Annotated in this window: 54 protein-coding genes (2 of these 54 cut by a window edge); 10 read left to right on the top strand and 44 right to left on the bottom strand. The window is 52.4% G+C overall.

The features are described from left to right. From N5O98_RS10880 to N5O98_RS10870, 3 genes are all read left to right on the top strand, one after another. On the top strand, positions 1-718 hold the 3' portion of the coding sequence (locus N5O98_RS10880; RefSeq protein ID WP_004328512.1) for a toxin-antitoxin system YwqK family antitoxin. It extends 23 nt beyond the left edge of the window; the window shows 718 of its 741 coding nt (coding positions 24-741); its start codon lies off the left edge, out of view; it ends in the stop codon at positions 716-718. Positions 719-724: 6 nt separating this feature from the next. Continuing rightward, positions 725-1,657, top strand: coding sequence for a hypothetical protein (locus N5O98_RS10875; RefSeq protein ID WP_117515197.1), 933 nt, complete (start codon positions 725-727; stop codon positions 1,655-1,657). A 574-nt stretch (positions 1,658-2,231) separates the two neighbouring features. Beyond that, positions 2,232-3,590, top strand: coding sequence for a transposase (locus tag N5O98_RS10870; protein ID WP_117677899.1), 1,359 nt, complete (start codon positions 2,232-2,234; stop codon positions 3,588-3,590). A gap of 213 nt (positions 3,591-3,803) precedes the next feature. Here N5O98_RS10870 and N5O98_RS10865 read toward each other — a convergent pair whose 3' ends face one another. The 3 genes from N5O98_RS10865 to N5O98_RS10855 are packed head-to-tail and all read right to left on the bottom strand — an operon-like array spanning position 3,804 to position 7,106. Beyond that, positions 3,804-4,916 carry a fimbrillin family protein gene (locus tag N5O98_RS10865; protein ID WP_269495661.1) on the bottom strand — a complete coding sequence of 371 codons (1,113 nt, stop codon included), beginning with the start codon at positions 4,914-4,916 and terminating at the stop codon, positions 3,804-3,806. Between the two features lie 40 nt (positions 4,917-4,956). Then, positions 4,957-5,877: a DUF5119 domain-containing protein gene (locus N5O98_RS10860; protein ID WP_117849248.1), complete on the bottom strand. Its 921-nt coding sequence runs from the start codon at positions 5,875-5,877 to the stop codon at positions 4,957-4,959. Continuing rightward, positions 5,874-7,106 (bottom strand): DUF3575 domain-containing protein, encoded by a 1,233-nt coding sequence (locus N5O98_RS10855; RefSeq protein ID WP_117849247.1) that lies wholly within the window; start codon positions 7,104-7,106, stop codon positions 5,874-5,876. The genes N5O98_RS10860 and N5O98_RS10855 overlap by 4 nt, the downstream gene beginning before the upstream one ends. A gap of 303 nt (positions 7,107-7,409) precedes the next feature. Here N5O98_RS10855 and N5O98_RS10850 point away from each other — a divergent pair, with 303 nt between their 5' ends. Further along, positions 7,410-8,468: a LuxR family transcriptional regulator gene (locus N5O98_RS10850; RefSeq protein WP_269495657.1), complete on the top strand. Its 1,059-nt coding sequence runs from the start codon at positions 7,410-7,412 to the stop codon at positions 8,466-8,468. 288 nt (positions 8,469-8,756) lie between these two features. On the opposite strand, the gene N5O98_RS10845 is transcribed toward N5O98_RS10850, so the two are convergent. The 19 genes from N5O98_RS10845 to N5O98_RS10755 all read right to left on the bottom strand — a co-directional run bounded on the left by N5O98_RS10845 (position 8,757) and on the right by N5O98_RS10755 (position 26,372). Beyond that, the gene (locus N5O98_RS10845; protein ID WP_008860767.1) at positions 8,757-9,350 is read right to left on the bottom strand and encodes a DUF6549 family protein; all 594 of its coding nucleotides are present in this window, start codon (positions 9,348-9,350) and stop codon (positions 8,757-8,759) included. After that, the gene (locus N5O98_RS10840) at positions 9,343-9,549 is read right to left on the bottom strand and encodes a hypothetical protein (protein ID WP_008860768.1); all 207 of its coding nucleotides are present in this window, start codon (positions 9,547-9,549) and stop codon (positions 9,343-9,345) included. Before N5O98_RS10840 ends, N5O98_RS10845 begins: the two co-directional genes overlap by 8 nt. Positions 9,550-9,571: 22 nt before the next feature. Continuing rightward, a complete protein-coding gene (locus tag N5O98_RS10835; RefSeq protein WP_004322861.1) occupies positions 9,572-9,871 on the bottom strand; it encodes a hypothetical protein in 300 nt (99 codons plus the stop codon). A 3-nt stretch (positions 9,872-9,874) separates the two neighbouring features. Beyond that, positions 9,875-10,033, bottom strand: a complete 159-nt coding sequence (locus N5O98_RS10830) for a hypothetical protein (RefSeq protein ID WP_008860769.1) — start codon at positions 10,031-10,033, stop codon at positions 9,875-9,877. Continuing rightward, positions 10,014-10,535, bottom strand: a complete 522-nt coding sequence (locus N5O98_RS10825; protein WP_009316566.1) for a hypothetical protein — start codon at positions 10,533-10,535, stop codon at positions 10,014-10,016. Before N5O98_RS10825 ends, N5O98_RS10830 begins: the two co-directional genes overlap by 20 nt. Next, complete coding sequence (locus N5O98_RS10820) at positions 10,504-10,863, bottom strand: hypothetical protein (protein WP_009316565.1); 360 nt, start codon at positions 10,861-10,863, stop codon at positions 10,504-10,506. The genes N5O98_RS10825 and N5O98_RS10820 overlap by 32 nt, the downstream gene beginning before the upstream one ends. Next, positions 10,860-11,627 (bottom strand): 3'-5' exonuclease, encoded by a 768-nt coding sequence (locus N5O98_RS10815; RefSeq protein ID WP_008860772.1) that lies wholly within the window; start codon positions 11,625-11,627, stop codon positions 10,860-10,862. The genes N5O98_RS10820 and N5O98_RS10815 overlap by 4 nt, the downstream gene beginning before the upstream one ends. A gap of 6 nt (positions 11,628-11,633) precedes the next feature. Further along, positions 11,634-13,811: a helix-hairpin-helix domain-containing protein gene (locus tag N5O98_RS10810; protein WP_009316564.1), complete on the bottom strand. Its 2,178-nt coding sequence runs from the start codon at positions 13,809-13,811 to the stop codon at positions 11,634-11,636. Continuing rightward, positions 13,808-14,350, bottom strand: a complete 543-nt coding sequence (locus tag N5O98_RS10805; RefSeq protein ID WP_004322855.1) for an HNH endonuclease — start codon at positions 14,348-14,350, stop codon at positions 13,808-13,810. The genes N5O98_RS10810 and N5O98_RS10805 overlap by 4 nt, the downstream gene beginning before the upstream one ends. Continuing rightward, the gene (locus tag N5O98_RS10800; protein WP_117719653.1) at positions 14,343-15,110 is read right to left on the bottom strand and encodes a DNA-methyltransferase; all 768 of its coding nucleotides are present in this window, start codon (positions 15,108-15,110) and stop codon (positions 14,343-14,345) included. Before N5O98_RS10800 ends, N5O98_RS10805 begins: the two co-directional genes overlap by 8 nt. Further along, positions 15,076-16,833, bottom strand: coding sequence for a PHP domain-containing protein (locus N5O98_RS10795; RefSeq protein WP_117677904.1), 1,758 nt, complete (start codon positions 16,831-16,833; stop codon positions 15,076-15,078). The genes N5O98_RS10800 and N5O98_RS10795 overlap by 35 nt, the downstream gene beginning before the upstream one ends. Continuing rightward, entirely contained in the window at positions 16,830-17,870 is a 1,041-nt protein-coding gene (locus N5O98_RS10790; RefSeq protein WP_117677905.1) for a toprim domain-containing protein, read from the bottom strand. Before N5O98_RS10790 ends, N5O98_RS10795 begins: the two co-directional genes overlap by 4 nt. A gap of 634 nt (positions 17,871-18,504) precedes the next feature. Further along, positions 18,505-19,860, bottom strand: coding sequence for a DnaB-like helicase C-terminal domain-containing protein (locus N5O98_RS10785; RefSeq protein ID WP_117677907.1), 1,356 nt, complete (start codon positions 19,858-19,860; stop codon positions 18,505-18,507). Next, entirely contained in the window at positions 19,857-20,474 is a 618-nt protein-coding gene (locus tag N5O98_RS10780) for a hypothetical protein (RefSeq protein ID WP_117677908.1), read from the bottom strand. The genes N5O98_RS10785 and N5O98_RS10780 overlap by 4 nt, the downstream gene beginning before the upstream one ends. Next, positions 20,452-21,054: an RNA polymerase sigma factor gene (locus tag N5O98_RS10775; protein ID WP_004322848.1), complete on the bottom strand. Its 603-nt coding sequence runs from the start codon at positions 21,052-21,054 to the stop codon at positions 20,452-20,454. The genes N5O98_RS10780 and N5O98_RS10775 overlap by 23 nt, the downstream gene beginning before the upstream one ends. A gap of 144 nt (positions 21,055-21,198) precedes the next feature. After that, complete coding sequence (locus N5O98_RS10770; RefSeq protein ID WP_117677909.1) at positions 21,199-21,684, bottom strand: crossover junction endodeoxyribonuclease RuvC; 486 nt, start codon at positions 21,682-21,684, stop codon at positions 21,199-21,201. Then, on the bottom strand, positions 21,659-23,983 hold the full coding sequence (locus N5O98_RS10765) for an AAA family ATPase (RefSeq protein ID WP_117677910.1): 2,325 nt from the start codon (positions 23,981-23,983) through the stop codon (positions 21,659-21,661). The genes N5O98_RS10770 and N5O98_RS10765 overlap by 26 nt, the downstream gene beginning before the upstream one ends. Then, the gene (locus N5O98_RS10760) at positions 23,971-25,038 is read right to left on the bottom strand and encodes a metallophosphoesterase family protein (RefSeq protein WP_117677911.1); all 1,068 of its coding nucleotides are present in this window, start codon (positions 25,036-25,038) and stop codon (positions 23,971-23,973) included. The genes N5O98_RS10765 and N5O98_RS10760 overlap by 13 nt, the downstream gene beginning before the upstream one ends. Positions 25,039-25,112: 74 nt before the next feature. Further along, positions 25,113-26,372, bottom strand: a complete 1,260-nt coding sequence (locus N5O98_RS10755; RefSeq protein ID WP_117677912.1) for a hypothetical protein — start codon at positions 26,370-26,372, stop codon at positions 25,113-25,115. Between the two features lie 14 nt (positions 26,373-26,386). Here N5O98_RS10755 and N5O98_RS10750 point away from each other — a divergent pair, with 14 nt between their 5' ends. Then, positions 26,387-26,545 (top strand): hypothetical protein, encoded by a 159-nt coding sequence (locus N5O98_RS10750; protein WP_004322843.1) that lies wholly within the window; start codon positions 26,387-26,389, stop codon positions 26,543-26,545. 108 nt (positions 26,546-26,653) lie between these two features. On the opposite strand, the gene N5O98_RS10745 is transcribed toward N5O98_RS10750, so the two are convergent. The 6 genes from N5O98_RS10745 to N5O98_RS10720 all read right to left on the bottom strand — a co-directional run bounded on the left by N5O98_RS10745 (position 26,654) and on the right by N5O98_RS10720 (position 31,874). Next, positions 26,654-27,148, bottom strand: a complete 495-nt coding sequence (locus N5O98_RS10745; protein ID WP_117677913.1) for a hypothetical protein — start codon at positions 27,146-27,148, stop codon at positions 26,654-26,656. A gap of 114 nt (positions 27,149-27,262) precedes the next feature. Continuing rightward, positions 27,263-29,845, bottom strand: coding sequence for a hypothetical protein (locus N5O98_RS10740; protein WP_117677914.1), 2,583 nt, complete (start codon positions 29,843-29,845; stop codon positions 27,263-27,265). After that, complete coding sequence (locus N5O98_RS10735) at positions 29,842-30,408, bottom strand: hypothetical protein (protein ID WP_008860779.1); 567 nt, start codon at positions 30,406-30,408, stop codon at positions 29,842-29,844. The genes N5O98_RS10740 and N5O98_RS10735 overlap by 4 nt, the downstream gene beginning before the upstream one ends. Beyond that, positions 30,398-31,291: a hypothetical protein gene (locus N5O98_RS10730; protein WP_117677915.1), complete on the bottom strand. Its 894-nt coding sequence runs from the start codon at positions 31,289-31,291 to the stop codon at positions 30,398-30,400. Before N5O98_RS10730 ends, N5O98_RS10735 begins: the two co-directional genes overlap by 11 nt. After that, on the bottom strand, positions 31,288-31,737 hold the full coding sequence (locus N5O98_RS10725; RefSeq protein WP_224241396.1) for a hypothetical protein: 450 nt from the start codon (positions 31,735-31,737) through the stop codon (positions 31,288-31,290). Before N5O98_RS10725 ends, N5O98_RS10730 begins: the two co-directional genes overlap by 4 nt. Beyond that, positions 31,734-31,874, bottom strand: a complete 141-nt coding sequence (locus N5O98_RS10720; protein WP_224241404.1) for a hypothetical protein — start codon at positions 31,872-31,874, stop codon at positions 31,734-31,736. The genes N5O98_RS10725 and N5O98_RS10720 overlap by 4 nt, the downstream gene beginning before the upstream one ends. Positions 31,875-31,974: 100 nt before the next feature. Between N5O98_RS10720 and N5O98_RS10715 the strand changes: the two genes are divergently transcribed. After that, the gene (locus N5O98_RS10715) at positions 31,975-32,112 is read left to right on the top strand and encodes a hypothetical protein (protein WP_224241406.1); all 138 of its coding nucleotides are present in this window, start codon (positions 31,975-31,977) and stop codon (positions 32,110-32,112) included. A 100-nt stretch (positions 32,113-32,212) separates the two neighbouring features. On the opposite strand, the gene N5O98_RS10710 is transcribed toward N5O98_RS10715, so the two are convergent. The 8 genes from N5O98_RS10710 to N5O98_RS10675 all read right to left on the bottom strand — a co-directional run bounded on the left by N5O98_RS10710 (position 32,213) and on the right by N5O98_RS10675 (position 44,734). Beyond that, positions 32,213-32,893, bottom strand: coding sequence for a hypothetical protein (locus N5O98_RS10710; protein ID WP_026314685.1), 681 nt, complete (start codon positions 32,891-32,893; stop codon positions 32,213-32,215). A 108-nt stretch (positions 32,894-33,001) separates the two neighbouring features. Continuing rightward, complete coding sequence (locus N5O98_RS10705; protein ID WP_018665658.1) at positions 33,002-33,325, bottom strand: hypothetical protein; 324 nt, start codon at positions 33,323-33,325, stop codon at positions 33,002-33,004. After that, entirely contained in the window at positions 33,325-33,618 is a 294-nt protein-coding gene (locus N5O98_RS10700; RefSeq protein WP_018665659.1) for a hypothetical protein, read from the bottom strand. The genes N5O98_RS10705 and N5O98_RS10700 overlap by 1 nt, the downstream gene beginning before the upstream one ends. A gap of 49 nt (positions 33,619-33,667) precedes the next feature. After that, a complete protein-coding gene (locus N5O98_RS10695; protein WP_117677916.1) occupies positions 33,668-38,434 on the bottom strand; it encodes a hypothetical protein in 4,767 nt (1,588 codons plus the stop codon). Between the two features lie 135 nt (positions 38,435-38,569). Beyond that, positions 38,570-39,880 carry a hypothetical protein gene (locus tag N5O98_RS10690; RefSeq protein WP_018665661.1) on the bottom strand — a complete coding sequence of 437 codons (1,311 nt, stop codon included), beginning with the start codon at positions 39,878-39,880 and terminating at the stop codon, positions 38,570-38,572. A 4-nt stretch (positions 39,881-39,884) separates the two neighbouring features. Further along, positions 39,885-42,155, bottom strand: a complete 2,271-nt coding sequence (locus N5O98_RS10685; protein WP_117677917.1) for a hypothetical protein — start codon at positions 42,153-42,155, stop codon at positions 39,885-39,887. Positions 42,156-42,158: 3 nt separating this feature from the next. Next, positions 42,159-43,847 (bottom strand): hypothetical protein, encoded by a 1,689-nt coding sequence (locus N5O98_RS10680; protein ID WP_117677918.1) that lies wholly within the window; start codon positions 43,845-43,847, stop codon positions 42,159-42,161. Next, positions 43,844-44,734 carry a hypothetical protein gene (locus N5O98_RS10675; protein WP_004293592.1) on the bottom strand — a complete coding sequence of 297 codons (891 nt, stop codon included), beginning with the start codon at positions 44,732-44,734 and terminating at the stop codon, positions 43,844-43,846. The genes N5O98_RS10680 and N5O98_RS10675 overlap by 4 nt, the downstream gene beginning before the upstream one ends. A gap of 81 nt (positions 44,735-44,815) precedes the next feature. Between N5O98_RS10675 and N5O98_RS10670 the strand changes: the two genes are divergently transcribed. After that, positions 44,816-46,006 (top strand): toll/interleukin-1 receptor domain-containing protein, encoded by a 1,191-nt coding sequence (locus tag N5O98_RS10670; protein ID WP_224200102.1) that lies wholly within the window; start codon positions 44,816-44,818, stop codon positions 46,004-46,006. Positions 46,007-46,015: 9 nt separating this feature from the next. Here N5O98_RS10670 and N5O98_RS10665 read toward each other — a convergent pair whose 3' ends face one another. The 5 genes from N5O98_RS10665 to N5O98_RS10645 form a co-directional block, all read right to left on the bottom strand. Then, positions 46,016-47,341: a hypothetical protein gene (locus N5O98_RS10665; RefSeq protein ID WP_004293594.1), complete on the bottom strand. Its 1,326-nt coding sequence runs from the start codon at positions 47,339-47,341 to the stop codon at positions 46,016-46,018. Then, on the bottom strand, positions 47,332-48,309 hold the full coding sequence (locus tag N5O98_RS10660) for a DUF6046 domain-containing protein (protein WP_004293595.1): 978 nt from the start codon (positions 48,307-48,309) through the stop codon (positions 47,332-47,334). The genes N5O98_RS10665 and N5O98_RS10660 overlap by 10 nt, the downstream gene beginning before the upstream one ends. 12 nt (positions 48,310-48,321) lie before the next feature. After that, positions 48,322-52,164 (bottom strand): phage tail tape measure protein, encoded by a 3,843-nt coding sequence (locus tag N5O98_RS10655; RefSeq protein WP_004293596.1) that lies wholly within the window; start codon positions 52,162-52,164, stop codon positions 48,322-48,324. Between the two features lie 93 nt (positions 52,165-52,257). After that, the gene (locus N5O98_RS10650; RefSeq protein WP_004293597.1) at positions 52,258-52,443 is read right to left on the bottom strand and encodes a hypothetical protein; all 186 of its coding nucleotides are present in this window, start codon (positions 52,441-52,443) and stop codon (positions 52,258-52,260) included. Positions 52,444-52,454: 11 nt separating this feature from the next. Then, complete coding sequence (locus tag N5O98_RS10645) at positions 52,455-52,811, bottom strand: hypothetical protein (RefSeq protein ID WP_008860783.1); 357 nt, start codon at positions 52,809-52,811, stop codon at positions 52,455-52,457. 224 nt (positions 52,812-53,035) lie between these two features. Between N5O98_RS10645 and N5O98_RS10640 the strand changes: the two genes are divergently transcribed. Genes N5O98_RS10640 through N5O98_RS10630 form a run of 3 tightly spaced genes read left to right on the top strand, consistent with a single transcriptional unit; the run spans position 53,036 to position 55,550 of the window. Continuing rightward, positions 53,036-54,013: a hypothetical protein gene (locus N5O98_RS10640; RefSeq protein WP_004303975.1), complete on the top strand. Its 978-nt coding sequence runs from the start codon at positions 53,036-53,038 to the stop codon at positions 54,011-54,013. After that, complete coding sequence (locus tag N5O98_RS10635) at positions 54,007-54,789, top strand: hypothetical protein (RefSeq protein WP_004293600.1); 783 nt, start codon at positions 54,007-54,009, stop codon at positions 54,787-54,789. The genes N5O98_RS10640 and N5O98_RS10635 overlap by 7 nt, the downstream gene beginning before the upstream one ends. Then, positions 54,786-55,550, top strand: coding sequence for a metallophosphoesterase (locus N5O98_RS10630; protein ID WP_004293601.1), 765 nt, complete (start codon positions 54,786-54,788; stop codon positions 55,548-55,550). Before N5O98_RS10635 ends, N5O98_RS10630 begins: the two co-directional genes overlap by 4 nt. Before the next feature lie 84 nt (positions 55,551-55,634). On the opposite strand, the gene N5O98_RS10625 is transcribed toward N5O98_RS10630, so the two are convergent. The 3 genes in view from N5O98_RS10625 to N5O98_RS10615 are tightly spaced (at most 6 nt apart) and all read right to left on the bottom strand, a layout consistent with a single transcriptional unit that may run on beyond the window. Beyond that, the gene (locus N5O98_RS10625; RefSeq protein ID WP_004293602.1) at positions 55,635-56,126 is read right to left on the bottom strand and encodes a DNA N-6-adenine-methyltransferase; all 492 of its coding nucleotides are present in this window, start codon (positions 56,124-56,126) and stop codon (positions 55,635-55,637) included. Between the two features lie 6 nt (positions 56,127-56,132). Then, positions 56,133-56,588: a hypothetical protein gene (locus N5O98_RS10620; protein ID WP_004293603.1), complete on the bottom strand. Its 456-nt coding sequence runs from the start codon at positions 56,586-56,588 to the stop codon at positions 56,133-56,135. Between the two features lie 3 nt (positions 56,589-56,591). Continuing rightward, positions 56,592-57,671, bottom strand: partial view of a DUF2586 family protein gene (locus tag N5O98_RS10615; RefSeq protein WP_117719654.1) — the 3' portion only. It continues 273 nt past the right edge of the window; only the last 1,080 of its 1,353 coding nucleotides appear in the window; the start codon falls outside the window, past its right edge — the gene reads right to left on this strand; the stop codon is at positions 56,592-56,594.

The raw sequence follows: 57,671 nt of genomic DNA, 5'->3' as shown, positions 1-57,671 counted from the left end.
CATTTTTTTGTTGCTTTGCGGCACGGTTTCCGCACAACAAACAGTAGAATGGAATGATTTGCAGCCCCTGACGGATGATGCACACCGCACAGTATATTATAAAAAAGACAGTAAACGGCCGTTGCAGGGAAAATATCGCATTATACGAGGGCTTGACGAAGAACACGTGAAACTTTCAGACGGCATGATAAACGGTGACTATCATCGCTACCGTGACGGGGTATTGCGTGAGTCGGGCATATATGTCAAGGGCAAGCGTAACGGTACATTCACGGAATACTACCAAGACGGCGTTACTCCTCGAAAGGAAACACCCATACTACAAGGCAAGATAGACGGAACTGTAAAGACCTATTTCCGTAACGGAAAAATAGAGATAGAAAAGGAGTACAAACAGAGTGTGGAGAACGGGCGGGAACGTCGCTTTGCCAACAAGACGGGTAAGCAGATTTTTGAATCTCATTATATCGACGGGAAAAAAGATGGCGAGGAATGGGAAATCTTCGAGGACGGCCGCGCAATACGCAGCAAGACTACATGCCACTACCGTAATGGAAAACTCGACGGTTCGTATCGTGTGGAATCAACATGGGAGGGTAAACCCTATATAACCATTGAGGGACAATACACCGACGGTGAGAAATCAGGGCAATGGATACAGCATAACTATCAAGATAATACCCAAACCTGCACATGGCATGGTGAAGGTGGGGCTTAAACTTAGATGAAAACCGTCATCATAACACTACTTTTGACGGCTGCATCGGTCATGAGTTGCAAGCCGCCTATGCCTCCGACAGACAATGAGTCCGCCTGCACATCTTCATGCAAACAAGACCAACGGACAGCGGATGTTATTGGCGAAGCGGATATAATAACGGGGATTGCTTCCGATGATTTTCCCTCCCTTTTCATACAAGGCAATCATTTCCAGTTCCAACGCAAGAATGGATTATATGCTCCTTTGGGTATTGGGTTCATGGAGGTCATAGCCGAGCAGAACCCCGTCATACCATTATACCGGACAGCAACGTGCAAGGAGCCGGAAGATAGCATTGCACTGCATCAGTATCCGTTTGACAAGGATATTGCCGAGCGGAAAAGGAAGGATGACAATCCGCAGGAATGGCAGGACGGACAGAATAACGCTTCATGCAAAGATGGCAGATATTACTATCGTTACTCTTCGGAATCAGATACGTTAATGCCCTTGGCATGGAGATCCGGAAGCAACATACATGAATACTTAGAAGAGACGGCAAGTCTGACCTACACTTTTCCCATGCTCCGTTTTAGAGTGTTGGGCTTAATGGCGGGAAGGGCTGAAATTGTACTGAACGAGGAAAGCGGAAAAACGGCATGGATCAACTGTTCATCTGGGCAGATTATGATGCATGGAAACAGGATGCAACGCAACCGCAGCCTCATGCGGATAAATGGTATTCCAGCGAAAAGAACGCATGACTTTGACACCTACTATATCTCTTGGGAAGACTATCTTCGCATGGTGACGGTAGTCTGCTTCAAGGACAATACAGAAGTCCGAAAACCGTTTGAGGTACAAGGCGATACAATAAAGAGTGAACAAGGCTGGAAATTATGGAAACAAGGAGAAGAGCTACTGATAAAAGATATTATAGAATACTACCTTGAATAATGTCGGCTGCCGGACAAACGCCGGGGAACTCTTTCGGGCGGGACGGGGCGCGGGAAGTTTCGGCGAACAGCCGAAGCCCCGTGTGTCAAAGTGCAAGCGCAAGATAGTGAAAACCCTTTCACCCACGTTAGGGATTGCAGGGGAAAAGCCACAGCATAGCGAGGACTTGTAGCGGAAAGCCCGACCCGAAGGGGGAACGCCCAAACAACCACCCGAACAAACTGCTTTTTGGCAAGGATTGCATTTATGGAAAAATACGAAGTAGATTATAGTGAGTCATCCTATTTTGTTTTTTAATACAAACAATGCGATTTCGCCCAATAGCAAAGTCAAAAAGCTACCTATCCAAAGATAATAACCTGTTGACAAATGAAAAACTCCAAGAGTGCTTTCAATGCCCCGTTCCGGGTCTACGAATATCGGATTACAGTTGGGAGATTCAGTAAATAGTATAAAATTAGCCAACTAATTCATACACAAAGTTTTGTGAATTAGCTGGTTTTTTTGTATCTTTAGGTATTCCCCCGAAATTAAGGTTTGGCATCCAAAGTGGGGGAAATTCCTAAACCAAGATATGGCTAAGATACAAAATATTTCCGAAATTCACCCAACTTTGGGCTTTACAGAATTTGATATTCTGGAAAAATACCGCAAAAGTTTTAATGAGAGTGAGCTTGGCAGGCTTCACTCAGTGTTCCCGTTTGAACGCATGGCAAAAGCCGCAGGCCTGTCGGAACAGCGTCTGGGGCGCAGGAACATTTTCAGCCCTTCGGCAAAGATTGCCCTCATGCTCCTGAAATCCTACACCGGATTCTCCGACAGACAGCTGGTGGAACATCTGAACGGCAACATACACTATCAGATGTTCTGCGGAATCATGATAGACCCGTCCTTCCCCATAACCAACTACAAGATAGTCAGTGCCATCCGCAATGAGATGGCATCCCGTCTTGACATTGAATTCCTCCAGGAAGTGCTGGCCTCACACTGGAAACCTTATCTTGAGAACCTTCACGTGTGCATGAGCGATGCCACATGCTATGAGAGCCATATGCGTTTTCCTACGGACATGAAACTTCTTTGGGAAAGCATTGAATGGCTTCACAGACATATCTGTCAGCATTGCGGGGAGCTTGGCATAAGGCGTCCGCGCAACAAATATGCGGATGTGGAAGCGTCTTATCTGTCCTACAGCAAGAAAAGAAAAAGGAAGGTTTCACGGACAAGGATGCTCAAGCGCCGTATGATCAGGCTTCTTGAAAAACTCCTCATACAGAGGGATGGAATCCATAGGAAGTACGGTGTCTCACTCCGATACACACCGGATTACCGGAAACGGCTGTCCGTCATCAGAAAGGTCCTTGTACAGGAGAAGGAAATGTTTGAAGGCCGGAAGGTCAGTGACCGCATCGTCAGCATTGACCGCCATTATGTACGTCCTATCGTAAGGGGAAAGGAAACCAAGTCTGTTGAGTTCGGTGCAAAAGTGAACAATATACAGATAGACGGCATATCGTTCATCGAACACCTCTCGTTCAAGGCTTTCAATGAGGGTATACGTCTGAAGGACTGTATCCGTATGCAGCAGAAACTCATGAACGTGAGGGTAAGATGTGTGGCTGCCGATTCCATATACGCCAACAATGCCAACAGGAAGTTTTGCACGAAATACGGAATATCCACTTCCTTCGTGTGCAAGGGAAAGGCGGCAAAGGATGAGCAGTTGAGAAGGGTTCTCAGAAGTGAACTCTCAAGGGAGAGGGCTACCCGGCTTGAAGGCAGCTTCGGCACACAGAAGCAGCATTACTCGCTCTCAAGGATAAAGGCACGGAACAGGAAGACGGAAATCCTGTGGATCTTTTTCGGAATACATACGGCAAATGCCGTACTGATGATTGACAAGATCAGGAACAGGACGGTTAAAGCGGTATGATATGATTTTACTGACAGAATCAAAAGAGGTCATCAGACTTCTTCAGGAAAGTCTTGTCTTGACGGATAAAATTATGTGAGAAAACAACGAAAAACTACAATAAAAATGGCATAGGAAGTGATGATGCGCCATCATCTTCATATGCCATCTTATTTTTTAGGGACATTTACTGAATATCCCTACAGTTTAACCTGCCAACGGGTACGATATTAATTAAACGTTTACGTCTTTTGCCGCATTAACCCAGCCTGTTGTCTCTGCATCAAACTGGATCGGATTCAACACAGCCTCTCCCTGATCAGTATAACCACCACCGAAAATCAACGTGTAGATATAGCGCTTGCCCTGTTCCCATGTATCTCCGAACGGAACATAAATTGTTTTGTATTCGCTTGCTGAACCCAACAGATAAGCTCCGGACTGCCGGATTTTGCAGGCGATCTCCAGATAACATTGCTTCGCATTATCGGCCTGCTCCTTGGTTTTGGTGCCTGTTTCGGAAACTTTCCAAGCAGTCAGCTTCTGTGGTATATTCAGCATAGGAGTATCTGTGGTAATATTGGTAACTGGGTCATTACCTTTGACCGTGATGTTTGTGTTTTGCACTACGGTATATGGGAATGAATGTGTTAAATCAGGCGAACTCCAACTTCCCGTTTCCTCGTCTGTCTTAGGCAATGTGAAGGTGCCGCTAAATTTGATATTATAAATCTTGATGTCCTTGATGTCCACCTCCATGTTAGCATATTCGGTCTTTGCTTTGAATACGACCTGTGACAGAATATGTTTGAAATTAAATTTCACTACTCCGTTGTTCATGTCTTTTGTCCGGTCTTTGGCCATGGCATACATCACGTCGTAGTTTTCATGAGTACCGGCTCCATACTCATCGATGCAGGTATAACTTATCTTTTGGACAGTCCCGGAGGCTTCCCACATATAATTCACCATCATGTCTTCACTAACCGTTCCGGGATTGAACGCGTAAAAGTCCAAAGCCTCGGTAGGCCAATAACGAAGGTCGCTCGCATTGTCATAATCCCACTTACCATTTTTGTACACGATCTTCACTCCGTCATGTCCAAAATCCGTGTCTACCTTTCCCATGAAGGCAGTACCATCCGCCGTAAAAGCGAACACGTCGAAATCGGTGTTCTTCAAGTTGGTGTTGGTAGTAGGGGTAGCCCTCGTTTCCGCCGCATTACTTAACACGTTAAAACCAATCGCATTTCGTGAGGAGGTTTCCACATTCGCAATCTCCTCGTCTGAGCAACCCATCAACAATGTTCCAAAGATTGCCCCAAGCATTACTGTACTTTTTTTCATAAAATGAAAATTGTTAATAAATATAATTAATAAAACTCGATTACAACACTATATCCATATTCACATCATCCCAATCATCAACGTCCACATCAAATCCCGCACCGTCACTTCCCGGCTCGGATGGTACCTCATAATCAAAATTCAACACCAGATGCACATCACCGACATGCCCCACTACCGGGACATCATGCACTTGGCCGCTCACGTCCTGTTCCAATACAGACATGCTGCCGGAACGGTTCTTGAGATACAGCCGGAAAACATTGGGCTCTCCTTCAAGTGCGGAATGTCCAAACGTATAGAATCCGCCTATAATCTGATTCCGTGAAACCATTCCATCAAAGAGCAGGCTCTCCGAAAGACCGGCGGGCAAACTGTCGCCGGACATGTTAAGCGAGCCGGACATGCCGGAAAGAGCGGCCCGCAAATCCGCCACCCTGTCCAGTCCCCGAAGACCGTTCACCTCATACGTGTAGTGACATACCATGTTTACGGGAGTCAGCCGTACTATCTCCGCGCTTCCTCCCGGAATGTCCTTGAGGATAACTCTGTCTATATGGTCGCCACACAGCCAGGGTGGGGTGACGGCCATTGTCCGGTTATCCGGCGACCGAACATCACGCGTATCGGCAGTAAAAAGCGTGTAACTGCCGTTTTCTTTCCAAACCATCCCGTCGGTATCGTAGTTGAAGCAAATTACCCGGTAATCATTCTCGGGGAGCTCCACTTCCCCATCCTCTCCTCCGGGGAAATCAAATATCCACGTGTTGCTTTCATCGTCGGTCGGATAAAATACGACCCTCATGCCTTCAGGCTTGTCATGATTGGAAATCTTGGTCCAGTCGAATATTACCCGCACCGTGGCAAAGTGCGGATGATCGTAACATAAATCCTTATGCTCACAAGCCGTCAGTCCCATCCATAAAAATATGAACACCAGACTAAAGCGTATCCGTATCACTGCCTGCCTCCTTTCTTCCGGCTATAATTCCCCCGCCCGATCAACCACACCAAAGAGATACCCGCCTTGGTCGGGCCGAACCAGCGGCGGTTTTTAGTGGTCTGCCATACATAGTGACCGTCCAAAGGGATGTACTCCTTGTACGATCCTCCAAGGTAGCCGATTCCCAACGTGAAATCCACATTGAACCGATGTCCCACAGGTAACGAGTAGCCGTAAGCCACGCCTCCCCCGTAACTCCATTTATCCCCCAAGTAACCTTTCCCACCCAATTCGAAATCATAGGTGACGATCTGCCCGTACAATCCGACATGATGCCCGGAAAACGGTTTTTCCACCGCTCTCCGACCGAACCAGCGGCGCAACTCCACATCTCCCCCATAGATACGCCAATAATTATGCTTCCGATCACTTTTCCACCAGGCATACATCCAATTCCCGGCCACAGACCAGTTCTTCCCCAAACAGAACTCAACCCCGATGTCAGGTATCAAAACAGCGTCATAAAGCAAGTTTGTTTTCACCGCCATGCAAAACGGCCGTTTCTTTACCGGAGCTATGACGGTAACGGTATCATGGATGCACAACGTATCACGTGTATGTATATATACCGTATCTCTGACGGGATTTATCGGATCACTATCATAGCATATTTTCACCATCGACGAACGAAGTTTCGGAAAATGGAATTTATACAAATATGAGTATGGCCTCCCCCCTTTCAGTCTTTTCAGTTCTCCCCCCCAATAAGGGCTGTCCTGGTTTTCCAAACGGACGATCTTCTCCAACAAACGAAGGACATCCTCCCTCTCCGGAACATTCACATCCGCTCTCACCATCGTTATAAGTCCGTTCCAGTCGCTTCCCGAAAAATGAAAATCCCTCTCCAATACCGGAATCTTTATATAAGGTGATATATACCGCCACAAAACCTCTGCTCGTTTTTCAGACAGCCTTCCATTCAACAGCCCCCCTCCTTCCGGGGAAGCTCCTCCTATTATTTGAATTTTCCTGATAAGACGGACGGAGTCGTTCAATGCGGAACAGATTTTAGCAAACCGCTCCATCTCGTTCCCATTGTCAAGTAAACATGTATCTATATTTACCTTTCCTTGATGAAAATAGATCCTTACCGAATCACGCTTCTCCTGAGCGGATATTTCTCCGCTTATACTCAACACGAGCACGAACAATACACATTTAATATAAAAAAAACATCTTTTCGTCATTTAATCATTTGTTAATATGACAATCCAAACCCAGGCTTTTACACCCCTTGAATTTCGACCGCAAAAATACATACCTATAAACCAGCTCCCAAAGCAAAAAACAAGTATTTTAAACTTATAAATACTTAAAAAGACAACCACACAACAGCTACAACACTTACCACAGCAGCCAATCATGCTTACACAACAATTAAAAATACTTAACATCATAAAGAAAAGTACTTAAGCATACAAAAAAAAAAAAAAAAACAGTTATTTTTGCAGGAAACATCATACTTAATAACACTTAAAACAATAAAACACATGAAAATCAGCACAAAAGCCGCTACTTTTCTAAGTTCAATAAAAACTCAAACTTACGACAAAAAAGAAAGAGAAAAGATAATAACGTATCAACAAAAACGTGTCTTTCATCTATCCCTGCTCATGCTGGCCTTATGCGCACCCATATACATATTTTCAGTTCCATTTCCCAATGAACAGTTTTATTATATTAACAGCGCATTATTCCTGTTTATCATTATGTGTACTCTCGCTTATTTTAAAAAGAGAGTAAATCTGACCACGACCTTTTCCATTATACTGATAGCCATACATATCGAGATTTTTATCGAAATAATTTATTGCTCAATATGTAGCGGATATGAATATAGTTATCAAAGAGCATTGATAATGAGTAACATTACTATCTCTCTCTTATTTACCATGCTTTCCATCTGTGCCTATATGAGTAATATCTCCATCCTATTGTCCTCCCTTACCATAGCTTCCTATACAATCTGCACACTTATCACCGACGAACCGTTCCTATACAGTTATCTGCCTTTGGTCATCATCATATACACCATGATCCCCTTATTAGGAAGATCCTTACACAGTAATATCAGCAGCTTGCTAAAAAGTAGCAACTTGCTAAAAGAGGAAGAGGAAATGCTTTTGAAACGTCTCCAAATGAAAAAGGAAGAACTATTCGCGTTCGCCGAGTTGTTAAGCGAGAATAACCCGGAAGAAAAGACAAGCTCCCTGTTAAACATAATAGGGGAACAATCCAAAGAAAATCTTTTTACAGCCCTTGCCGCATACCAGAAAAAGGAAAAAAGTAAACTTGATACAATCAGGAGAATATATCCCAATTTATCCCCGTCCGAATTAAACATCTGCCGTTTAATACTGCAAGACAAGACCGTCAGCCAAATATGCGAATTATTACATCGGAGTAGCGGAAACATAACCAGCCAACGAGCGAACATACGTGCCAAACTCGGACTGAAAAAAAGCGACAATTTAAAAGAAGCATTACAAGAACGCATGAGGCTGTATGAAGAAGAACACCGGCAAGAGGACTTTTCAGCCATGCGTTAGGGATTGCAGAGTAAAGCCCACAGCCTTTAGGCGAGGACTTGAAACGTAAAGCCCGACCGTCCCACGGGAACGCCCAAAAGAAAAAAAATCCCCCGAACATTCATCCGGGGGACATTCAGGTCGTCACGTCAATTGTAATATATCTGTTATTTAATTTTTCACCTGAAAACTAATCCCGGGGAAACCATTGCATGAATATTCATCTGCCTTTAACACATCTAAAAGCAAAAAGTCCCTTGGCGCACCGGCGTCACAGGAACTTTTCACATATAAAAGACACATGTTCTTTCACTGTATGCGTATATATTCCGAATACCTGATTTCCACATACGGGTTGTCACTGGAAATGGACTGATGGATAGCCTTTACACGCTTCCAGAACCACCATCCCTTGTATTCTACCCAAACCGCCTGATTGAGGGTTACCGGAACTTTGATGTCGCCTTTGAGCCGTTTGTTCTCGATCAACCCGGTAAGTTGGATATACGGTGTAACCATCTCCACCTTCTGCCGCAGCAGTGGAACGGTATCACGGATAATGAGCGTGTCACGGATGGCGGCATCTATCGGGGCTTTCACTTCGACTTCATGCCGTGCAGCCACTTCGAGGTTCCTGATTTTCACGCCTAGCCTTTCGATGGTCTCGGCATCCTTGGCACGGAACTCTTTATACTCATCTATAGTCAGCCGCAATGCCTTGGCATCGAGGACCATCGTCGCTGAATCGATCTGCATCCGCTTCACATCGGAAAGCAGTGCGGTGCTGTTCATGCGGAATCGGTCGCGTTCTTCCGTGAGGCGTATTGTCCGCCGGTGCTGCAGCCAGAGGATGCTACAGAGCAGCAACACCGTTGCCAGAAGTATTCTGTTTAATCTACTCATATGATACTGATTCTTCGGGGATGAACCACAGAAATTCATCCATATAGATTTCTTCCAACAATACAAGGCCGCCCCGGTTCTTTTTTCGGTTCTGCGGGAGGTCTTCAACGACCAGTCCACGGCGACCGACCAGTTCGTCCAACCTCATTTCGGAGAGTTCAGGCGAAGCGATGATGGTAACGTATGCATTCTTTTTCATAACTGGTCTTTCCACGATGTTTTTACTTGTGCGTTCCCTGACATTTGAGAAGTTCACGGATATCGGCACGGATTTCGTGCAGGTCATTCTGTACCGTGTTGAGCTGCATCATGGTTGCCTCGAACACGGACTTGTCCAGCTTCATGGCGTTGATACGGTCATACTGGTTCTTGATTTCCACTTCCAAACCGATACATTTGGTTTCCAGTTCTGCAATTTGGGCGGTGTTGTTGACATGCTGTATGTACAGTGTCAGCGAGAACGAGAGTACCACGACAATGATCTTGAAGTACTTCATTACAAATTCTTTGAGTTGTTCCATATCTTATTCCATTAAAAGTGAGAATGCGTCCCTGATAGCCCTCAGCAGAGTCTCGGCTGCCGCACTATCCCGGAACCCATAGATGACAAGCGCGATCATCATCGCCAGATAGACCCACCAGGCGATTTCTTCCTTAGTGATTTTACGTTTCCGCTTCGCCATCTTTTACAGGATTTTGGGGTACGATTACATTGAAGATAACATTGCCGTCGCTGCCTTCGATACGCAGGCGGTTCTCCTCCTTGTGCCTGATGGGGAAGATATCCATCAGCGCCTTGGCGGCATTGACCGACACGGCCCTGAGCGGTGCCGGAGAGAGCGGCACACCGAAACGGTCTGTATAGTCCGAAGTGGCCGTCTCGTCCATGATTGCCTTGAGAGTCTCGGTCACCTGCAGCTTTACAGCCATCGTCTCCATCTCGAACCGTTCCGAGGAGAGCAATGCCTTGATATGTGCCAGCACATGCGGTTTGTTCATCAGGTAATTGGCCGAAGCATACGGGTTCTTCACCGTATCCTCACCGAATACCTCCACAAAGCATTTTTTCGGCCGTCCGGCATATTCCAGCCCGCCGTTCACATAGAGGTTGCAGAATTGCAGCTCCTGCTCCGTGAGCGGTTTCTCTTCCGGCCTATCCTGCGTGTTCGTTATCTTGTCTGACATCGGTTCTTCCTTCCTTTTCTGAAAGAGTAGCGGGTTTGTATCCCGGAGGTTTTACAAAATCCGCCTTTTCATTGAGCAACTGCTCCATTAATGCGTCATAGAATACCTGGGCCAACGCATCGGCACACGCCTCCGCATCCGCTAGCGAGTTGATGAGCCGCAGGTTGAACTTGATTTCCAGGTCGTAGCCCGATATGAACGCCATCAGTTCGTTCCCGTCATAGCCCAGCGCCCCGTAGGTCATCCGGTCCGCCGTACGGAATGTAATGGTCTCGGGAATCTGTTCCCGGTCAATGCCTTGGGCTTCCTTATTCGTGTCCATACTCATATCTTGAAATATTTACGGGTTTTCTCTTTCTTCTGCGTAGCGATTGCCGCCCCTTCCGTCTGGCGCAGACGGGAGGTATAGACCCCCAGGATGTCAAGCGTGGCCGTCACATCCGCAGCCGCATCGTGGGCATCGTCCAGTTCCACCCCCAATTTTGAGGCTACCAGTTCCAGTTTATACGAAGTAACCTCCGGATCAGCGGCAAAAGCCAACCGTCCCATGACAAGCGTGTCGATGTAGTGCGGCTGGAAGTTGCCGTAATAGTCCTTGGTACCGGAAAAGGTCTTTTCAAACTCGGCGGCCAGTCCGGCATAGTTCATCAGCTGTTGCAGGAATCCGATATCGAAAGCGATGTTCTGTCCGACCAGCACGGGCTTGCACTGATAGCCCTTCGAGAGGGTGCTGCGTTTGGCGAAGGCGATGACTTCTCCGGCGACTTTCTTCATGTCCACACCCTGTGTGCGCAGCATCTCCATGGTAATGGCGGAATAGTCCAATGCCGTCTGTTCGTACTTCATCGGGACATATTCCGGTTCTTTCGCCTGTTCATGGCGGGTACGCAACACCTTGCGTCGGGGAAGCCCCGCGTCCTGTTTCCCGTAGGGGGCGATATACGCCTGATAGCGGTCGAATACCTGCCATGTGTCGAAACGGACGGCTTGCAGGGCGATCTGTGTACAGGCGCATTCACGGCAGTCCAGCCCTCCGGTCTCGAAGTCCAGCCCGATGCCTACATATATCTTCTGTTCTGTCTTGGGTGCCATATCTTTTCAGGATTGAATGAATAACAATGAGTTCCTATAGGTCTGTAATGTATTGCATCCGTTGTAGTCGCTGTAACGGATGACGGCAGTGAGGATGACCACCCGGTCTTTGAGCGACTGGATCACGGTGTGGTGTTCCATGTAATAGTCGTTCCAGCATACACATTCCGCCAGACGGTTGTTCTGGGAGAGTGTCAGCTTGGCGAAACGCTTCCGGCTTCCCGTCTCCCTGTCCTTGTAGGTATGTTCGGTTACATCCACCACCGTGGCGCAGACAGTCGCACGCCTGCCGTCGTTCTCGTCCCGTGCCACCTCGTCCAGGGTCAGGTAAGAGGCTTTTCCCTTGACCTGCCTGCGGGCTTCCGAATTGTTGAAGATGCGGCGATAATCGATGCTGCCTATGCCCGACACGGCAATCTGCTGCTGCGACCAGAAGAAATGCCGCCCGCGCATGTCCTGCGGGAAGTCTTTTTCAGAAAGGGAGAATCCCAGTTCCCGTGCTGCGCGTTCGAGCAGCGCGCAGCGTTCGGTAACCGCCCCGACTTTTTCGATACGGTCGAAGCATCCGGCAAGGATCATGTGCTTGACATGCCGGGCGTTCACGGGGACTTTCACGGCCTCTTCCGCGTTGTCGGGGTCGTCCCAGTAACTGTATTTCTTGAGTTTGTAACGGAATATGCGGTGGATGAAGTTCTCGATACCGGTATATGCCCCGCCCCGGTCGCGTTCCGTGACGATGTATTCCACTGTCTTGACACCGACCTGTTTGATACGGGTAAGCGACCAGAAGATTTCATCGGTGGCATAGTCGGTGAAGAACTCCGTCCCGGAGCGGTTGATGTCCGGCGGCACGATCTTGGCCGACGAGCAGCGTTCCATCTCCGCCATCAACGAAGGAATCTCCTTGTCGTCCGCCCATTGCAATGCCACCGTGTAGAATGCCGAGGGGTAATTGGCCTTGAGCCATGCCCCGCAATAGGCTGTAAGGGCGTATGCCGCGGCATGGGAACGGTTGAACGAATATTTCCCGGCTACCTCTATCTTGTGCCAGATTTCCTCCGCCTCATAGTCCGGGCATCCGTTCCCGACGGCTCCGGCAATGAAATCCGCCTTCAGCGTGGCCATCAGGTCGGCTTTCTTCTTTCCTATGGCCTTGCGCAGATAGTCGGTCTTCCCGAGGTCGAATCCCCCGAGCGTATGAGCAACGGACATGAACTGCTCCTGGTAGACCATGATTCCGAAAGTGTTCTTCGTTGCTTCATAACAGCCGTAGTTATAGACCGGGGCCACTTCGCCACGCCTGAAACGGACATAATCATCGGTGGCACCGATGTCGAGTGTGGCGGGACGGTACAGGGCATTGATGGCGATCAGGTCCTCGATACACTCCGGCTGTACATCCTGGATAAACCGGGTAATGCCCGGCGAAGAGAACTGGAACACATTCTGCGTGTTGCCGTCCGAGAGCAGTCGGTAGGTCTTCCCGTCTTCCAGCATATCCTGCGTAATACGCCCGATAGTAAGTTCCTGCCCGAAATTCCGGTTGACCAACGCGATGACGGCACTCAGTTTGGCAAGTTCCTTTGTCGCCAGCACATCCTCCTTCAACAATCCGATCTCATCGACCGAATAGCCGTCGAACTCCGATACCAGTGCCCCGTCCATCTTACGGACCGGCAGGAAATCGAAGCATTCGGCGGGCCTGCCGTCCCGCGTGTCCGGTGTGACAACGATGGCCGAGGCGTGTATGGAGGCCGCTTTGGGCTGTCCGAGCAATCCTTGCACGTCCTCGATGACCAGCGGATAGGTCTGGATAAAGTCCCGAAGTTTTCTGTTGAAGGCAGCCTGTCTGAACAGTCCTGTCCAGTCCGTGCCGTCATCTATCATGGCGGTAATATAGTTCACGATGGAGTGAGGCACGCGGTGTACGCGTGCCACGTCCTTCAAGGCGGCTTTCAGTTTCATCGTGGTAAAGGTGCCGGCGGAAAAGACACGCTGGCGGCCGTCCGCGTTGTACCGTTCTTCCAGGTAATCCTTGATCTCCTGCCGCCGGTCGGAGGCATAGTCGACATCTATGTCCGGCAGCGAAGCGTGGCCGCCTTCTGTCAGTCCTTTGTCCACAAAGGCATCCATGACCGTCAGCGGTCCGTCTGCTTTCCTGATTCTTATATGTGTTACTTTCATCTGATATATTTCTTGTATCGTATTATCGCGCTTACCGTCTGGCGGCTGACACCGTACTGTTTTGCCAGGCTGTTCTGGGAAGCCTGGCCGGAGGAATACCTCACCCGTATCTCTTCCGCCTGCCCGTTGGTCAGTTTGGCGTTCACGCTTTTCTCGCCGTAATCCCGTTTGAGGCCACCCGCTATGGCATGTTCCATATTCCGCTGGTGCGTACACATTTCCAGGTTATCCGCACGGTTGTTGTCGCGGTTCCCGTCGATATGGTTCACCTCCAGTCCCGGATTCCAGTCGGGCAGGAAGTGCTGTGCCACCAGACGGTGCACGGAGAACTTCTTTCCGACACCGCCCTTGTAGAGTCGGACACAGTCATAGAGCGAAGTCGTCCCACACCAATGACACATGATACGTTCGGGTTGTGTCCAGGTGATACCGTCATGCGAAACTTGCCGTTCCAGACTCTTGACACGCCCGAGGTTGCTGATCTTGTACTTTCCTTCATAGTTCTTGATATCCACCCAGATTTCCCGGGTGTCAGCCATGGGTTATACGGTTTAGTGCTGTCTGAAAAATTCCCAGGTCTATCTCCACGCCGATGAACCGGCGTCCCGTATTCCGGCAGGCCACGGCTGTACTGCCGCTGCCCATCGCAAAGTCGAGGACGATGTCTCCTTCGTCGGTGTAGGTGCGTATCAGGTATTCCAGCAGGGCGACAGGTTTCTGTGTCGCGTGCAGGCAGGAGAGCTGCTTGTCCGTCTTGAATTTCAGCACACTGCGCGGATAGCGTTCCGTGGATATGTAATCCCGGAAATTATCGTGCTTCCGGTATATCTCGCCGGCATCGCATTTCCGCTGGTGTTCGGCCATCACGACCTTGCGCTTGTGCCCGTCCATCTTGATCGGATGATACTTCGGCAACCTGTCGTAAAAGACCAGAATGTCCTCGTGCGCCTTCATCGGCATACGCCTGGCGTTTAGGAAGCCTGTCGCCTGCGTCTTCTCCCATACCCAGGCATACCGCAGCCTGCGGAGATTGGAGCTGCCCAGCAGGCTCGTAAAAGGATGCTGGCAGAACAGCAGTACGGGAGTGTCAGGTCTGGATATGCCCTGTACAGCATTCCACATCCCGGGGATGTCTATCACGGCGTCCCATCGACAATGTGTCGTACCGTATGGAGGGTCTGACAATACCATGTCGGCAGTGATGCCTTCTTCAGCCAGCAGGGGCAGCACATCGAGTGCATCGCCCCGGTAAAGGTCGCAACCGTCATAGGGACGGTGGTGTTCGTAGGTCGGATTCATGGGTTTCGAGTTCCTTTAGGTTCCACAAGCAATCTCGGCGGTCAAAAAGGATTTCGTCGCCACACATCAATTCATCTGCGTATATCGTCCGCTCTTCTCCGTTACGGATTACCCGCATCCGGGCATCCGTGCACAGACGGTAAGTCTTGCCTTCAGATTCCATCTCCACATAGCGTTCGCCCTTGCCGAGTGTGATGTCCGGGGCAAGCACCGTCAGTTCGTCTTTCCAGCTGAGCCCGCAGCGTTCCGGCACGAGGAAGCGCGAGAAGATAAGGTCGTATTTCAGCGGGTCGATGGAGGTTATGCCAAGCAAGTAGGAAACCAGCGAGCCCCCGGCGGAACCGCGACCTATACCAGTTGCGATGCCTCTCCGGTGCGCCTCCCGCACCATATCCCACTGCACCAGGAAATAGTCCACATTGTCGGTCGATTCAATGATATAGACTTCCTCGTCCAGCCGTTCCCGATAGCGTTCCCGCTCCGGTTCCGGCACTTTCCGGTCCAGCCCGTCGTCAAGCAGTCGGAGGAACATCGTACGGCGGTCACCATACCGTTCCCGCTCTTCCGGTCGCATACGGTATTCCGGCATGAACATTCGCCCGGTCTCGAATGAGGCGTCCGCACGTCCGGCAATCTCCACCGTGGGACGGCACATGCGCCTAAACAGGGAATCGAAGTCCCATTGCCCGGAGAACAGAGGACGGAGCGTGTCATACAATTCATCCGCTGTCTTGAAATACTGGTCATCGCTCTGTTCATGGGCGGTTCCCGTGGCAATCTTGTTCACCACGATTCTGTACCCTGCATCGTCCTTGTCCATGTAGTAGCAGTCCGGAATCAGGACTGGTTCTACTGTAAATGAATCCGTGTCGGCATCATAACAGTTGCCGAAATAATATTTCAGGGCTTCCAGTTGCTCCCTGTCAATGCGGTCCGCCTTGTATTCGTTGGCATCAATCTGGTAATAGACCGCTTCGGCACCTTTTCGGATACGCTCCACCTGTTTGGGATGTCCGGTCATCCAGTAGACTGAACGGGTGGCAAAGACCGGCACACAACCTGCGGCATACATCAGCAGCTGTTCATAGCGGAGGGTGTTGTCTTCCGAATCGACCATGACGGCCCGTTGGATGCGCAGCAGATTATGCAGTCCCTCGTTATCCAAGGCATAAATCTTCAGCCCGACACGTTCTTCTTCGTGCGTCATTGTCAGCGAGTAGCCGAATATATGTTTCAGCCCGGTATTGGCGCACTCCTTCTGAAGGTTCAGCGTGGCGGCCATTGTATTACGGTCGCAGATGCCGACAGCCGTATGCCCGAGCCATTTCGCCTTGCGGCACAAATCTTCCGGCGAGCCGCAGGCGTTCAGCAGTTCGTAGGAGGTATGGATGCCGAGGTTCACGAAAGGTACATCGTGTACTGGAGGCTTGGGTCGGCCGATATATCTCAGCAGGTTGAAACGGAATTCTTCCCGCAAGTCATAATAGTACCAGTTCCTGCCGAACGGGAAGGCCACATGGAAGATTCCTTCTTCCATCAGCACATCCGGACTTTCCATCAGGTTGAACACGAGCTTGTCCCCGTCGCTGCGGAAAATGGATTCCACTCCCGACAGGTCGGCCGTGAAAAGCCGCCCGAAGCCGGGAATATCCACCACTTCCGTATCGACCGGGATATAGGTTATCCGTTGTGCATCGAGCCATGAGAAAAGTTCTTGTATCATCTTTCCTGTACTTTTTTGAGTTTGTATTCAAGGACGGACAGCAGGCGGCAGGCGAAAATCCCGTAGATTTCCGCTTCCGTGAGTTCGTCCCAGTCTTTGGCGGCATCGGCAATGTCCGCGATGAAAACCTCGAAATAGGGTTTCAGCCGTTCCGCCGTCCGCTTTACCGACTCGACGGCATCACCATCGTAACCGATGACTACAGTTCTGACGCCTTTCGATTGCAGCTTGTAGATCTGTACATCGGATATTTTCTTTCCGAAAGTGGCCACGGCTGCGACATGGGAATTGTCATAGAGTTCGAGTCTGCGGGTCAGGGCGATGACATCGAAAATACCTTCCGCGAGGATGACCGTATCGGTTTCATCCATACGGACGGCATCGTAGTTATAAAGGAGTTTGGAAAAGTCGTTTTCCGTGGAGTTCCGGTAACGCAGGATCCTGTACCCGCCGCTATGTCTGGTCTTGCGGTTGTGGGCGTCTATATCCTCTTTCGGCCAGGTATGGCGGGAGACATAGCCGACAACCGTACAGTCATCGATGACCGGAAAAACGACATAGTCAGCGTAGCGCGGATTGAGCCTGCCGGTTATCCCGACCGGGAAATACTCGTAATCGTCGAAACAGAAGCCGCGCCGCTGCAAATACGGATGCCGGAAAGTGCGCTTGTAAAAGTCCGGCAATTCGACCGGCACCAGTTCGTCGTCTATTTCTTCCGCCTCGTCCTTCTCCAGCAGGTGCAGGTTCAACGGTGCGGCAATGTCGGCTGTCTGCAAAACCATCAGGTCCATGCGACCGATAGCCGCCAGAAGTTGCTCCAATGTACGGGTGGATGCCCCGCAGGAGAAGCAGTGGGCCATGAAAGGCCAGCGGTGGGCAGTCGCCTTGCCGATGTAGATACCGAACTTACCGCCCGACTTTCCGCAGAACGGGCAGCGCGGAACGATAAGGTTCTTACCGCTCCCGTCCCGTTTGGCACCCGTCTCGCGGGTTATCTCCGAAACCAGATATTGATATTCCTGTACCGACAGTTCCATATTAAGGTATAGTCGTGACCGCTACAGGTTGGTTTGAAATGTTTGGAAAAAGAATCCGGATTAGCCCAATAAAAATAGACCGGCAGAATCATGGAAGGTCTGTTCCACCCAAAGGAAAAGAGAAATTGTCTTCCCGGCTGGACAAAAAAGACTGCTTTTGTCCAATCGATAAAACAATATATAAATAAGGAGATTGAAAATCAGCATTGGCTGATTTTCAGGTGTAGAGATGTACTTTTCTAAAATGATCACTCTCTACATAAAAAAAGCGTATTTTTTGTGCAGTACAATAAATATACTGAATGAAAAGTATCGTTTTCCAATTACTACAGATAATGGATTTGTATTTGCGAGGTCATTCGAACTTTCCTCGAACAAAGGTCGTATGATATCTCGAACGCCAAGACCCGTGAGCGGAAACTGAAAGCCTTGGAGGCGGCAGAGGAATTGAAATGTGAAAACCTGCTGTTGATAACATGGGGAACGGACGATATGGCGGAATACAAAGGGCATACAATAAAAATCGTATCTGTCCGGAATTGGTTTTACGCATGTAAGCTGCCATATATTCTCAACATTCCAGTCGTTACAAGTCAAAAAGCCACCGACACACCGCATCCGGATCGATGGCTTTTTATTCCCTGTTCAGATTCAGTGTCCTCTGCCCGTCATAGAACACCTCATTGTCGTAGTCGGTGGCAATCCTGATAGTGTCTCCTTTCTTGAAGAACCGGCTTTTGGCCACGTGCAGGCGCATAACGTTCTCCTTTCTTTCAGCCGATGACTGGTTGAGCGAAACAAGGTGCGTGCACGGGCGGGCCAGACCTTTGGCCTCCGAACAGTTGTACTCGGTCAGCACGTTCCGCTCGTCATTCAGCCACTCCCGGTCTTCGATGGTAGACTGGTAAGTCACCACCATCCATACCTTTTCGTCCGCCGCCAGGTCCTTCAGGTCATTAGCCACCGCGATACGCTTCGCCCGTTCATGGTCGGCTCCCCATGAACGGCGGTTGGCATCCGTCAGCAAGTCCATCGAATCCACAATCACGATGTCCGGATTATATCCTTTGAGCTTCCTGTATTCCGAAATGCCGTTCTTGATGTCGAGTGTCGAGACCTGGGCATTGAAACGCGGGTAACTGCGCACCGTGATGCTTCCGGCATACGAGGCGACCAGTTTTTCCAGATGTCTCATCTCCGTATCCGAAATCTTTCCCCGCTCGTAATAGTAGGCGTTCCTGGAAATCAGTCCGCCGGAATAGGCGTTCAACGCCTCTTCTTCCGAACCTTCCAGCTGGAAATGCAGCACATGCAGCCCGTCATCGATATCCGCCCTGACACCGATCCATTTGGCGATGTGTGACTTTCCCACGCCTGTGCTGGCCAGGAAACAGGTCAGCTGACCTCGCAGGTTACGTCCGGCATTGAGCGCATCCAGATACGGGATATAGAAGCGGGACACACGAGGGGCGGCCGAGCGTTCCTCTTCCTCCTCGCGCCGGCGGTTCCTCTCGAAACGCTCCTTGAAAGTCGCGGCCACATCGACGAACGAGGTGCTCTTCAGCGTGAACCCTGCCAGCCACTCGGCATATTCCCGAAGAGTCTTCTCCGCCTTGTCCTGTTTGTTCTCGTTATACAGTTTCCCGACCTCCGCATAGACCGACTGCAACCGGACCCCCTTGATGTAGGACTCCAGCATGTCGGTCATCACCTCGGCACTCTGTCCCTCGTCATACTCCCGGAAAGTGTCTATCAGCTCGATGGCGTCGTAATCCTCATGGAAGGTCTGTGCCAGCACGGCATACGACGGCGGTGTCTTGTATGTCTTGAAGTGTACGGCTATCGCCTCCTGTACCTGCTGGAACGAACGGTCCGGCAGGTATTCCTTGCGCATATGCCGGGCTAGGACGGCACACAACGGTTCCTGTCTGAGCGCCGTGGCATAGAGTTCATACAGGAACTCGGCACTGAGCGGATTGACGGCACTCATGGCTTCGCCTCCTTTTTCCGCCACGCCTCACAGCGGATACGGTACAGTTCCGGATAGCGCGCCTGTGTCCTTCTGCGGCACGGCTCCGCTTTCGCACATTTTGAGCATGACGGGGAGAAAGGCGTCCACATCAGCGTGGAGAGCGCACAGATGAGATATCCCGCTTCGGTGGAGAGCAGTCGCCGCTTGGTCGTCTCCTCGTATTCCGGATAAATAAAACGCCCGAACGGATGGCTGCGGCGGTCTTCCACTGCCCGCGCCAAATCATGCCGTGACAGCCCGAAACTCTTCAGCCACCGGTCCTCCCGGTAGCGGCGTTCCTTTCCCGAGCGGAGATAGCGGTCGATGGCTTTCTTTCCGAATGAATGCGAGACGTTCCATTTCCTGCGATACGCGGTATCATATCCGGAAATGGCATATGTCTGGCAGATACAGAAGTCGGACAGGCGTTCCGCACTGACGGAGACGACCTCCCGGCACAAGCCGTCGAAACACATCCCGAGCTGCCTGTCCGACTTGCCGCCGGTAGGGAACACAAAATCCGCCCACACCGTGGTGCGGACCAGCCGTGTAAAGAGCCTCCGGCATCCGTCAATCCATTCTTTTCTCTCCATCGCGTGTCAATAGTTTGCGCAGCTGCGTCTTGGCTAGGAAGATGCGGCTTTTTACCGTTTCTACGTTCCTGGTCTGCAAAGTACCGTTGTTATAGGTGATTTCCATGATTTCCCCGAGTTTGTAACCAGCCTGCTGCAAGAGCAGGGCTTCCCGGTAAATCGGTTTGAGCCGGTCCAGTGCCCAGAGGATGTCATCGTTATAGAACTCGCGGTAGTTGTCCATCCCCATGCTGTTTCCCGACGGTTCGTCCTCATCCGACAGCGAAGAGGATATTTCCGAAATGTCGATATTGTCGTCCGGGGGCATGCGGTTCCTGTTGCGGTTGTTCAGGTCCGCCACAAGCCGTTTGGTCACGGCATAGATCCAGGTCTTTACCGGACGGGCCGGGTCATAACTGTCCATATACTTGAAGAAGTTGGCCAACGCCTCGAGGTAGTTGTCCTCGATGTCCTCCTGGTTATAGGTATATTTGATACAAATGCTGTATATCAGATTCTTGTGCGGCATCACATATTTTCTGAGAAGTTCCGCCCTCTGTCTCGCGGATTCGTCTTCAGGCTGGAGAACCGCAATAAACACATCTTTCTTTTCCACGTTTCCACTGACTGAAAAGGTTGATAATGAATCTCATGTCCTAATCTGTCAGCTACCGTGAGCGTCAATTGAAAAAACGGGCGGCAGCATTACCGCCGCCCGAAAAAAATCCAAACCGTTGTCGGCTTGTCACAGCCTGTGCCTGCGGATGTAATAGTAGAAGAGGTGGCAGGCATCCGCCGCGTTGTCATCCACCGGGACAATACCGTACCTGTCCTTGCAGGCCGCGACCATCTGCGTCTTGGTGGCGTGTCCGTCTCCCGTCGCCCATTTCTTGAGGACAGCCGGGTTGACGAACTCCGGTTCCGGGATATCCAGTTCATCGCACACTTCGAGCAGGACGCCCCTGAGTTCCGAGAGCCGCCGCATGTCGTAGAAATGGCGGTTCACGCTCACATCCTCGGCCACGACGCGGCGGATGCCGTAACGACGGAGTAGCGAGAGCAGCGTAGTCCTGAAAGCGCCGTGCATCTTGTTGCCGTTGCGCCGTTTGCTTTCGGTGAAGTTCCATGTCCCGGCCTCATGCAGGGAGAAGTATCCGGTATGCGTGGCAATGTCCAGCGCCAGTACCTGCTCCCGGGTCAGTACGCTATTCTCCGAGTCTTGATTCGCCATTCTCTTTCACGATTACCAGTTTATGCGGATACCCCTCCGCCACATTCCCGTGCGAGACGACCAGCACGGTACCGCCGAGCGAGTTCAGCGCCTCGAACATGGAGGCCAGCCCCGCTTCATCGACCGCCTCAAGTATCTCGTCCAGCACGAGCAGGTCCAGTCCTTTGTCCCCGTCGCAGTTGCTGTTCACGAGTTTCTGCATGGCAAGGATGGTCGCCAAATTCACACGGGCGGCTTCGCCTGCCGAGAACTTGCCGAACGAGCCGCAGTCCATGCCGTCGCGCAACAGCGAGATGGAGATTTTCTCCCTTACCTTACCGCTCTTGAGAATGGTATACCCGTCGAAGCGGATACGGATGTCGCTGCCGATGTTTTGCAGGAACTCGTTGGTAATACGGCTGAGCGCCTCGATTTTCGTGTTGGCCAGATAGGTCTTGAACTGCACGAACCGTTCCCGCTGTATCTCCAGTGCACGGACCCGGGTATCGACGGCCGTCTTGCGCCCTGCCGCCTCGTTAGACTTTCCGCGCGTTTCACGGAGAGTGTCCTTGAGCGATTGTATGAGGTCGGGTGAAGCCGCCTCATCCAGCTCCCGGATCGTGGCCTGCAAAGTGTCGATGGCGCAGGCCGCGGCCTGTATATCTTCCTTGCCTACCCGTATGCCGCGGTTCAGTGCGGCATTGCGCTCGTCTATGAATCCGAACACCTCGTCGAATACCTTGCGGCGGACACCTTCGATTTCACTTTGCAGGGCGGTAATTTCGGAAGCGATGCGTTTATGCCCGCTTTCCACCTCTTCCACGTGGCGGGTGGCATTCCTGACGGCCCGTTCGTGCCCGGCCAGCTGCTCCTCCCATCCGGTGCGTCTGCCTTCCAATATCCGGCGCTCATGGTTCAGCCGGTTCTGCTGCAACTCCACGGCATCCGTCTCCTCCTGCTTCTCATCGATACGGCCGTTGATTTCCGTGAGCTGCCGTTGACGGAGCTTCAGTTCCTTCATGCCGGCCTTGATGTCGAACTGTGGTTCTGCCACCAGAAACTCATACCCGCAGAAAGGACAGGTGATGGAGCCGGCCAGTTTGTTCGAGAGGCCGTCAATACCGGCAGAAACGATACGCCGTTTATGGCGCAGTTCCTCGATGCTGCCGGACAGGTCGCGCAGACGGATGTCGATTTCCCGCAGTCTCTCCGCAGTCGTATCGGACTGATCCCTGTATGCCTCACAGAATGCGGCATACTCCTTCTTGAACTGTTCCCAGCCGTCAGTCCTGTTTTTCAGTTCCTGTTCCGCCTGTTTCAAGACGGCATCGCAATCCTTCAACCGCTCTGTGGCGGTCTGTAACCGTCCTTTCTTTTCGGCAATGACCTTGTCCCAGTCCGTCTGCCGGGCATCGGGAAAGAGGGACATCATTTCCGCTATCTTTTCCAGACATGCTTCCAATGCGGTATCTCCGGCTTCCAGTTCCTGCAAAGCCTCGTCCGCCCGCTGCACTCCGGCAAGCTGTTCCTCAAGCCTGTCCACGTTCTCGTGCCCGGTACGGATCTGCTCCCTCTTGGCCGCTATGGCCGTTTCCAGTCCCATGATACGTTCCACACGGGTACGCCCCCGCTCGGCTCCGGCTTCCTCCTCCTTGCGTATCTGCTCCTGTAACATCCCGATACGCCCGTCCAACCCGGCCAGTTCCAGTTCCACCTGCCGTTTCTTTTCAGAGAGCGGCACGATGTCTTCCTCCACTTGGGCTATGGCTTCATCCACCAGGATACCGTTGGAAAAGCGGTTGATGACCTCTTTCTTCTCCTTGTCCGATGACGAGAGGAAATCCTCATACCGGTATTTGGAAAGGATGAAATTGTTGAGCAGCTCGTCGCGTGTGACACCCAGTTTGTCAAGAATATACCGATTATAGGCGTCAACCGAAGGTTGTACCGCCTCGTCGGTCATCACCTGCCTGCCCCCACGGTAAAGCGTGCAGCTGACAGAGGAGGCCCCCTTGCGCGGGATACGGCGGTTGACGAGCAGTTCCTCGGCGGCGGAATCGTTGATGAAATGTAAGGCGACGCGGCATTCTTCCGCCGCATCGTTGATAATCTCCTCTGAGCGTATCTTTCTAAGCGGGCTGCCCGTGATACCCACGGCGATGCATTCCAACAGGGCAGACTTGCCGGCCCCGTTCGACTGCTGGGAGTCATTGTCCCGGTTATCGCCGAAAATCAATGTCGTCACGCCTTGCCGCAGCGTGTAGGACAGCGAACGGAAGGCGCAGAGATTTTCGGCTTCTATCGTCTTTAATTTCCACATGATCTGTTTTCTATTTTAGATAAATACTCCAATCCCATCGACACATCCTCGATCTGTTTCTCCCGGCAGAAGTCCTCGTAGGTTTCCCGGATGCGGCGGCTGTCGAATTTCTCGAAGAGCGAAGAGGATACCGCTTCCGGCGGCTGCTCGTCATCGGCAACCAGTTCCACCTTCGCCGCTCCGGCTTCCAGCAAGACGGCCTTGTCCACCGATTTCATCGCGGCGGCAGGTGCATGGATACGCACCTTGACCTTGTAGCGGCCGTCGGCCTCCATTTCACGCAGCTCGTCCATCAGGTGCAGCCCGGCACGTTCCGCCGGCACATCCATGACACGGTACCGCATGTTCACGCGGTTCTTGACAAACTCGTGCGTGCCGTCCGTGTACAGCACCGTGTATCCTTTCTCCTCGTCCTCCCCGAAGTTGTGCTGGCGCGAGGAACCGATATATTCGATTCCCGTCCCCGGAATGACGGTACGGTTGTGGTAATGGCCGACAAAGACCTTGTCGAAAGGAGAGAATATCCTGGCAGGCAGCTCCTTCTCCGAAGGCTGTGCCAATGCCCCGTTGATACCCTCATGGATGTAGAGGAAGTGCTCCGGTTTTCCGGAAAGCGCTTCCGCAGCCAATCGTCCGAGCCTTTCGGCAAAAGAGCCGTCTTCCGGAAAATAGCTCATTACATGGAGCGTGAACTTCCATTCCGGGCGGCACAGGGTCAGGTACTCATCCACGACAGTCACATTCGGATGCCGGTCGAAGACATGACAATATCCGCGCAGGGATTCCTGGTTCACCTTGTCGTGGTTCCCTTCCGCCAGCGTGACATGGATGCCATGGTCCGCGGCGGATACAAGCATATCCCTGACGGCCAGCAGGACATCGAGTGTCTGGGCGGCACGGGAAAAGAACAGGTCTCCTCCGACAACCACTTCCCGGATATCCCGTTCCCTGCAAATCCCCATGGCCTCCTGCCAGTTGGCCTGGAATGCAGGGATGTTGTCTTTCGAGATGTGGATGTCATTCAATAACAAAAGGCAGGGTTTGTTCTCTTTCATACTAAGCGATTGTGATTAGGACGGGAGGCCCTGATGCCTCCCGTCGGATTAGAATTCAAGAACTTGTGAAAGGCTTATCTGCGGCGGCGGGGACGCCCGGCACGCTCTTCCGTTTCCTCCGGCTGCTCTTCTTCCTCCCCGGGGGCATCCTCCGGTTCGTCACCGGGCTTCGGACCCTCCATCTCGCTTTCGATCAGGTCGAGCAGTTCACGGTTGCTCGTGGAGCGTGTGACACGCACGGAGAGTCCTTCCTGCTCGATGTAGCCGCGGATCATCGCACGCAGCTCCTGGCCCTCCTCGGTCTTGTCACCGAGTTCCTGCCGCTGAAGCTCGTCATAACGTTCGAAAAGGTCGTCCAGCGAGATGCCTCCGCCTTCACGCCCGTTTTCCCTGTTATCTTTCGTACGGCGGTCGAACGAGAACGCGGATGTGTCCTCCTTGGGCAGTTCACCGTCCAGCGTGTCGATGACCGTCTTCATTTCATCCGTCTCCATGAGCGACATGCCGTAGATGCCGTCGCACTGTTTGAGGAACTCGACGGTGGCTCCCAGATGATAACGGGTGTAGCGGTAGATGATTTCCGGGATACGCGGCGCACCCATCAGGGCGGTCAGCTCCTCCTTGGTCAACGGTACCGGTTCCGATTCGTTGTCAATGGAAATGACATACTCGGTCTTGGCTCCGTTCTTGCGCTTTTCAATCTCCACCGGATAGGCGTCATACACCGAGGAAACCGGGCACGGGTAAGACGGATTCTTGGCCAGTTTCTTGCTCCACAGCTTGAACTTCCTCTCATCCAGGTCCTTAAACTGGGCATGGGAAAGGGTCATCATCTGCACGCCTTTGGCACGTTCACCCAGGTCGAATACATAGAGACAGTGGCCATAACTGTATTTCAGACCGCCTCCGAACGAGCCCCCGGCAATCTTTTCCGCCAGTTTGTCGTCCCCGTCCTCTTTTGCGGCTTCGACGGCCATGCGGCGGTAGGTCTCGATGGGATCAACGCTATATCCGGCATCGGTAGCGCGGGTGACAGTGACATACATCTTCTGGGGCTTGTTCCCCGTAGCGGGTTTCTCCAGCTCCAGAAGCAGCTGGTGGACGGGATACTCATAGCCCGGACGTGTCGGCGAGCCGTCCGGATTGGGAGCGATGGGCAGGATACGGAGACGGTAAGTCCCGAACTTGTCCATGCGGAAGAACTCCGTACGGGCGAAAGCCCTGTTCTCCTCCTGGGCACGCAACTGTGCCTCCTGATAAGATTCCTGAACGCCGAGGAACATTTCCTCGACAGACATGCCTTCCATGCCGTTGTTCTTTTCTTCTTCTTGCATAAACGCTTTGTTTTATGGATTTAAAAATGCCCGAAGAATGCGACACGGCATACCCGCATCGCAAAGAAACTGGTAACAGGACGGACGGGTTCGGTTGCACCGTCCGCGTTCAACTGATAAAACTGGGAGAGGATGTCTCGCTGACCGTATCCCGAAAGAGGATACTCATTTGATAATATGGAAAGGTCTTGCAGCGACCGTGGAATACAAAATTAGGCAAATCACCCGGAACAGCCATACATGTACATGAATGTTTGTCACCGGTATTGTCCTTCAACGCATTACCGTTTCATTTTAAGAATGCTTTTAATCTCCCCGAGCAGTCTGTCGCCGCCCGGCGCGTTCCGCGCTTCGGCAAGCAACCTTCTGCGGTTCCGGCGGATATACTCTTCTCTCTTGCGGCGGCATATGCCTTCATAGTAGGCTTTGCGCCCCGGCGTGAGCCGTTTCCCGCGTCGGCAATAGACCCCGTCCCGGCGGTACTCGTCCAGGTAGCGGCGGAACTTCGCCTTGCCGCAGGAAGGGTCTTTCGATGCCTCCGCCACCGACCGTATGACCTGCCAGTCCGGCTCGAAGGGCTGCTGCGTGGCGCATAACCTGCGGAGCAGATGATAGACTACCGGCATCTCATACCGGAGCATGAAGCCTATCCGTGTCTCGTCGAAAGGAAAGCGCTTAAGCGTCCCCTGCGGTCTTCCGTCTTCTCGCTTTCGGGGCTTCTGCTGCCGGGGAGACGGTTTCTTCTGCGGCTGCCGCCTGATTTTCTTCTGTTTCATGATGTTGCGGTTGAATGGTTTGCTGTACGGTTTCACGGACGGGAGCGTTCCTGCGCTCCGCAATCCTCCGTCGGCTTTCGATATCGCCGTTTACATTGAGTTTATGTTTCATGACTATACAAAATAGGTGAAGTTGAGTTCTACATTGACATTGTACATACCGCGCTCGTAAAGCTGTATCCTGCGCGAACCGCCGTAGATGGTGAACGAGGAGCCCCGGTTGTACTTGTGGTCATCGTTCCAGTCAGCGGCGCTGCAGCGCACGCTGTATCTCGGGGGCTGTATCTTGTTCGGGATGACGGCCACGATGCCGCCCCAGTTGCTGCCGTCCCTGCGTGCGGTATTGATATACCCCTGTATGGACACGATATTCCCGATCTGGCGGACAAACAGCCCCTGGGTATCTGTTCCCGAGCCGCTGTTTTCCATCCGTATCCATCCTGTATCCGCCAGCAGGGGCTGGTATTCTTCCGCATAGGCGGCACCGATAGCGCGGCAGGCCTGCCGTTTCGCCTCCGCTGTCGGCAAGGACAGGTCGGAAAGTTTGCCGTCCTTGCGCAGGTAGTCCTTGACGATTTCGTCTTTGGACAGCACGTCCAACTTGTTCCGCAGGAGCTGCCGGGCTTCCATGGGGGATTTTCCTTGCCCGGTCAAAAAGTCGATGTAATCCTGGAACAGGTTTTCAAGCGCGGCGAAGCGGGCGTCCGCCCCGACCTTGGTATACAGGTTCAGGTTGGTAGCGATGGTATCCTTTTCGGAAGCGTTGTAGCCGCCCATCAGCCGTTCCGCCTTTTTCTTGAGTTCCCTGACAACCTGCGAGGTCATCACGTATCCCTCGACCTGCGCGTGCGAAATGCCACCTTCATCTATGTAGGCGAACGAACCGGTCTTGATTTCCAGCAGTTTGTCCCTGAGTTCGGGTGTGAAGACAATGCCCTCGTAAGCGGAGTCAGTCCCGAGCTTGCCGTCCATCATCCGGTCTATCTCGGCCGTGGAATAGACTTCGAGGTTCTTGCGTGCCTTGCCCTTGTCCGGAAGGTCGGACAGGTTCGAGGTCTTGGCCAGTTTCAGCTCCCCGGTACCTTTCTTTTCGGCATCGAGGGTATCCCTGACGGCCGCCTGCCGCTTTGCTTTCAGTTCGGCGGCTTCCTCTGCCGTCAGCCCGCTGATCTCGTCCGCCGTCAGGCGCACCAGCTCCTTCAATCCTTCGGAGATTTCCAGAAATACCTCCCCGGCTTCCGCTTTGGAATAGACATCGATATTCTTCCGGGCGGCAGCCTTGTCCATGACATCGGAAAGGTTCCCGTCGGCGGAGAGTTTCATTTTCAAAGCCGCCGCGACGGTTCCCGATGTGACATAACCTTCGCCGCCCTCCGTCAGTTCTCCGGTAGTGATAGCCGCCAGTTTCTTCCTGTATTCGGTCGTGAAGTCTTCGGTAGAGAGCTGTTTGCCTTCTACCACATCCACTTTCTTTCCCATCGCCTCCGTAAAGGCCCTGACGGTCACATAGGTGTCGGACACGGATTTTCCGTTGATTTTAAGCGTACCGAGCACATCCACCGCTCCCAAAGGGGCAAGCACGATGTCGCCCAGAGCGTTCCTCAGCGCAAAACGGAAACTGTCAGCGGTGTCGAAGCCGACGGTGGCGAGCAGCGCGGCGGCACTGTCGCGCCAGGTAATCAGGTTTGTCAGCCTGGCATTGTCTTTCGTATAGGCGGTATTCTGAATATCGATACCCCGTCCGGTGCTTTGCAGGGAGAGCAGTCCGCCGACCTGCAGGGTGGCGGTACGCCCGATGACTTTCAAAACAGGTGTGGTGCAGGCTTTTCCGTCATGCACGGCAAAGTCACGGTATTTTGTTCCGCCGCCCTCCGTGCCGTGGTAATTGATACGGATACAACCCTCATCCGTCACATCCGAGGTGTTATAGATGTCGTATCCCTTGATGCGGACAGCCCCGATCCGGGCGTTTTCATTCAGCGAAGTACCGCAGGATATGCCGTCTTCCGTAACCCTGGCCAGTTCCTTGCCTTGTTTCATGAAACTGAACGTGCCGTCCGTCCGGATGACAATCTCGTTGACAAGCAGACCGTGCAGGTAGGCACCGATGGCGGCATGGCCGTCCGCCTTGACGATGCCTTTGAGCATGTAGCCGTTCCCGCCGCTGACGGAGACGGCGGTCTTGGAGCTGATTTCTTTCTGCCCGGTGAACGTTCCGGCCAGCACCAGATCCTTCTTGACGGTCTGCCGGGCAAAAGGTGTATCGAGCAGGACAGCATAGCGGCCGAAGAACTTGTCGATGAACCGGGGTGCATAGCTCTCCGTCACCTCGATGGCCGCCGGCAGTTTGTCAGTAACCGGATCGACCGTATCCGGGACAGCCTTGGCTCCGGCACAGAGATAACAGGTACGCCCGCGCTTGTTGACCTCATTGGCGTAGACCACCGATTCATGCCGGTTGATTTCGTATATATAATAGGGATAGACAGCATCGGCGCAGCCGTCGAAACGGCGTACCTTTCCGCCGAGCCAGACATAACCCGGGGAGACGCGGGGACCCTCGATCTCGCATCCGGAGATGATGAAGTCCGAGCAGCCGTCAAAAACGGCACTCATGCTGAGAGCCAGTTCCTGCAAGTTCAGGATATCGTCCGAGTAGGTATACCGTCCGCCGGTTTCCGCAATATATTCTTTCATTGTCCTGTATTCTTATTGGGGGTGTATTCGTCTTCGTCGATCTTGATCAGGTAGGTCTTGCCTGCTGTCTTATAGGTGTTCACCACATAGGAAAGCATATAGACCAGTTCCCGCGGAGGTATGGTGACGGGCGGGACGCAGACCATGAAGCTGACCTTGTTGATCAGCTTCTCTTCCGCCAGCAGGTAGAACGGACGGGGGCGTTCCGCCTCATTGTCCGTTGTAACCTGTTCCCCGTTGTACCATACGGTGAAAGGACGCTGGTATTCCGCCCCTTCGTGGTACAGGTCCACACCGACACTCGTGCTGTCCTTGATGAAGATGCGGTCCTTGCCGTCCTTGATGTATTTACCGAACCGGTAGTTCAGGAACCACTCGAAATAGATGACCTGTGAGGTCATGCGCGCCTCGATGTGCCGTTCCCTCGTGAAACTGCGGAACCACTCGTTGGTGCGTTGCAGCGGGTAGAGGCAGCTCTGCACGAACAGGATGAATTTCCGTCCCGACAGATAGTGCGGGACAAGGCGGTTTACGGTGCGGTCTATGGATAACTTATACCTCATGGTTTTCTATTTTCAGGATGATGGCCTCACGGAAGTTGGGCAGGCCGGCCTCCTCGTCCTTGCCGGATGATTCTTTCAGGTATCCCGATGCGGTATGGGTCATGCGGGCGACACGCTGCGGGGGCCGGATATGGCCGTCGGTATCGTGGCTGGCTATGAAGATTCCCTGTTCGGGTACCGCATTCTCGTCAATATGGACATCGGTCACATGTTCCGCACGACGTACGGCATCCGTCAGACGGGAGACATAGACGGCGGCATCGAAGTCGATTTCCATCATATAGGCGTTCAGCTGCTCCTCGATGGCGTCATATACCTCGGATTCAGGTACGGCCCCGTCATGGAAGACCGTCAGGCGCGGTATCAGCACATCGCCCTTGGTGGAGATGACCTCCACCCGTGTTCCGGCAAACTTCAACTTGCCGATATAGGCATTGATGGGTACCAGGTCTTCAGGCGGTATGGCGGAAAGGTTGCCTTTCGTGCCGGTAGCTACTTTCAGGATCAGCTTGCTGTCCAGGTTCCGGTCATCGGTACTCTCCACATACGATACCTGTGTGATGATGCGTTTGGTTTCGTCGACATTCGGATAGCCGAACGCCAGCCCGTCTTCCCGCACCGTCAGTTCGTCTCCCTGCTGGTACTGCAGCAGGGCGTTGGCATAATAGGCAGGCGTACCGTTGATACGCCCGTTGATGGCTTCGGAAATATCCACCGCGAAGACATCCAGCAGGGTCTCGAAACTGTATATGGCTGCCGCCACTACCCACAGGATGCCGTTCATGACGGACAGTTTGGAGTCGCTGGCAAACTCTGCCAGCTCCAGCCTCTGGTTGCGTTCCGCAACGGCCTCGTTGTATATTTCCTTGATCGTACGGCTCATTCCACTGTATAAGTTTTATTGTCGATGATAAACTCCCAGGCTCCGCCCTCGTTCCAGCTCTCCTCATGCAGGATGACCCATATGGCCTCCATACCCGATATGATACGGTAGCGTCCGGTCGTTTCGTCCCGGTCCGGCTCCCTGTAAGTCCCCGTCGGGGAAACAGGCAGTGTCATCCGGCAGTTACGCCGGTTGCCGTAGCATTCCACGATAGCCATCAGGTATTTGTCCAATACGGTCGGTTTGATTCGCACCTCCGACAGGTCGAGTTCCATCAGACCACGGCATTCGATGAGCGGCAAGAGGTCGGATACCATGCTTCCGGACAGGTCTATCCGGTAAGTGCCCGACAAAATCCGGAAACCGTCCAGTGCAAGCGTGCACCCCCGGAGCGTCAGTTCTTCCACATGCAGCTCACGGAGAAGGATGACGGACGAAGGGGTCATGCCGCTCCAGTCGATATGGCGGAACGAGGCATCGGCAAACCATCGGATTTTGCGCTTGTGGCGCACACGGCTGTCGAACGTATGGTGTAGCGTGTACGGTATATGGCCGAGAATGACGGTTTCCGCTGCACTATCATCGCCCCAGTCGATTTCCAACGTTCCCGTTCCGGAAACCTCGCACTGCACGGACACAAGTGCCGCTGACAACGAAAAAACGGCCGTCTGCGGGCAAGTGAAATGTTTGGGATAGACATGTCGTTCACCGTTGGAGGGTACAATGCCGTGCATCTCGTTATAGGCGACCACATCGGCATTGATGATGAATCCGTCGGTATAGGTCAATTCCTGCCCGGTGCGGAGTTCCGTTTCCAGTGAAAGACCCGGATTGTTGATAAGCAGGTCCACAATCCCTTCGATGCTCCCGTACAGATGCAGGGCGACATCATAGATATTTTGTCCGGTGATGACTCGGTAATTACCCATGGTTGTCCTCCTTCTCCTCGGTTTCCAGCAACAGTTCTCCCGTTGCCGAGTCTATATAGGCGTTCTTGATGACGACCTTGTCCGCACCAAACTCCGCCTGCAGTTTGGCAGCCAGACCGTTGTTCTCCATGTTGGAGTGCAGGAAGTCTATCAGCCCCACACCGGTAGTCGGATGCTGGTAGAGATTGCCGGCCACGGCCTTGAGCAGGAATGTCCCGTTCTGCATCTTGGAGGCTCCGATCCCGAAGTCCGTCTCCTCGCCGCTGTAGACAACCAGGCAGTCTTCCCTGATCAGCAGGTTATAGAGGCCGTCTTCATTCAAGGCATAGAGCGAAGGCAGGGTCACCGCCTGCCTCGTCCCGTCACCATATTCCTGCATGACAGGAAACCAGCATTTGCTGGTGGCTGCGCAACGCACATATTCCACGCCGCCGGACCCGCTTTCCATGGCAATCCGTACCGTCAATAACCGGTTGTCGGGCGTATAGGGAATACGGATATGAATACCTTTTGCATCGCTATACGATGAGAGGAAGTCCGCCGGTACGGTTATCTCCCCGTGGCGGAAGTCCGCATTGTCGGCATCTTCCACGCTGTCAAGCAGGCGGAAGTTATGGAAAGTCTTTCCGGCAACCCGTCCGGACATTTCCACTTCCCCGTATTCGGCATCCATTATGATATCCTCTCTGGCCATGGTGTTGATATAAAAATCCCGGCCGCACCCAAGAGTACGACCGGGGTACTCTTTGTGTAAAGAGTAGCGGCAGACAGAAATTTCGGTTTATGCGTTGGAGATTTCGTTATAAATCGCCTCCACGGTGCCCCACATATCGTCGGGCAGTTCCTCGTCCGAGATCTTCTCGCAGGCGGCTTGCAGGTAGGCCATCTCGTCGGCGGAGAACTCTACCTCCAAGGGATGCTCTTTCTCCACGTCCCACTCGATACGCTTGTCTTCCGCATTTTCACGAAGGTTGATGGCTTTACGTTCCTCGTCACCGATGGCGATTTTACGCAGGATTTCCTTTTTGAGGTTGAATTCCTTAAAGTTGCCACGTGCCGGCAGGAAGGTCGGCAGGTAAAGGCGGTCCTTGACACTCAGTTCCATTATGATTCTTTTTTAGGATTGATACTTTCACGGATATATTGCTGCATCTTGTCGAAATCCCGGAATATGGGACCCAGTTCCCTTCCAGCGGGAAGATTACAGGAGATGTTCCCCTGTTCCATGTAGATAATCCCGACGGGGGGTATGTTCCCTTCCGTATCGGCTTCCTTCTCATTCACGGAAACATGAAGACGGTTCAGCTCGTCATTGACAATAGAATACTCCAATACATAGGAGGCGTTCTCCGTTTTTTCTTCAGCGGTCTTGGTGACAGTGATGTTGGTAATGTTCATACGCTTTGGCTTTTTAATAAGTATAGGGCAAGGCTATGGATTCCGGTTACTAGCTGTTGTAATTTAATGCCTGATAGTGGAATGACGGGTAGTTGCAGCAAAGAAGGGTCAGTGAATCCCCTCTCTCCATACCGTAGTTTGTCGTGCCCCCGTTCTGGTTCCTCACATTCATGATATTCACGTGTCCACCCCAGTTATAACTGTAGAACAACGTGAACACGTAAGCGAAATCCGATGGAAGGCTCGAATACCCGAACATGCTCGCGACTGACGATGCGCTGGGGAGGCTGACATTATAGGTGGCATTGGCATAGATGCAGAAGATGTTGGCGGCGGAGAAGTCAATGGAATACCCGGAGCCCGTAAAATATACGGTCTTCATCTTGATGCCTATGGCGGCAGGACCGACCAATGCCGCGTTGGACCACACACCATAATTCCTGTATCCATTCTTTACCTCGATATACAGCCCGTAGTTGTTCAGGTATGAATTATACTTGTTGTTCACGATTCTGCCGGTGGCGCATGTACCACCTGTGGATGCCGGAAACGTGTTCGCCCCGAAAAGGACATAGGAGGTGGTGTTTCCCACGCGGAACAGGTCATTGTAAATGGCCAGTCCACCCCCGGAACCGCTACCCGAAGCGGTAGAGCCGATACGTCCCTGACCGATGGAAAAGCCCCCGATGGTCCCGGCGTTGGCATTGATCGTTCCGGTCATGGTCACGTTACCGCCGGCGTCCCACTTGATATTCTGGTTGGCAAGATACCCGGAACCGTCAGCTGCAAACGAGATCTTCCCGCATCCGAACGTGGCGGAACCGTCAGTCTTCAGACCCCAGTAATCTTTTCCCGAGGAAGGATTGTCATGATAGATATAGCCGGATGCACTGATGACAATGCGGTGTCCGGAACTTGGGGCGGATGCTGTAAGCGAGCTTGTTCCGATTGCCCACCCGCCGATCTTACCGGCCACGGCCGTGATGCCTGTCCTGTCAAGGGTCACTTTGACAGCGTTGTTCGCATCCCTGACGGAGACACTTCCGTTATAGGAACTTCCGCCAACCACCAACGCACTGTCCACGATTATCTGGTTCGCCTTCACGGTACCGGTGTATACCCCATTAGCGTCAATGGTGGTGGTATATTTTTCCGTCGATGTCAGGTCAAAGACCGTTGCATAGGCCACATACCAGGTCAGCGGGGTGGAAGCCGTTCCCTGTGCCCCGTCGATATAGAAGTAATGGGTGCTGGAGAAATTCGAGGTCCCGCAGACGACCTTGTAGATGTACTCCTTCCAGTCTCCCGTACCGGCCGTGGGGGTGAGCCAGCGACTTGAGCCGCCTGTGCCGATGCTGTTGGTCGCCCAACAGATGTTGCGTCCGGCCGGTATCTTGGCGATGATACGGGCGACCAGTACCTTGCGCGAGCTGCAAGTCGTTCCGAAATAGAATCCCCCGTTGCCGGGGCTGGCCGTACCCTTGGTTTGTATCTTCAGTACGTACTTGCTGTCATTGGGGGCGGCCGTGTCCTGCTCCCGGGTAATCGTCACCATGCCGTTACCGGAATTGTTATAGACGGCAGTGCCGTTGTTCCCTTTCCAGAAAGTGGGGTCACGGTAAAGCATCTTGCCGAACGCCATGGCCGAGGCAAGTTCCTGGGCGGTCGTGATTCCGGTCGTCCATTGGGCAGACACGGAAGAGGCGAAAATAACGGAACCGGAAGCGTTCCATGAGATATTACCTCCCGCAATCTGCCCGCTGCCGTCGTTGTTCAGTTTCCATTTTGTACCGTTCGTGATCGAACCGTCCGAGCCCAACGAGATGTTGTTCTTCCAGATGTGGTTATGGTCGAATGCCCACCCAGCAATGCGGTTATAGACCTCCTTCGCTCCGCTTTTGGTATAATTGGCCGACAGGCAGAAGTATTCCAGATGGTCCCAGGACATCATCTGTATGCCGATGAATCCGGTCTTGACCGTATTCCCGCTTGCCGCAATCTGTCCGAAGACAATATGGCCGGCATTGCTGCTCTGATGCCAGGTCAGCGTAATGCCCAATGGTTTGTACCCTCCCGTGTACCAGTAACCGCTTCCGGCTGATGCCGAGCGGATCTGCAAGGGTATGGCACCGGCTGTTCCGACACTGCCGACGGTGATGTTGTCGCTCCCGATGGTAAAGCCCCCGATTTTCCCCTTGGTGAAGGTACAGCTCAGACCGTTGATATAGGCCGTATTGATGATCGAGGATTTGATACTGGCCGCATCAAGTTTGGAGGCATTGATACTGCCCGCCGCAATACGGTCAGCCGAGAGTGTCCCGGCCTTGATGCTGGATGCGTTGATGCTGACGGCATTGACCTGCGCCGCCGTCAATGTTCCGGTGTAAATTCCCGTAGAGCCGATATAAGTCAACGGATGGGCGGCAAGGGTACTGTCGCTGCCTTGCGCCAATGCGATAAAGCGCCTGCGCCGTATCTCTTCCTCCACGGAAGCGGTCAGCGTACGGGGAGCCGGGGCGTTCGCTTTCGTGGAACCGCTCTGGAAAATCAAATCCGAGTTATAGGCGATTTGGGGAGCCGCCGGTATGGGGGACGGGCTCATGGCACTGCTGACGATCGGTTGGTCGGAATAGATATGGTAGACCGCACCGCCCGTCCCGCCGCCACGCAGGAACACGGCGAACATGCAGTTGTTACCGCACAGGGCGGCCCCGGCAAACATGCGGCAGTACATCTCGGAAAGCTCGTAGATGTCCCAAGAATAGGCGATACCGCCCCAACCGCCGAAATTGGCCTTGACAAGCAGGATCAATCCGCCTTTATGGGTGGAGGTGTTCCAACTGTCAGGAGCCTGCTCGCTATAACCGCGACGGATCAGGATATCCCGCTTGACGGTTTGCTCGCCGCCTTTGAAAATGACAGGATAATACACGTCTTCCTCTCCGTTGATGACAATCTTATGGTAGTAAGGATAGCCGTAATTGGATTTCCGAGCCGCCTCTATGTCGTTTTTCCACAGCAGGGAGACAGCGGGGGAAAACGAGACTTTCCCGGCTGCATCCCACGAAATGTTTCCGGAAGCGATCTGACCGCTGCCGTCATTGTTCAGCTTCCATTTTGTACCGTTCGTTATCGAACCGTCACCGCCCAACACCACGTTGCCTTTCCGGATGGAAGACACATCTATCGTCCACCCGGCGATATTGTTCTGTGAACCGAGACGGGCGATACATGCCCCCGCGCTGTTGGTCGCGTACAGCCCGAAATCACTGTCGCTGCCATAATACAGCTGTACCCGTTGTCCGGCTGTCGCGCTGGAGTTCAATCCATAGACCACCAAGCGCCTGTTCCCGCTGTCAAGCAGGATATGGCTGCCGCTCAATGCCGTCGCTCCGATCATCCAGCCTCCAATCTTGCCCTTGGTGACATTCAGCGTAAGGGCTTCGATGTTGCCTGCCGTAACCAGCGAGGCTTTCACGCTGGCCGTATCCAGTTTGGAGGCATTGATGCTGCCCGCCGCTATACGGTCGGCGGAAATGGTACCGGCAGTAATCTGACCGGCGGTAATGCTCCCGGTATAAATACCTGCCGCGGTGATTTTGGTCAGTTTGGGGTAGGTGTTACCACCCAGAGCGGTGGTTATGGAATCAATCGGGGCTGTCCATTGAAGGGAAACGGAAGCGGCGAAAGTAACATTTCCGGAAGCGTCCCACACGATATTGCCGCCCGCCACCGCACCGGCTCCCGTCGATTCAAGACGCCATTTATAGCCACGGATACCCGTTGATCCGACAGTCATCGATCCGGATGCCGCCGTATAGGTATTGGCAGCATTCTTCTTCGTTCCGCGATAGATGCTGTCACTGTCGATACTCCACCCTCCGATGCTTCCCTTGGTGGTCGTGAGGGTCAGGGCATTGATGTTTCCGGCGGTGATGAGCGAGGCTTTCAGGGAGGCCACGTCGATACGAGAAGCTGAAATCGTGCCCGAGGTGATTTGTGTGGCATCGAGATGCAACGTTTTCACGGTATCGGCGGAGAGTTTTCCGGTAAAGATGCCGTCCTTATCGATATAGGCCGCACCGGCCCAGTTCAGGCTGACATCAGCCCCGAACTCGATTTTGCCGGTGGAAGCGTTGTATTTGATGGACTGGCTGCCGTTGCCTAACTGCACGTTGCCCCCGTTGTCCACGTAGAAGGTCTTGTAACCGTCCTTGAAGCCATAGATGCCGTTGACAGTTTCGACAGTAACCGTTCCGGAAGCTGTCTTTACGGAAAGTGGGAATGAACCGATGGCGATACCGGAAACAGTGCCGTCGCTGTTCTTGATGCCGGTGAACAGTTTCGGGGTAATGACCGTGTTGTTGTTGATAAGTGTCTTGCCCGTGTTCCACTCCTTGACCCAGTCGAGCATGGAGGCATCTGCACCGTCTTTTCCCGGCGTACCGGATTTGGCTTTCGACCAGACAAATGACAGGGTATAGGTAGCTCCGGATATGATGACGGGAATGGAAACCGTACCATGGTCGGCCAGCGTGGCCGTACCCGCCGCAATGTTATAGGTAATGGTCTTGTTGCTGTTGTTGACGGATATGGAAGAGAACCCGGCAGGTTTGACAACCGGTCCGATGGAGAATCCGTAAAAATCGGAATCCCCGAGCGTTACCTGGATGGTGGAAGTGACGGATACGGCGGAGGGTATCTTCCCGTCCGCATCCGCGGGGAAGACATATTCTCCGAGCGACTGGCTGATGGTATAGCCGTCTTTCTGTATGTGGATTGTCGCCTGCCCCCGGGCGACCAGTGTCTTTACCATATATGCTCTTTACGGAAAGTATAGGCCAAAAGAATGGTAGCAGGTTGCCGTCACAAATAAGAATATTGCCATTCAATAAATACGGCGACCGATTCATACCGGTCACCGTCCATTAAAATCAATAACGTTTCTATATTATTTCGATACCTCGCACATGAGTACGCCCTTGCCGGTCACATCCGCTTTCGATACGGTGATGGATTTTCCCGTATAGGTCTTTATGACCGATGTTCCGGCCGAGTTCCACAATTTCCATGTATAAGTATAGGCTGTGCCGTTCGCATCCAGTTCCTCTCCGTTGCGGTACAGTACCGCCTTGGCATCGACATCGTTGCCGTTGTTCTTTATCGTGAACCCTTTCTGGCTGACAAGATCCACCGTGATGGGGTCCGACATGTCCGTGAACGAGATGATATCGCAGACCACCTTGTTTGCCGAACTGTTGCCCGCTGATGTATCCGTATCCTTGATGGCGCATTTGAATGTCTCGAAATTCAGCACGGCATCCGCCGTAATGGTAATCTCGTTCGTGGTCCAGCCTGCCGTCACTCCACGGGGATTGGCGGAAGTCAGGCAGGCCCATCCGGCCCCCAGCATTGCATTGTAATACGGACAGGATACCGGACTGCCAGAAGCGCTGGTTCCCGTGAGTGCCGAAGTCAGCGTTACCACTTTGGTTGAAGCGCTTACTGCCGATATGGTGTACTGCACGGACCCGATAGAGATTTTACCCCCGGCTTCCATATTGGTGACGGAAGCGACGGTAACGGTGGTCGCACCGGTTTTTGCCTCGGCTGTAAGGGTCGTGTTGGCGAATACCGCAGAGTCCTTGATGCCCCAGGCATAGGTCACATTGGTCGTATCGATGGTGGCGCCCCGCCACAGGTCGCAGTGCGCCTTGAGCGTAGCCACTTCATCGTTCTTGAAGACAATGCCGTCGGGGGCATAAGCCACGGCGGCAATCATCGCCCCCGCGTTCAGATGCTGGGTGAACTGTACCTCCGCACGGAAAGGAATCTCCAGCCCGTTGGCATCGATGTAGATTGCCTCGAAAGTATACCGTACCTGCGGGGCGGAAACGGTCATGTGGTTTGCCTTGACGGTCAGGGCGTATTTGGCGGAAGCGGCGCCGATCGTGCAGCTGTCCTGTCCGGAAGTTATGACCGTGCCGTCCTTGTACCATTTGGCGGAACCGCTCTTGACACCGGCTGTCAATGTCGCCGCGTTGCCGACGGATGAGATCTGGTCTACGGCCGCCTTGCCGCTGACAAACAGAGAAGGGGTCAATATCAGGTACGGGGATGCCGCCCACGAGGGGGCATACGCGCCGGTATCCTTGTTGAATACCTGGGTCAGCGGTTGCGAGGAACCGATAAACGCCTGTAAGGAGACAGCATCATTCTGGTCGATGATGGTGACTTGTCCGCGTGCTACTTTGATTGCCATATGCTTATTGTAATGTTGTTGATATATTCACTTCACAGTCGAAAACGGCCTTGCACCACACGTCCCCGCCGGTTATCTCTATCTCCCTGCCGTAACGCGGTGCGGCGTTCCATATCCTGTCACTCTCCGTATCGCGGCTCGTCCGTATCCAGCGGAAATTGCCGTCGGGAATGAGCGATGTAATCTCTTCACCGCCCCTGTACACCCTGGCACGGAGTACCGTCGAGACGATTCCGTTGCGGAATGTCGTGCCGTTTTCAGACTCCACATAAACAGTATAGGAGGGAGATCCGTCGTAAAGTTTGAAAAAGGTATGGGTCGCACTGATTTTTTCATTACGGTATGTTGCCGTGTAGCGGAGGGTCAGCACGTCGCGCCCTTCCCAGCCATGAAACGGGGGTGTCATTTCAAATACGGTGGCATTGCATCCGGCATCTTTCCATATGCCGTCAACGGCAAGGTATTCCCACTGCCGACTTTCCGGCTCGAAATTGTATTCGGTCGCCACAAGCGGGATATTCTCCGGCTCGCATGCGCCTGAAAGCTCGTCCTTGAAATGGAACGCCGTGCCGCCTGTCAGGGAGACGGAACGGGGCTTGAGCAGTTCCTGCGCCTCCTCATCGAGGTCTTCCCAGCGGATGGTCACATCGCGCAGTTCGATGGTATCCTTGCCCCACTTGAACCGTCCCGAGGCGAAATGGCCCGTCCCGTCCGGATGGATGACGAAAGAACCGTCCCGTGAAACGATCGAGCCGTCTTCGTTCAGCCGCAACAGGGGATTCTGTATGGTACCCCCGATACCTCCCTTATTGAACCAGGCACCGTAATCGTCCGTGTAGGACAAGGCTTCATCGGTCGCCTGATAGGGGGTCACGTTCCTTCCGGCCTCCAATTGAGGGGCGGACAACGACAGGGGGACGGAAGCGGCAATGCCGAGACACATGACGGGGGAATCTGACCCGCGTATGAGGAACGGGACATTATAACGGACCCATCCTTTACCGGCAGCCACCGTCCGATCACCGACAAGATGTTCATCCTGATAGAACCGGATGGCTGCCGTATCTTCCGCTTTTATCCAGACTGAGAAACAATAACAGACTCCTGTATGAGCCTCCCGCCAGGCGGCACTTTGCGCACCAAGAAGACTGTCTCCGGCTATCCGTACACACCGCCCGAGTCCGGCGGGAGATGTTTCATCCAGCTCTTCCGAATGGCTGAACCGGCAGGACAGGCTGTCGGGTATGACATTCTTGTGGATTTTGCCCACATAAAACGTGCTTGAAAAACCGTTCTCGTCTCCCGCGGTAAGCGTGCCGGCTATATTGACATTGCGTGTGGCATAGAGATTCTGGAAATAGGCCCCGTAACCATCCAACATGCCGAAGACCGGATCGATGATGCCGCTGACCTTTCCCACACGGGCCTTGCTCGCCTCGCTGAAAGCGGATACGGAGGCAAGACGAACAATGTTCAGGTCGGCGACCTCGCACCAGTCCCACTCGGAGGCCAGGCTTGATGTCAGGTCAAGAAACAGGCTCCGGCTGTACTGTGCCGGGTAATCCACGGTGATGACCCATAACTTGTACTTCCATTCCCGGCCGATGGAGATTTCATCTTCCGCATCCGTCTTTTCACGGTTCGTATAGCCGAATCGGATCGGTACGGAACCTGATGTTTTGGAAGACCTGACCTTGAACGATACCAGCAGGCGCTCCGGGTATCCGACCGGTTCTTCCAATGTCAGCATCAGCCCGAAGGAATCGTTTCCTGCCGGTTCCGCGTTGCGGATAATGCGGACAATGCGTGTCGCTTCCGAATCGGCATCCAGATATTCCGTTTGCAGCATGCTGCCATAAACGGCGTACCTGGACTTGTCCGGCACTCCCGCCATGCCTCCGTCCATGACGGGATAGCACAGGGAGCGTTCGGTCGCCATGCCGTCGATGACATCCATATAGGGTGAATCGCTGTCAGAAGCCGTCAGGTACAAGGCGCCGCTACGTGCCGTATCGAACAGGTTGGTAATCCGCACGAAGTCCAGCAGTTCACCGCCCTGCGGTTCGTCCCCGTCCAGCAATGCCCCGATGAAATAAGGGGCGTCCTTGTCTCCGACAAGCTCCGTTCCGGTTTCTGTCACGCACATCAGCGAATAGACGGTACGCTCCCGTTCGGCATATTGCCTGCGGATGATATCCCCGGCTTGCAGTCCCTGTGTCTTCTGCGAGTCGGGGGCGATACGGATCTTGTATGTCGGATAACGGAATACGGACATGGATTATGACAGTTTTTCCACGGTGTCTCCCGAACAGCTGTCGCTGATCCAGAAGGAACCGTTGGTTACCGAAGTCTTTTCGACCTCGAACTCATAGGCGCGGAACTTACGGCGGGCCACCACCTCGTCGAATGTGGCGGAGACGCCTCCTGTCGTCCGGTTCCGGCGGACAGCCCATCCGCTTCCGGAAAGGCCCGGGGAAAAGAACTCCGAAGAGAGCGACCCGGTAAAGACGCTGTTTCCGTAATGCCGGATACCGTCCTCCACCGCTTGCAGGCGTAACGCCTCTGTCAAGTATAGGATTCTGTCAGTAATCCGGGTGGGCGACGCATGGATTCCGATATGCCCGGCTGCTTCCAACGGAACAGCGACCGTAACGAAATCGGCATCGGTGCGGATATGGAACGATTCGCTGTGACGGTTCTGCGGGGCATAACAGCTCACGGACGGACGGTGTGAAAAATCCGTGCTGTGAGGGATAGCCGTCCTTACGTCCTCTTCCTCGTAGATTACCTCGGAAGAAAGCGATACGCGCTCCCTGTCGCCTGTGAACATAAATCCCTCTGCTGTGCCCATCCGCAAGCGCTTGTGGATAACGATACCTTCATCGGAAGTGTCTACCCGGTATGAGGAGAGCAGGTCGGCGCCGTAGTTGTGGCGGACAGTCAGCGAGCCCGGAAAACAAGCCTTTCCGTAAGGGGAAAGCATCAGACACTCGCCGTCCACGTCCGATATGCCGGAGAACAGGCGTATCTTCGGGGTATGGTCGCCGCCTAAAAGAAGGTCACCACCGATACTCCCGAGCTGTATCTTGTCCTTGTCGGTACAGAGCAGTACGGGAACATCTCCGATCCGGATGCCGAACCCGTCCAGGAACGAGAGGAACCCGCCGAGCGCGACATCCTCTTCCGAAAACGAAAGCAGACATTTCCCTTTGTCGCCCAGTTCCACGCCTTGCAAGGCTTTCAGTCCGCCATCCATGACCGTACTCCCTCGCACCGTCAGATTCCGTCTCACCATGCCGTCCCGCATCATCCAATCCACCGTGTCCGTATTGGCGTTGCCACGATGATAGACATCCTGCCCGCCCACGGCCAGCCGTGTCGGGGAGATGGATATTCCTGTATCCTCGTCCCCGATAATCCATGCCCCTTTGGAATGTACCGTCGCATCCAGAAAGTCTATATGGGAAGCGTTGATTGTAGCGGTGGCCTTGTCCGCGTCGTAACGGAGCAACTGCCTGCCGCCGATATGCAGGCTGTCGCCCCCGACTTTCAGGTTGCCGGTAATCCTGATACCGTACTCGATGGCAGTTACCACACCTTCCGGATCGGTAATGTCCTGCGAATAGGTTTCCAGGATACGGGTGTTTCCAATGCCGGCTTCGAAACCGTAATTGGCACTGAGCTTGCCGGTCATGTCACCGCCCGATTTTTTCAGGTAATCCAACAGCAAGCCACCGCTTCCGGAACCGCCTTCTCCCGTAACGGCTCCGGCAATGGCGGATGCAAAACCGTAAGCGGTATTCTTCAGTCTCAGGCTGGTCTCGTCGCCTTCCTCGATGCCGTAAGGATGCTCGTCGTCCTTTTTCTGCTGGGCATTGAAAAAGTTATGGTACAGCTGTGCATAGATGGAATAGCACAGGCTCTCCTTGTCGAGGGTTTCTATATCGGGATGCAGTTGTACGCTCATTTGGTATAGCTGGTCTTGGAAAGAAATTTCTGGATACGTGATGTCAGCGAGATGAAGTTCGGCATATTGATCGGCGACATCGTGCCCATCAGTGTGGGAGTCATGATTTTCGAACATTCCGTCAGGAAGTCGAGCATCAGCCGGGCAAGCTCATTACCCAGAACCAGCGGCTCGGTGGCATTCTCGTCACCGAGCGTCACCTTGTTGTCGGCAACGGCAACGGTCGTGGAATTGACCTTTTGTACCACTTTATCTGCTGTCTGTCTGACTTCAGACTTGTCCACCGTATGCGTGATGCTTTCCGCATCGATAACGGTTGTCGCTTCCTTGTCCTTGTCATTCCTAACGGTTGTTGTGACGGCCGTCGGCGTATAGTGGGTGGAGGTCTCGTTACCGGTGGTTTCCAGTTCGTCGTAGTCCGGGGAAGAGTCGTTTTCCGGATCCAGTTCCTCCATTTCGGTCACGCCGATGACGGTTTCCGTGCGGGCATTGAGCCGCAGGATATCCACATGGGAGAAGTTAACCACATAGGCATAACGGGTGGCGGCATCCATGAAGATGGTCACGTCGGAAAAAAGTGCGGGGACGATCAGGAAGCCGCCTTCGCTGTTGGTGGCGGCCGAGAGCAACACGCCTTTATGGATAACAGGTTCGGCGGAGGCCGTCTCGTCCGGGTACTCGCCGACATCAATGGTACCGCCGTAGTCGGAAAACTCCTCGTCCGAGGGGTTGTCGTGTATCTTGGCGACATAGCCGTGTATCATGCGGGCCGTACCGATACCGGACATGCCTCCGGGAGCCAGATTGATACGCTCCATACTCCGTCCCAAGGCTATCTTGCGGATAGCCTCACGGATAAGCAACTGGTTGGATTTGTCTGAAGACATGAGTTTTTTGAAAGAATAGGAGGAGCATAGTTTATTGGTTGCCAATTATTTTGTACTTTTGCAAAGACAATGATATTACTTATGAAACAAGAAATTTTAGAATCCTATATTACATATATATTTGATTTCTTTCAAAAATCAAGATGCTTTAAAGCCGGGCAAGGTAACATGCTCAGAAATTTTAGATTTGCAGCTGAAAAGCAATTTACTCGTAATCAATTGGGTATATTGTATTTCCTGGTAAATACCCTCATTGATAATGGCTATCTCTACTTAAAAGATAGAGATTTTATAGCTCTTACGGAGAATGGTGCCGATGTTATAAATGGGGGAGAGTGTGTTATTCCTAAAATTTCCCTTGAGCGGACAATTTATGAAAAAGAGACCAGTAGATCAGATATATATGAACAGCTTTGGAATATTATCGGATCGAACAAAGAAAATGATTATGCGCCGCTGTATGTAGATGGACCATTGTTTTATAATACAATCAGGCCATATTTAACAACATTGTCGTTACCTCATACATATGGGGAATATATGGCAGAATTGCGGGAAAAGGAAGAATTTACATCAAGAATTAAATGGTATAGGACTTTATTTTTAGCTCTTGATGAGAATGATGTACAAAAATTCCTCAAAGATTTGTCTATCAAAATAAACAGGCTGCTGCTAATGAATACTCCAAAAGATGCGATACAAGAAGCTTTGAATCCTTGGGCAGATGTAGACATTCCTACAATCGATAATACGCCTCTGCCTGAAATTCTCAATAAAGTGGCGGAAGAACCAATTGTGAATAAAAACAAGCCGTTTGTGTTGATTTCGTATGCGTGGGAGGTAGAAGACAATGTCTTTATGAATTGGATTCAAACTTTCGCCAAAGATTTGCGAAGACGAGGGATTGATGCTCAAATAGACCAGTATCAACCTCATGGAACTGACTTGCCTAAATTTATGCTTGAAAGCATCCGTAAGGCAACTAAAGTTCTGTGCATTCTGACTCCAAAGTATAAAGAGAAAGCTGAATCCGGTAAAGGAGGTGCCGCTTATGAAGGGGGTATAATATCACATGAAATATATAACAATCAGGGAACCACTAAATTTATACCGGTTGTACGCAAAGGGTCTTTTGAAACTTCGACACCGGATTTCATTAGTGGAAGAAAAGGTTTTGATTGCTCTACTGACGATAAATACAATAGCGAACTTCCGAATATTATCAAGGTAATAAACGAAGAACCATTGATAGAAATTCCTCCTGTTGAATAACGGTAAATCTTATTTCCTAATTTTATACGGAATACTCAGTTGTTGCCTGTATCCACCCACCCCGAAAGTAGTCGTTACCTCTTCCACGAGGTATACGCCGTTCTTGGAAGGATTACGGTAGTCGATCAGTTCCACCTGTACGGCAGGAGACAGTCCGAAATCCCCGAATACTGTCACATTGCCGGTGATTCCGTTCAGATTGTAATTCCGAAAGTATTCCGTCGTCTCTTCTACAAGCCGGTCGGAATTGATTCCGACATGAGGTGACATATATGGTACGATGGTATATGTGGATAAATCCACCTTGGTCCTGGTCTTCGCTCCTGATGCCGTCGTGTTGCCCGTTACTTTGTGCGTCTTTTTTGAAATCTGCGTGGCATTGACCGTCTGAAACTCCTTGCTGCCCGGCGTCGCCGGGTCGTATTCAGGATTCATGCGTACTGTCACCTCAAAGAATTTTTCATCCGTCCCGAGTGCCTTGCCCGTCACCGCCAAAAACTTCGGATCGGTCTTGACCACTTTCAGGTTGCTCTGCGCCACATGCTCGTTGAAGTATATCCTGTACGGTCCTGTCGATTCATCCTCCGGGAATACCGGCTGAGCCTTGCTGGACGAATAAGGACGCCCGACGGCAATGGACGGTATGGCCCCGTCATCATCGGCATCGTATTTTAAAAAACAGTAGACCTTGTACTTCGACCATTCGGAAAGGATATCCGCTACCGTGAAGTTGTCCGTGACCTTTACCTTGCCGATATGTATCTCAAACCGCTTCGTATCCGAGTGTATCCTGAAGCCGGTATCTTTCAGGATATTATACTTGCCTTCCAGCACCTCGTTCACCGTCGTCCCTTTCGCCGGGGTCTCGAAATGAGGTGCCTGTTTCAGTTTGAGTTTGTAGGCCATATTCTCACACTGGATTTCCAGCGTGCTGTCCGAATTGTATCCGGTAATGTATCCGTCGAACATATTTTTCAGCACGCCGTTGTAGCCCAGCTTGATATTGATGCGCTGTCCGACCTTGAATGTCGTCTCGTCAACCAGACGCTGCGCGCTGCGTTTCTCGATGATGACACCGTCCTGCATCACCTCCGTCGTTATCCTCGACACGTCCTTGCCCTCCAATGTCACGTTCCCGATAATCGTGGAGCGGCATACCGACCCTTTCGGGAATATCACTTTGGCCGTTCCGATCAGCTTCTTGTAACTCTCGTTGATTTCGAGCGACTGGACTTCCGTAATCTCCACGCCGTTCTGTATCCTCATCGGATTGGATGGGTCGGCATCCCCGATGGTGATGCGACAGCAGAGGATATCCATTGCAGCTATACCCATAAACGTGTCAGTTTAAGCAACGAGGCGGGGTCGATGACCTCCGTACCGAATTTAACATACTTGATCCACTTGTTCGTGTGCTTGATGGCCGTGTCCACCTTTTCCTGTTCCGCCAGTTTCAGTTCCACGGCTTCCGATGGCTCCACGGCGACACAGTTCAGCGAATACGGCTGCACGTTCCGGCAATCCGTAGGCTGTAAGGTATAGCCCTGTATAATCAACCGTGAAATGTTGAACTGGCGCAATACCGTGTTGTCGCAATCGATGACACCCTTGTATTGTACCAGCCTGATAAACTTGGACACTTCCGCCTCGGGATACACGTCCGGGTATTTGGAGGTGATCTTGCCGTTGATGGTAATCTCGAGGTCACCCCCGGATATATATTCCTTGCGGGTATAGTCCCGCCCCTGTACCCGGGTCAGCAGGATATTGTTCCGGCTGCTGACCTGTACCTGCGGTCCCAGGTCCACGAATGTCACCAGTCCATACCGGCTGTTCGGCAAAACCTTGCACTCGCTGTTGTCATAATACTTCCCCTCCTCTGATATGGACAGTTCCAGAAAATCCGCCACTGTCCGGCCGACGATGGAATCGATATGGTTTTTCTTCTGCGCCACCGCCTGCTGTTCCCTGATGAGCTGGTAGTACTGTCCGGTCTTGTTCGCAAGGCTGGACTGCGACTGTGTCTGAAGATATTTGTCCCGCACCTGCTGTTCCCAGTATTTGAGGTATCGGGGATAGGAACGTAGCAACCCGTAAGCCGTCTGCGAGGCAACCTGTATGGCTGCCCGTTTGAGCAGGTCATGGTGCCTGGAGAAGTAATGTACCTGCCCGTCCTGCAATTCGGCAAGCCCCATGCCCAACGCCAGACGCGTGGCGTTGCTGATGTATCCGCCAAGCGAACCGTGGTTGAGTATGCCTCCGCTCAACAAAGTCGAGGCCGCGATTTGTATCAGTCTTCCCATAATCCTTTCATTTTATGCGTTCCAGGAGGCATCGAAGTCATGCACGACATCGATGAGCGCCTGTGCCAGTTGTTCTTTCAGGTTCTGTATCTCTTCCGTCTGCCCCTCCTTCGACTTCATCAGGTCGATGGTCCTGACACTGAGCAGGCTCTCTATGTTCACGATGACCTGTTTAGGTGCCGCCGAGGACAACCGCCCCGTGCCGGAATAGTTGCCGCCGGCCCCTCCGTCATCCAGATGCGTGTTGGTAATCGGGTTGGCAGCAAACGGACGTGTATCGTTGGAATCCGGTTCGTTGCCGTACTGGTCGGGAGTGAAGCCCGCCACGCGGAGGATGTTCTCGGCTGCCTCCGCCGAACCTCCGAAAGTCTGCCGGAGCGATGAAAAGAACTTCACGAGTGTCGTATGTGCCAGCTTGCGATGCGCGATGTTGTCTATACGCTGCGCATCGGTGGCGTTCTGCCCCAGTGCCCGCTGTTTCCATAGCCCGTTTTCGTCCTGCTCGAATCCCCAGGCCCTGAACTGGTCAAAGTCGAACCCTCCCTTACGCATCAGCTCATGCGCATTGGCGGCACTCGATATGGCATTCCGATAAGCGGTGGCGGCACGCACAATCTCCGGAACGGTCTGCGTGTTCATGTACCGGGCATAGTCGTATGTGCGGGCGGCAACCGCTTCCGACCTGTCCCCGATATCATTCACATAGACGGCCTTGCCATCCTGCATACGCCACAAAGACTTGTCGAGATCCTTCTCCTGTTGCCCGAAACGCTCCTTTACCGTCTTGAGGAAAGCGTCCACTTCCAATACCGTACCCATCTTCCCGAACTCGGCGTACGCGGCATCGATACGTGTCTGGCTGTCGCGTTTGGCAAGGGTGACAAGCGCATCCCTTATGTCATCCTGACGGGCTTTGTCCATGTTATACACATGGTCTCGCGATACCATCCCCTCAGATGAAGCGATGGCAAATTCCCCCAAGAACCCGGCCCACCAGTTGGATGTGAAGGCTCCGATTTTATGTCCCGAAGCCTCTTCGATACTTTTGCCGGCAACGACCTCGTCCACGGCACGCTTTGTCTTGACAGCCATGTTATAGGTCTCGCTCAGGGAGGAGTAAAGTGCCTCTATGGACGGATAACGGTACTTGCGGTTCGATTCGATCTCTTCCAGTACGGCATCCTTCGCCTCCTTTATCTTCCAGGTCTTGTAAGCCACCCATCCCAAAGTCCCGACCAATGCGGCTATACCTGCCGTGGCGGCAACCGCGCCTGTACTGATGGCACTCAACGAGGCGGCAGCACCGGTCAGTCCGCTGCCGGTAGCCACCTGTGTGGCAAACAGCGACTGCAGGACTCCTTTGGCTCCGATGACACCGCCCCCGGCCATCAAGGCGCGGTTCATCGCTCCCCGTCCCGCCACGCCTGCGGACTGCATGGCCGACACGATGGCCCGCTTCTGGGCAAACGAAACCTTACCGATACCACCCGCCCCCAGCAGCCCCTGCACGGCACTGATTGATGTCGTGGCCGCAGACTGTTTGCCGATAAACCCCATGGCGATGCCGATATTCGTCAGGGCTCCCGCCACCTTGAACAGCCGGGTCGCGACAACGCCTGTAAAGACAAGCGGTTCTATCCAATGGAAATTGCGGGTCACCCATGCGCCGATATTGCCGATCACGGTGAAGATGTCCAACAAGGCATTCCCGATGGACACCAGGCCACGGGTAAATTCCGGAGCCTTGAACTTTGCCAGAAAAGTGCGGAGCACAGTGCGGATAGAGGGTTCCAACACCTCGTATGCCTGCATGAACCCTTCGGTCAGCTGGGAGGTCACCTGCGCCCACAATCCCTTGGTCGTATTCTGCTTTACCAATGCCAGTTCTGAGGAAACGCCCTGGGACCCCCGGTTATATGAAGTCAGTTCTCGTAGTTTGTCGTAGTTCTTCAGGAACATCATCGCCGCGTTACCGCCAATTTTCCCGAAGATTGCCTGGACATCCGCCATCGACGCGCCCTTCTTGTTCAATTCCTCGAAAATGTCCGCTATAGGACGGAGTTTCTCGACCTGCACCCCCTCGATGTCGCGCATTTCCGTGAACCGGATGCCCAGGCGGTCCAGAACTTCCTGTGCCTCCTTGGTAGGTTTGGCAAAACGTGTGGAAAGAGCACGCAACGAGGTTCCCGCCAGCGTTCCCTTCAGACCCATATTGCCCAAAAGACCGATGGCGGCACTGCTTTCCGTGAAGTCCACGCCCGCCATACGCAGGTAACCGGCAGCCATCTTGTATGACTCCGCCATCTCCACGATATTCACATTCGAGCGGGAAATGGTGGAGGAGATAATGTCCGCCACGCTGTCCATGCTGTCGTTATGGATATCATAACCGGCCATGATGTTCGTGGCCAGGTCGGCGATATACGACACGTCGTTGTCACCGATAAGTGCCAGGTTCGTGATCGGGCGGATGGACTTGTTGATTGTCTCGATATTCATGCCCGCCATCGACAGGTATTTGACGGCACCGGCAATCTCCACGGCTGTGTATTTCGTGTCGATGCCGATTTTACGGACATGACGGGCCATACTGTCAAAACGGGTCTCGAATGTCTTGAGGTCGCTGTCCGCCACACGGAGGATGGAATGTGCCGATTCCATGATGTTGGAATAGTCGATGGCCTTCGTCAGTTCCGAACGGATCAGGCTGTAACCCATATAGGCATTGAGCATCGAAGCGAACGGGAGGTTCCTGAGTGACGGCGCTTTCGAATACTGGATACGGTTGATGGCGGCACGGCGTTTACTGCGGTAGAGCGTACCGGCTGCAGTATGTTCCCGCTGCATGAGCCTGACGGACTGCATCGCATTGCGCTGTTCCTGCCGTCTTGCAGCCTGCTCGGCCTTTATACGTTCCGTTTCTGCCTTACGGCGTGCCTGTTCTGCCTGCCGGCGTATTTTCTCCGCAGCACGGGCGGCATTCTTGCACTCCCGTTCTTTAGCCCGCGCTTCATCGGCACGCCGCTTTTCCGCCGCGGCGGTTTCTGCCAGAGCCGCCTTACGGCGCTGGTCTGCGGTAAAGAGCTCCTCCGCGTGGACCAGTTTCTGGCGATGCAGCTGCTGTCCTGCATAAAGCCGTTCCATCAGTTTTTGCCGGGCCTTTTCGGGCATTACGAAGGCCTGCGGAGCATATGGCACCGGAACGGAAGGTGTGAGTCCTTCGGATGGTATGCCTCCCTGCATGTTGAAAGAAATGACAGAAGCACTTTTGATACGACCCAATAGGGAAAGTATCTGCTGCAACCTGTTTTCCGCCGTCCCGGTCTTGATTTGCAGTTCCCGGTCACGTTCCATGGAAACCAGGGCGGAGTTGATTTTCCCGATGGCTTTGGTAATGCGTTTCTGCGCGTCTGCCATCGTGCCAACGGACGAGGCGGCATTCTTTTCGATCTCCGCTTTGCGCATCTCGGCAGCCTTTTTCTCGTAAAGGCTTTTGGCGTTGGCCTTGATTTTCTTGCTGTCCAAAGCCTGACCGGCATTGATGGTCAGGCTGATGCCTTTGGAAAGCGTGGAAATATCCGTGAGTAACCCCTTGATACGTTCCAGCTTCTCTTCGCTTTTTTTCGTATCGATGGTCAGGCGGTAATCGAAATTACGTTTCTTGCCGTTCTTGGTGCGGAACACGCGGTCTATCTCGTCCATCATATTCTTGATGTTCGTGACGGCCGGAGTCAGGGACGCTTTCGCCTGTACCAGCTTGCCTACCGCCTCACCGAAGGCGATAACCTGCTTGGTGCCCTGAGAGGCATCCACGTTGATGGAGTAGTTGACCTGATAGTTCTGTTCCTGAGCCATGGTAATGGGTACTGCGTTAAAAGAATAGTCTTTCCGCAAGGGCGGAGATTATGAAACGAAGGCCGCCGCAAACCGGAAGCTTACGGCGGCAGGTCAAGGAGTCCTCTCCGGCAATGACATCGGAACGGGCATACGGCTGATGAGCATCTGCTCGTGCAGCCACAACGCCTCTTCGGAAAGCATCGCGAACTCCTCGTCGGAAATCGTGTCGAGGTTGACGCCGGGAAAGTAGTGGCGGACATAGATCATCCGCTGGCGGATGCGCTGCTCGTCGGTCACTACCCACCGGCTTATAAGTTTACCAGGACACTCTGGCGGGTGGTGATCAGCTCGGAAAGCTGTCCCATCAGACCGAACAGGAAGAGCGACTCGTCGTCCACGAGTTCCTTATCTCCGTCCACGAAGCAGTCGCGGGCCAACGTGCGCATGGCGATTACCTCGTCCTTTTTGGAAGCGGCCATGAATTTGCTGAACTGCGGAAAGCTCGGTTCGGACATGTAGGCCACATAAATCTCTTTCTCGCCGTTTGCGGTGTCTCCGAAAACGACCATCGGACAAATCTTGCGGAGTTTCTTCTCCTCTTTCAGTTTGAGGGCTTTTTCCTTGATCTTGATCTCCTGTTCCAATGAAAGCATTTTTTCGTCCATATCGAATTTGTTTTGATTCACCGAAAGAGTAGGACAAAGAATCGTGGAAAGGTTGAAGACACGGTTCTTATTCACTTGTAATCCATATGTTATACAAAAAACTTCTTTGCTCCTGATATTCCCAGATCAGTCTTTAAAGGAAATTTCGCTGAATATATTTCATATATTTCTTTGATATATAGTATATAATCGTTAATTTTGCATATTCTCAAACATAAATGATTATGTGCAAAATAGATGATTTTATAGATGTGACAAGCCGGTACATCGCTGAATTGCTTGATTTGAGGGCGGACATCAGGCCGGTCGAAAAGGATGTCTTGCATACATTCCCAGCCAATATTACTGCCGGTTATACATTTTGTACGGCTAACTTGTTGGGGCATGACGTAGTTCTTCTGTATAGTGCAGACAGTTCTGCATATACTCCGGGGCAGATGCGGAAACAAAAAGAACTGGTTGAGCGAAAAGCCCAATGCCCGGTAATATTTGTATTGCGTACAGTGGCGGCCTATAATGTACGGCGTCTTGTCAGACATCGTGTAAATTTCATCATACCGCAAAAGCAAATGTTCATACCGGATTTGTTGATAGATTTGAAACCGCATAAAAATAATATCGGGGGAGGTGAAGAAACGCAGATTCCTGCAATTGCCCAATGCATAATCCTTTATCATCTTGAAGTAAAGTCTCTCGAAGGGAAAGGAACTTATGATATTGCAGATCTTTTCAACGTGTCGTATGCCAATGTAAACCGGGCGGTCAGATGGCTGAAAGATAAAGAAGTTATCGCTTTATCCGGCGGCAAGACAAAGAGTATGATATTTCAGTTCAAAAAGCGTGAATTATGGGACAGGATGTTGCCGTTCCTGGCGAACCCCATCGAGCGGATTGTATATACCGATAGTCTGCCTGATGAAGTATTTTGTATTAGTGGAGTAAATGCCTTGTCGGAATATTCAATGCTGAACAAGGAAAAAAATGACACTTATGCCATTGCAAAAGAAGAAGCTCGACGGTTGCAAATCCGGACAGACAAGGAATATGGCGAGACCCGCATAGAGATATGGCGTTACAATCCATGTTTTTTCTCAAAAAACGGCATTGTAGACAAATTGTCTTTATTTCTGGCCATGAAGGATATGGATGATGAACGCATTCAAATAGAATTGGAAACTATGATAAATAATATGATATGGTAAGAGGAATTGATAAATTCAGGGAGTTTTTCACCGGATATGAAGGAAACTATGTCATCATAGGTGGTACTGCCTGTGAAATGCATGAAGAAATATATGCACAAACTCCAAGGGCGACCAAGGACATAGACATTATACTGATTGTGGAGGCGCTGTCTTCGGATTTTGCTGCAAAATTCTGGGAGTTTGTAAAAACCGCAGGGTACAGACAAAGGAATAAGGGAACCGGGAACGGGGAATGCAGGCATGAATATTACAGGTTCAAGGAACCGGGAAATCCGGATTTCCCGTATCAGATAGAACTCTTTTCACGAAATATCGGGGTTGTCAAATTCCCGGACGATGCCCACATTACCCCCATTCCGGTTGATGATGACCTGTCAAGTCTGTCAGCCATTTTGATGGATGATGACTATTATAATTATACCATTGAACACAGCACGTTGGAGGAGGGCGTACATATTGCGAACATTGAAAGTCTTATCTGTCTGAAATGCAGGGCCTATTTAGAAATGACCGAGCGGAAAAGCAATGGAGAACAAGTGGACAGCAAACATATCGTCAAGCACAAGAAAGATGTATTCCGGCTGGTTGCCATGCTTGCTCCTGCCGACACCTACGAAGTTCCTGATTCGCTTAAACAAGATGTTGACAGGTTTTGCCTGGCTGTCAAAGAAGAAGTGCCAAACTCTGATTTTTTCAAATCGGCAGGACTTAAAAGCATTTCCGGAGAACAGTTATTGGAACAACTTGAAGCCAATTTCATAACACAACAATGAGAATCCAATACGCATCCGACCTGCATCTCGAGTTTCGGGAGAACAGCAGTTTTTTGAAGCACAACCCGCTGGCTGTTGCCGGAGAAGTGCTTGTCCTTGCCGGAGATATAGGATATATCGGAGATGAGAACTACTCCAGACATCCGTTCTGGGACTGGGCTTCCGGAAATTACAGCCGGGTCATCGTGGTTCCCGGAAACCACGAGTTTTACAAGATGTTCGACATAGACAAGCTGTATAACGGCTGGTCGCTCAAAATCAGGGAAAACATCACCTGCCACTATAATGCCGTTATCCCATTGGGTAACGATATAGAATTGATCGCTACCACACTGTGGTCACATATCCTGTTGCAGGATGCCTATGAAACTGAGGCAGCCATCACAGATTTCCGCAGGATGCGTTACGGCAGCGAACCGCTGGACTGGACAAGGTTCAATGACGAACATTCGCGCTGTTTCCGTTTTCTGGAACAGAGCGTAAAACAAAGTACTGCCAGACATCTCATTGTCGCCACTCATCATGTACCGTCATTCGAACTGATGGCGCCGGAGTTCAAGGGCAGTCCGCTCAATGGGGCATTTACCGTGGAGCTTGGCGGTTTCATTGCAGACAGCCCGATTGAATACTGGATATATGGCCACTCGCACCGCAATATCAATAAGGTCATCGGAAACACCCGGTGCATATGCAACCAGTTGGGCTATGTGTTCAGTAACGAGCATACGTCATTCGATAAGGAAGCGCATATTTCGATTTAAGTCTGCCATACATAAATCCCGTCTGTCAGCCAAGGTCAATATCCGGCAAACAGACGGGTTATTATGTAACAAATTTATGGTTGACTATTGAAGTCGTGGCTTCACCAACTTCCCGTCGATACCGCATGTTTCCAGAACCGCGGTATTTTCTTTGTTGAAGGCGATCAGGCATGACGGCGCTCCGGCCGTACCACCCTGTTCCCCCGTAACATGGTAAAAACTGAGCCGTCCCTTGATAAAGAGTATTGAATCGGCGTTTGGGAATATCAGTTCGTGGAACAGGCGCGTGTCCGTGCGGGCAAAAGTGAGCGCGACGGCATTCCTGTGTTCGACACACCTGCGGATAAACCGGACAATCAGTGCAGTGTCATAGGGAGGATTGCAGAACACACGTCCGAACCAGGGTTGTTGCAGGCCGTCATCCTCAATGGTATAGTGATGTCGCGCCGTATCCCATGGGCGGTTTACGGGCGAACACGGATCCAAATCGAACGGCCCCAGCCTCCGAAGCAGGCAGGGAGGCGTGAGCCATTCGTTCTTTCCGGTAGAAGATTTCCCCTCGAAAGTTACATCCATGACAGCTTAGATTGTATCACCCGAGCCGATTTGGATATCGAACGGGTTGAGATCGAATTCATGGGTGATATTGGTATCATCCTGCTGTGACTCGAGACAATCCTCCGTGAAGATGCAACCTTTGAGCGTTACGGTCGTCGTTGTCCAGTCCTCGCCGGCCATCGGGTTGGCAAAGCTGATAATCAGGTCGAACTCGCCGATTTCGAGCAGCGAGCCGTACACCGAACGCAACAGCTGTTGCGTGGCATAGTCCATCGTGATGCTCGCCGTATAGGTAATGTTCCCGAACCCCCTCGACACCGGCCGTCCTCCCATGCCGTAGTTACTTTCGACCTTGCGCTTCTTCGACCATTTGATGGCCGACACGCCTTCAAGGGTCGTGGAACCTTCATCGATTCCCAGGGCGGTCGATGACAGGGTTATCATCGACCACGAGTATGCTACATTGTTGATTATTGCCATATGCTATGTCTTATTTGCGGTTAATGACAGTCCTTCCTCTACATAAATCTTCACGGCCACGCCCACCGGGACAAGGACATAGGAGATGCGCAGCGTGTCGTCCACCAACACGTTCTGGTTCGGGTCGATAGTGACGGCGTATCCTGAAATTTCCTGCGCCGCCTGCATCTTGGCCAGTATATCCCCGATGAGTGTCTTGAAAGCTGTAATCTTCGACGGGGCGAGGAACCCGGTTGAAGGATTGACCATCAGCGGTGAGTTCACATACGGCAGCAGGGCTGCACGCACGGCACGGCGGCTCTTGTTGATGGTGCGGTTCCGGGCAATGGTACGGAAATCCCCATGTGAGCATGTCTGGTCTTTCGAGATGTAGATCCCGTTCTCGCGGCCGGCATACTTGATGGGAAAAATATACCCCTTATCGTCGAGTTCGTCCAGCAGTGACGGGGAGAGTGACTCGTACCGGTTCAGGCTGAGGAAGTTCTCCTCTGCCTCGTCGAGGTTGATGTCCCCGAACCCCAACTCTATTTCCTGGAAATCGTCCGCGAAGAGATTGAACTGCTTGACCCATGCGATGGATTCGTGCACGTTGGCCTTTGCTATGGCTCCCATAACCGCTCCCAAAAATCCCACGGGCGTATGGTTCCTGTTGCACATCTGCATCGTGGAGATCTTTTCGTGATGCGCCTGGCCGAATATACAGCTGATACGGCTTGATTCACAGATGCATGAAGGTATTTTATTCAGGTCAATCTGACGCCCCTCAATCGTATCCGCCCCCGTATTGGAAGGATTGGCGGAAAGGATGAGCGAGAGCGGCTGGTTCTGCTCCGCAAGCCCCACGGCCACGTCGTTGAGCCCCTTTACCAGATTGAGGTTGTATTGTTCCGATGCGCCGTTCGCTTTCCACAGCGGCTGTTCCGTCCATATGCCTATCTGGTTGATCATACCCCCGGCAGCACGCTGCATGATTTCCAGCGCATCCCAGTTCGCCGAACAGTCCGCGAACATCACGTAGAGTTTTCCTGAACCGCCCGGATTGCCGGACATGCGGAAAAATTCACGGATATGGTATGCCGGGAT

The sequence above is a fragment of the Bacteroides sp. LFL-34 genome, assembly GCF_027257075.1.
GTDB classification, from domain to species: Bacteria; Bacteroidota; Bacteroidia; order Bacteroidales; family Bacteroidaceae; genus Bacteroides; species Bacteroides ovatus.
This window is presented reverse-complemented; position numbering and strand designations above follow the sequence as displayed.

Excerpts from the sequence above, each read along its gene's own strand:
- N5O98_RS10800 (WP_117719653.1), bottom strand. The coding sequence starts at position 15,110 with ATGAATCCGACCTACGAACACCACCGTCCCTATGACGGTTGCGACCTT.
- N5O98_RS10830 (WP_008860769.1), bottom strand. The coding sequence starts at position 10,033 with ATGGCGAAGCGGAAACGTAAAATCACTAAGGAAGAAATCGCCTGGTGG.
- N5O98_RS10870 (WP_117677899.1), top strand. The coding sequence starts at position 2,232 with ATGGCTAAGATACAAAATATTTCCGAAATTCACCCAACTTTGGGCTTT.
- N5O98_RS10865 (WP_269495661.1), bottom strand. The coding sequence starts at position 4,916 with ATGAAAAAAAGTACAGTAATGCTTGGGGCAATCTTTGGAACATTGTTG.
- N5O98_RS10695 (WP_117677916.1), bottom strand. The coding sequence starts at position 38,434 with ATGGTAAAGACACTGGTCGCCCGGGGGCAGGCGACAATCCACATACAG.
- N5O98_RS10810 (WP_009316564.1), bottom strand. The coding sequence starts at position 13,811 with ATGAAAGTAACACATATAAGAATCAGGAAAGCAGACGGACCGCTGACG.
- N5O98_RS10740 (WP_117677914.1), bottom strand. The coding sequence starts at position 29,845 with ATGAAAGAATATATTGCGGAAACCGGCGGACGGTATACCTACTCGGAC.
- N5O98_RS10630 (WP_004293601.1), top strand. The coding sequence starts at position 54,786 with ATGAGAATCCAATACGCATCCGACCTGCATCTCGAGTTTCGGGAGAAC.
- N5O98_RS10855 (WP_117849247.1), bottom strand. The coding sequence starts at position 7,106 with ATGACGAAAAGATGTTTTTTTTATATTAAATGTGTATTGTTCGTGCTC.
- N5O98_RS10780 (WP_117677908.1), bottom strand. The coding sequence starts at position 20,474 with ATGGAGAGAAAAGAATGGATTGACGGATGCCGGAGGCTCTTTACACGG.
- N5O98_RS10825 (WP_009316566.1), bottom strand. The coding sequence starts at position 10,535 with ATGTCAGACAAGATAACGAACACGCAGGATAGGCCGGAAGAGAAACCG.
- N5O98_RS10850 (WP_269495657.1), top strand. The coding sequence starts at position 7,410 with ATGAAAATCAGCACAAAAGCCGCTACTTTTCTAAGTTCAATAAAAACT.
- N5O98_RS10820 (WP_009316565.1), bottom strand. The coding sequence starts at position 10,863 with ATGAGTATGGACACGAATAAGGAAGCCCAAGGCATTGACCGGGAACAG.
- N5O98_RS10700 (WP_018665659.1), bottom strand. The coding sequence starts at position 33,618 with ATGAACATTACCAACATCACTGTCACCAAGACCGCTGAAGAAAAAACG.
- N5O98_RS10745 (WP_117677913.1), bottom strand. The coding sequence starts at position 27,148 with ATGAAACAGAAGAAAATCAGGCGGCAGCCGCAGAAGAAACCGTCTCCC.
- N5O98_RS10710 (WP_026314685.1), bottom strand. The coding sequence starts at position 32,893 with ATGGATGCCGAATACGGGGAAGTGGAAATGTCCGGACGGGTTGCCGGA.
- N5O98_RS10670 (WP_224200102.1), top strand. The coding sequence starts at position 44,816 with ATGAAACAAGAAATTTTAGAATCCTATATTACATATATATTTGATTTC.
- N5O98_RS10690 (WP_018665661.1), bottom strand. The coding sequence starts at position 39,880 with ATGGCAATCAAAGTAGCACGCGGACAAGTCACCATCATCGACCAGAAT.
- N5O98_RS10770 (WP_117677909.1), bottom strand. The coding sequence starts at position 21,684 with ATGGCGAATCAAGACTCGGAGAATAGCGTACTGACCCGGGAGCAGGTA.
- N5O98_RS10715 (WP_224241406.1), top strand. The coding sequence starts at position 31,975 with ATGTTTGGGATAGACATGTCGTTCACCGTTGGAGGGTACAATGCCGTG.
- N5O98_RS10795 (WP_117677904.1), bottom strand. The coding sequence starts at position 16,833 with ATGATACAAGAACTTTTCTCATGGCTCGATGCACAACGGATAACCTAT.
- N5O98_RS10645 (WP_008860783.1), bottom strand. The coding sequence starts at position 52,811 with ATGGACGAAAAAATGCTTTCATTGGAACAGGAGATCAAGATCAAGGAA.
- N5O98_RS10620 (WP_004293603.1), bottom strand. The coding sequence starts at position 56,588 with ATGGCAATAATCAACAATGTAGCATACTCGTGGTCGATGATAACCCTG.
- N5O98_RS10835 (WP_004322861.1), bottom strand. The coding sequence starts at position 9,871 with ATGGAACAACTCAAAGAATTTGTAATGAAGTACTTCAAGATCATTGTC.
- N5O98_RS10815 (WP_008860772.1), bottom strand. The coding sequence starts at position 11,627 with ATGGCACCCAAGACAGAACAGAAGATATATGTAGGCATCGGGCTGGAC.
- N5O98_RS10680 (WP_117677918.1), bottom strand. The coding sequence starts at position 43,847 with ATGAGCGTACAACTGCATCCCGATATAGAAACCCTCGACAAGGAGAGC.
- N5O98_RS10640 (WP_004303975.1), top strand. The coding sequence starts at position 53,036 with ATGTGCAAAATAGATGATTTTATAGATGTGACAAGCCGGTACATCGCT.
- N5O98_RS10725 (WP_224241396.1), bottom strand. The coding sequence starts at position 31,737 with ATGACCCCTTCGTCCGTCATCCTTCTCCGTGAGCTGCATGTGGAAGAA.
- N5O98_RS10760 (WP_117677911.1), bottom strand. The coding sequence starts at position 25,038 with ATGAAAGAGAACAAACCCTGCCTTTTGTTATTGAATGACATCCACATC.
- N5O98_RS10790 (WP_117677905.1), bottom strand. The coding sequence starts at position 17,870 with ATGGAACTGTCGGTACAGGAATATCAATATCTGGTTTCGGAGATAACC.
- N5O98_RS10720 (WP_224241404.1), bottom strand. The coding sequence starts at position 31,874 with ATGATAGTGCAGCGGAAACCGTCATTCTCGGCCATATACCGTACACGC.
- N5O98_RS10660 (WP_004293595.1), bottom strand. The coding sequence starts at position 48,309 with ATGGGAAGACTGATACAAATCGCGGCCTCGACTTTGTTGAGCGGAGGC.
- N5O98_RS10665 (WP_004293594.1), bottom strand. The coding sequence starts at position 47,341 with ATGGGTATAGCTGCAATGGATATCCTCTGCTGTCGCATCACCATCGGG.
- N5O98_RS10735 (WP_008860779.1), bottom strand. The coding sequence starts at position 30,408 with ATGAGGTATAAGTTATCCATAGACCGCACCGTAAACCGCCTTGTCCCG.
- N5O98_RS10840 (WP_008860768.1), bottom strand. The coding sequence starts at position 9,549 with ATGAAAAAGAATGCATACGTTACCATCATCGCTTCGCCTGAACTCTCC.
- N5O98_RS10765 (WP_117677910.1), bottom strand. The coding sequence starts at position 23,983 with ATGTGGAAATTAAAGACGATAGAAGCCGAAAATCTCTGCGCCTTCCGT.
- N5O98_RS10805 (WP_004322855.1), bottom strand. The coding sequence starts at position 14,350 with ATGGCTGACACCCGGGAAATCTGGGTGGATATCAAGAACTATGAAGGA.
- N5O98_RS10675 (WP_004293592.1), bottom strand. The coding sequence starts at position 44,734 with ATGTCTTCAGACAAATCCAACCAGTTGCTTATCCGTGAGGCTATCCGC.
- N5O98_RS10750 (WP_004322843.1), top strand. The coding sequence starts at position 26,387 with ATGGATTTAAAAATGCCCGAAGAATGCGACACGGCATACCCGCATCGC.
- N5O98_RS10655 (WP_004293596.1), bottom strand. The coding sequence starts at position 52,164 with ATGGCTCAGGAACAGAACTATCAGGTCAACTACTCCATCAACGTGGAT.
- N5O98_RS10730 (WP_117677915.1), bottom strand. The coding sequence starts at position 31,291 with ATGAGCCGTACGATCAAGGAAATATACAACGAGGCCGTTGCGGAACGC.
- N5O98_RS10685 (WP_117677917.1), bottom strand. The coding sequence starts at position 42,155 with ATGTCCGTATTCCGTTATCCGACATACAAGATCCGTATCGCCCCCGAC.
- N5O98_RS10755 (WP_117677912.1), bottom strand. The coding sequence starts at position 26,372 with ATGCAAGAAGAAGAAAAGAACAACGGCATGGAAGGCATGTCTGTCGAG.
- N5O98_RS10785 (WP_117677907.1), bottom strand. The coding sequence starts at position 19,860 with ATGAGTGCCGTCAATCCGCTCAGTGCCGAGTTCCTGTATGAACTCTAT.
- N5O98_RS10635 (WP_004293600.1), top strand. The coding sequence starts at position 54,007 with ATGGTAAGAGGAATTGATAAATTCAGGGAGTTTTTCACCGGATATGAA.
- N5O98_RS10845 (WP_008860767.1), bottom strand. The coding sequence starts at position 9,350 with ATGAGTAGATTAAACAGAATACTTCTGGCAACGGTGTTGCTGCTCTGT.
- N5O98_RS10875 (WP_117515197.1), top strand. The coding sequence starts at position 725 with ATGAAAACCGTCATCATAACACTACTTTTGACGGCTGCATCGGTCATG.
- N5O98_RS10705 (WP_018665658.1), bottom strand. The coding sequence starts at position 33,325 with ATGGAACTGAGTGTCAAGGACCGCCTTTACCTGCCGACCTTCCTGCCG.
- N5O98_RS10625 (WP_004293602.1), bottom strand. The coding sequence starts at position 56,126 with ATGGATGTAACTTTCGAGGGGAAATCTTCTACCGGAAAGAACGAATGG.